This is a genomic window from Rhodohalobacter sp. 8-1 (genome assembly GCF_038150125.1).
Lineage (GTDB): Bacteria > Bacteroidota > Rhodothermia > Balneolales > Balneolaceae > SW132.
The window spans coordinates 1-57,671 of the sequence record NZ_JBBVMF010000015.1 but is presented as its reverse complement, the minus strand read 5'-3'; the positions used below and the strand labels follow the sequence as shown (position 1 = coordinate 57,671).

At 46.9% G+C, this 57,671-nt stretch carries 35 protein-coding genes; 16 read left to right on the top strand and 19 right to left on the bottom strand.

The features are described 5' to 3' along the window. Positions 1 to 1,097 precede the first annotated feature (1,097 nt). From AABW11_RS14165 to AABW11_RS14155, 3 genes are all read right to left on the bottom strand, one after another. Positions 1,098 to 2,738, bottom strand: coding sequence for a potassium channel family protein (locus AABW11_RS14165; RefSeq protein ID WP_340105776.1), 1,641 nt, complete (start codon positions 2,736 to 2,738; stop codon positions 1,098 to 1,100). Positions 2,739 to 4,052: 1,314 nt separating this feature from the next. Next, the gene (locus tag AABW11_RS14160) at positions 4,053 to 6,272 is read right to left on the bottom strand and encodes an amino acid permease (RefSeq protein WP_340105775.1); all 2,220 of its coding nucleotides are present in this window, start codon (positions 6,270 to 6,272) and stop codon (positions 4,053 to 4,055) included. 420 nt (positions 6,273 to 6,692) lie between these two features. Next, entirely contained in the window at positions 6,693 to 6,938 is a 246-nt protein-coding gene (locus AABW11_RS14155) for a hypothetical protein (protein WP_340105774.1), read from the bottom strand. A 157-nt stretch (positions 6,939 to 7,095) separates the two neighbouring features. Here AABW11_RS14155 and AABW11_RS14150 point away from each other — a divergent pair, with 157 nt between their 5' ends. After that, positions 7,096 to 8,127, top strand: coding sequence for an acyl-CoA dehydrogenase family protein (locus AABW11_RS14150; RefSeq protein WP_340105773.1), 1,032 nt, complete (start codon positions 7,096 to 7,098; stop codon positions 8,125 to 8,127). Between the two features lie 300 nt (positions 8,128 to 8,427). Here AABW11_RS14150 and AABW11_RS14145 read toward each other — a convergent pair whose 3' ends face one another. The 3 genes from AABW11_RS14145 to typA all read right to left on the bottom strand — a co-directional run bounded on the left by AABW11_RS14145 (position 8,428) and on the right by typA (position 12,569). Beyond that, positions 8,428 to 8,985, bottom strand: coding sequence for a hypothetical protein (locus tag AABW11_RS14145; RefSeq protein ID WP_340105772.1), 558 nt, complete (start codon positions 8,983 to 8,985; stop codon positions 8,428 to 8,430). Between the two features lie 3 nt (positions 8,986 to 8,988). Next, positions 8,989 to 10,368 carry a hypothetical protein gene (locus tag AABW11_RS14140; RefSeq protein ID WP_340105771.1) on the bottom strand — a complete coding sequence of 460 codons (1,380 nt, stop codon included), beginning with the start codon at positions 10,366 to 10,368 and terminating at the stop codon, positions 8,989 to 8,991. A gap of 380 nt (positions 10,369 to 10,748) precedes the next feature. Continuing rightward, complete coding sequence (gene typA / locus AABW11_RS14135) at positions 10,749 to 12,569, bottom strand: translational GTPase TypA (protein ID WP_340105770.1); 1,821 nt, start codon at positions 12,567 to 12,569, stop codon at positions 10,749 to 10,751. A gap of 963 nt (positions 12,570 to 13,532) precedes the next feature. Here typA and AABW11_RS14130 point away from each other — a divergent pair. The 3 genes from AABW11_RS14130 to AABW11_RS14120 all read left to right on the top strand — a co-directional run bounded on the left by AABW11_RS14130 (position 13,533) and on the right by AABW11_RS14120 (position 17,124). Further along, a complete protein-coding gene (locus AABW11_RS14130) occupies positions 13,533 to 13,829 on the top strand; it encodes a putative quinol monooxygenase (RefSeq protein ID WP_340105769.1) in 297 nt (98 codons plus the stop codon). A gap of 253 nt (positions 13,830 to 14,082) precedes the next feature. Further along, a complete protein-coding gene (locus AABW11_RS14125) occupies positions 14,083 to 15,363 on the top strand; it encodes a metal-dependent hydrolase family protein (protein ID WP_340105768.1) in 1,281 nt (426 codons plus the stop codon). Positions 15,364 to 15,723: 360 nt separating this feature from the next. After that, a complete protein-coding gene (locus tag AABW11_RS14120) occupies positions 15,724 to 17,124 on the top strand; it encodes an MATE family efflux transporter (RefSeq protein WP_340105767.1) in 1,401 nt (466 codons plus the stop codon). Between the two features lie 880 nt (positions 17,125 to 18,004). On the opposite strand, the gene AABW11_RS14115 is transcribed toward AABW11_RS14120, so the two are convergent. The 9 genes from AABW11_RS14115 to AABW11_RS14075 all read right to left on the bottom strand — a co-directional run bounded on the left by AABW11_RS14115 (position 18,005) and on the right by AABW11_RS14075 (position 34,183). Next, a complete protein-coding gene (locus AABW11_RS14115; RefSeq protein ID WP_340105766.1) occupies positions 18,005 to 19,465 on the bottom strand; it encodes a tetratricopeptide repeat protein in 1,461 nt (486 codons plus the stop codon). A 33-nt stretch (positions 19,466 to 19,498) separates the two neighbouring features. Next, positions 19,499 to 20,911, bottom strand: a complete 1,413-nt coding sequence (locus tag AABW11_RS14110) for an amidohydrolase family protein (RefSeq protein WP_340105765.1) — start codon at positions 20,909 to 20,911, stop codon at positions 19,499 to 19,501. Between the two features lie 778 nt (positions 20,912 to 21,689). Continuing rightward, complete coding sequence (locus AABW11_RS14105) at positions 21,690 to 23,045, bottom strand: NAD-dependent succinate-semialdehyde dehydrogenase (RefSeq protein WP_340105764.1); 1,356 nt, start codon at positions 23,043 to 23,045, stop codon at positions 21,690 to 21,692. Between the two features lie 369 nt (positions 23,046 to 23,414). Continuing rightward, complete coding sequence (locus tag AABW11_RS14100) at positions 23,415 to 24,404, bottom strand: C45 family peptidase (RefSeq protein ID WP_340105763.1); 990 nt, start codon at positions 24,402 to 24,404, stop codon at positions 23,415 to 23,417. 273 nt (positions 24,405 to 24,677) lie between these two features. Then, positions 24,678 to 26,165, bottom strand: a complete 1,488-nt coding sequence (locus tag AABW11_RS14095; protein ID WP_340105762.1) for a biotin carboxylase — start codon at positions 26,163 to 26,165, stop codon at positions 24,678 to 24,680. Between the two features lie 121 nt (positions 26,166 to 26,286). After that, complete coding sequence (locus AABW11_RS14090; protein WP_340105761.1) at positions 26,287 to 29,025, bottom strand: aminotransferase class I/II-fold pyridoxal phosphate-dependent enzyme; 2,739 nt, start codon at positions 29,023 to 29,025, stop codon at positions 26,287 to 26,289. A gap of 81 nt (positions 29,026 to 29,106) precedes the next feature. Beyond that, entirely contained in the window at positions 29,107 to 30,048 is a 942-nt protein-coding gene (locus AABW11_RS14085) for a carbon-nitrogen hydrolase family protein (protein ID WP_340105760.1), read from the bottom strand. Then, on the bottom strand, positions 30,045 to 31,367 hold the full coding sequence (locus AABW11_RS14080) for an aspartate aminotransferase family protein (RefSeq protein ID WP_340105759.1): 1,323 nt from the start codon (positions 31,365 to 31,367) through the stop codon (positions 30,045 to 30,047). Before AABW11_RS14080 ends, AABW11_RS14085 begins: the two co-directional genes overlap by 4 nt. A 1,457-nt stretch (positions 31,368 to 32,824) precedes the next feature. After that, positions 32,825 to 34,183, bottom strand: a complete 1,359-nt coding sequence (locus tag AABW11_RS14075; RefSeq protein ID WP_340105758.1) for a mercuric reductase — start codon at positions 34,181 to 34,183, stop codon at positions 32,825 to 32,827. A gap of 236 nt (positions 34,184 to 34,419) precedes the next feature. Between AABW11_RS14075 and AABW11_RS14070 the strand changes: the two genes are divergently transcribed. Further along, on the top strand, positions 34,420 to 35,247 hold the full coding sequence (locus AABW11_RS14070; protein ID WP_340105757.1) for a hypothetical protein: 828 nt from the start codon (positions 34,420 to 34,422) through the stop codon (positions 35,245 to 35,247). Between the two features lie 29 nt (positions 35,248 to 35,276). Here the strand turns inward: AABW11_RS14070 and AABW11_RS14065 are convergent, their stop codons facing one another. Both AABW11_RS14065 and AABW11_RS14060 read right to left on the bottom strand, forming a co-directional pair. Further along, on the bottom strand, positions 35,277 to 36,218 hold the full coding sequence (locus tag AABW11_RS14065; RefSeq protein ID WP_340105756.1) for a carbon-nitrogen hydrolase family protein: 942 nt from the start codon (positions 36,216 to 36,218) through the stop codon (positions 35,277 to 35,279). An 86-nt stretch (positions 36,219 to 36,304) separates the two neighbouring features. Then, positions 36,305 to 37,447, bottom strand: a complete 1,143-nt coding sequence (locus AABW11_RS14060; RefSeq protein WP_340105755.1) for a 6-bladed beta-propeller — start codon at positions 37,445 to 37,447, stop codon at positions 36,305 to 36,307. Positions 37,448 to 37,581: 134 nt separating this feature from the next. Here AABW11_RS14060 and AABW11_RS14055 point away from each other — a divergent pair, with 134 nt between their 5' ends. Further along, a complete protein-coding gene (locus AABW11_RS14055) occupies positions 37,582 to 38,358 on the top strand; it encodes an SDR family oxidoreductase (protein ID WP_340105754.1) in 777 nt (258 codons plus the stop codon). 347 nt (positions 38,359 to 38,705) lie between these two features. On the opposite strand, the gene AABW11_RS14050 is transcribed toward AABW11_RS14055, so the two are convergent. Then, the gene (locus AABW11_RS14050; RefSeq protein ID WP_340105753.1) at positions 38,706 to 40,370 is read right to left on the bottom strand and encodes an acyl-CoA dehydrogenase family protein; all 1,665 of its coding nucleotides are present in this window, start codon (positions 40,368 to 40,370) and stop codon (positions 38,706 to 38,708) included. A 423-nt stretch (positions 40,371 to 40,793) separates the two neighbouring features. Further along, positions 40,794 to 42,356, bottom strand: a complete 1,563-nt coding sequence (locus AABW11_RS14045; protein WP_340105752.1) for an NAD(P)/FAD-dependent oxidoreductase — start codon at positions 42,354 to 42,356, stop codon at positions 40,794 to 40,796. 229 nt (positions 42,357 to 42,585) lie between these two features. On the opposite strand from AABW11_RS14045, the gene AABW11_RS14040 reads away from it, so the two are divergent. The 10 genes from AABW11_RS14040 to AABW11_RS13995 all read left to right on the top strand — a co-directional run bounded on the left by AABW11_RS14040 (position 42,586) and on the right by AABW11_RS13995 (position 57,612). After that, positions 42,586 to 43,008, top strand: a complete 423-nt coding sequence (locus AABW11_RS14040) for a secondary thiamine-phosphate synthase enzyme YjbQ (RefSeq protein ID WP_340105751.1) — start codon at positions 42,586 to 42,588, stop codon at positions 43,006 to 43,008. A gap of 91 nt (positions 43,009 to 43,099) precedes the next feature. Then, on the top strand, positions 43,100 to 44,191 hold the full coding sequence (locus AABW11_RS14035; protein ID WP_340105750.1) for a sensor histidine kinase: 1,092 nt from the start codon (positions 43,100 to 43,102) through the stop codon (positions 44,189 to 44,191). A 169-nt stretch (positions 44,192 to 44,360) separates the two neighbouring features. Then, positions 44,361 to 44,804, top strand: a complete 444-nt coding sequence (locus tag AABW11_RS14030; protein WP_340105749.1) for an SRPBCC domain-containing protein — start codon at positions 44,361 to 44,363, stop codon at positions 44,802 to 44,804. Continuing rightward, positions 44,801 to 45,523 (top strand): hypothetical protein, encoded by a 723-nt coding sequence (locus tag AABW11_RS14025; protein ID WP_340105748.1) that lies wholly within the window; start codon positions 44,801 to 44,803, stop codon positions 45,521 to 45,523. The genes AABW11_RS14030 and AABW11_RS14025 overlap by 4 nt, the downstream gene beginning before the upstream one ends. A 1,212-nt stretch (positions 45,524 to 46,735) precedes the next feature. Continuing rightward, positions 46,736 to 47,791 carry an efflux RND transporter periplasmic adaptor subunit gene (locus tag AABW11_RS14020; protein ID WP_340105747.1) on the top strand — a complete coding sequence of 352 codons (1,056 nt, stop codon included), beginning with the start codon at positions 46,736 to 46,738 and terminating at the stop codon, positions 47,789 to 47,791. Positions 47,792 to 47,803: 12 nt separating this feature from the next. Continuing rightward, positions 47,804 to 51,091 carry an efflux RND transporter permease subunit gene (locus AABW11_RS14015; protein ID WP_340105746.1) on the top strand — a complete coding sequence of 1,096 codons (3,288 nt, stop codon included), beginning with the start codon at positions 47,804 to 47,806 and terminating at the stop codon, positions 51,089 to 51,091. 169 nt (positions 51,092 to 51,260) lie between these two features. After that, positions 51,261 to 54,290 carry an efflux RND transporter permease subunit gene (locus AABW11_RS14010; protein WP_340105745.1) on the top strand — a complete coding sequence of 1,010 codons (3,030 nt, stop codon included), beginning with the start codon at positions 51,261 to 51,263 and terminating at the stop codon, positions 54,288 to 54,290. A 661-nt stretch (positions 54,291 to 54,951) separates the two neighbouring features. After that, positions 54,952 to 55,704, top strand: a complete 753-nt coding sequence (locus tag AABW11_RS14005) for a DUF5995 family protein (protein WP_340105744.1) — start codon at positions 54,952 to 54,954, stop codon at positions 55,702 to 55,704. 82 nt (positions 55,705 to 55,786) lie between these two features. Continuing rightward, on the top strand, positions 55,787 to 57,097 hold the full coding sequence (locus AABW11_RS14000; RefSeq protein ID WP_340105743.1) for an alpha-amylase family glycosyl hydrolase: 1,311 nt from the start codon (positions 55,787 to 55,789) through the stop codon (positions 57,095 to 57,097). 212 nt (positions 57,098 to 57,309) lie between these two features. Next, a complete protein-coding gene (locus AABW11_RS13995) occupies positions 57,310 to 57,612 on the top strand; it encodes a hypothetical protein (RefSeq protein ID WP_340105742.1) in 303 nt (100 codons plus the stop codon). The last annotated feature ends 59 nt before the right edge of the window (positions 57,613 to 57,671 follow it).

Genomic DNA, 57,671 nt, shown 5'->3' with positions numbered 1-57,671 from the left:
AAGATATCGCTCGCGGTTCTACTTTTGTGTTTTATGCGCCTGACACATTAGTCCATCAGCGCCCCTGTCACCCCGAGCACAGCAACAGCAAAGCCCCAATCCTGCGCTAAAGCTTCGGTGGACACGCGAGGGGCCTGTCCGCCAGCCGGCTGATCTCCTTGTGATGGGGCAGGAGTTTTGGAGAGGCTTTGCTTAGGTGAGTTCCAAGAACAAGGAGATGTCTCGGCTCCGGCCAAAAAAGCAGGCCTTCGCTCATGACAGGGGTGTTTTTAATAATAAGGGCGGCGCATCCAATTCCTACTTTCGCAAGATTCTTTCCCGCGCCACCAATGTAACTTAGCACGCGGCGCGTAATAAACCTGGTTCCAATATTGCACTTTGAGCGCCGTGCCTTACTTCACAAGTGCCCATGTCATCTCGACCGGCAGCACGTGTTTTTTCGTGCCAGAGCGGAGCTCATCTTTTGAACGCGATAGCGAAATCTCCCGTTTATCGAAAGGAGTTTCGATGGAGCTTTGATTAAGATGGATCTAAGAGTAAGGAGATCAGCCGGAGGGCGGACAGAGGTGTCTCGGTGCGCTCACCGTTTACCAACGGATCGCTTACTCGACATGACAGGCGGGTTCTTAATAGTGAGGGCGGCGCGTCCAATTCCTACTTTTGCAATATCCTTTCCTGCGCCGCCAATGTAATTTGGCACGCAGCGCAAAATAAAACCTGGTTCTACTTTTGCACTTTGAGCGCCGCGCCCTCATTCAAAAATGAACCTGTCATCTCGACTAAGCGAACGAAGAGAGCACATGGAGAGATCTCCTTGTTATTGGCAGGGGTTTGACCAAGGCTTTAACCGGCGAGTCCCAAGCAAGGGGAGAATTAATCCTGTCACTTTTCAAATGGTGTTGCCCGGCTTTTGGGCAAAATTAGGGGATCGATATGACAGACTTCACTTCATATAATGGGCGGCATATCTGGTTCAGAGATGTGTAAGGTTCACCGCTACGCCGCCAAATAAATGACGTACGAAACCGAGGGATCTCCTTGTTATCGGAAGGGGGTTTGATTAGGCGTTGTTTAAGATAAACCTCAAACCTACCCCATCAATTCAGATACTTTTTCTCAAACTGGTGGATGCTTGCATCGGTGCCGGCTACAATCACTTCGTCTCCTTCTTTGAACTCGAACTTTTGGGGATCCAGCGAGGTAATCCTTTCATCACCGCGAACAACAGCTAATATTGTACATCCTGTTTCAGACCGTACGTCACTTTGTATGAGGGTCTGGCCTACCAAATTCCCCGCAGGCAGCTGAACGAGGTCGATCTGTTTCTCTGCGGCCAGTGACGTTTCATCTTCAAATATACAGGACGCAAGCATACGTCCGCTCACCGTTGCCAGGGACTGGACATAATCGGCTCCGGCATGGTAGAGTTTTTTCACGTTCTCTATTTTATTGGCACGCACAATGATTCGGGCATCAGGATTCATACTCCGGGCCATCAGCGTCGAGAAAATGGCCGTAGTATCTTCCTGTACGGTGATGATAATAGCTGAGGTCTCCTCGATTCCGGCTTCCTCCAATGTTTCGGCAACCCGCACATCCCCAACGATATCTACCCCCTCTTTTTCTTCGATATCGACGATCTTCACGTCAATCGTGGTTTCATTTAATAGAGAAACCGCCGCTCGCCCGGATTGGCCGTATCCAAATATAAGAACCTTATTACGCTTAAAATGACGCGCCCTGGCTTCTGCTATTTTGGTTAGTTTTTCAAGTTCATCTTTATCACCCGCGACCAGTATTCTTGTTTTAGAATCGAGCACAAGGTCAATCGACACCGGACTGATGAACTCACCGTTGATCCAGGCCCCGATTATGTTTACATGGTATTCATCGAGCAGATTTGCCTCTTCAACGGTTTTATTGCAGAGCTCACTCCCCTCTTCAATATCAATTTCGACCAGCTCGATGGTGTTATCAATTTCTACACTATCGTTGATGGAGACGGCCGGTACTTTAATGGCAAGACTTTTGCCAACCAGCTGACGGGGAGAAATGATCATGTCAGCCCCTGCAAGCCGATAGTAAACCTCCATATTCTCATCTTCCGCAATTGCGATGACTTTTATGGATGTATACTTATTCCGGATCGTAAAAATAATGCTGATGGTCACGTCTATCTCAGATTGCGTGACAACTGCTTTAGCATGTTCAACTCCGGCAGCCTCCAAATCCTCGGCTGATTCAACATCCCCGACCATCATTTCATATCCCGAGGAAATCAGATCAAGAGCGAGATCTTCATCGGCTTCAATAATAACATACTCCTGTTCGCGAGAATTAAGCTCTTTTACCAACACCTCTGCATGTGTGGAATAACCGCAGATGATCACGTGATCTTTTTTAGATACAGACCGGGGCGCACTTTTTTCAACTGCATTTCTCAGCATCGGCAGAAAAAACACGGGAAAAGCGATAAACACCAGCAATACACCTGTTAAATTCATCAACAGGACAAAGTAGTTCATGAAATTGCTGCTCCATGGAGCAAATCCCCCATAGCCGCTGGTCGTCAGGGATTCTACCACCACCTGCATGGATTGTGAAAACGTAACCTCACGGCCTTCGATTAACGCCATTGACCACATAAATATCTCGGCGTATACAAGAATAATGGCTATAACTACAACAATGGTAAGCAGAATCCTGTTAAGCCAGTATTTACTTATTAATTCTTTCATCAGACAGAATACATTCTTTGTTTTACAGTTGATGATTAAAATAGCTCTTTTGGCAGTGATACCTGAATCTAAAGGTAATTTTCATGAAACACATTTCTACTTTTAAAGGAGAAAATGGACTGCTGAACTGGCGAATCACAAAATTAATTATTTCAACTTTGTCAGACTCTGAAGTTGAGAATTTACAGAGGGTTTTGACGGGGCTTTGTTTAGGTTAGTCCAAAGAACAAGGAGATCAGCCGGGTTGGCGGACAGGTATCTCGACTTCACACCGGGAAAGCTCAGGTGTTTCGCTACCAATGACTGTTTTTAAAAAATGTTGCTTTTAGGCTTCAAATTTTTGATCACATATTTCATAATCTGCTAACATACATCCGGTTACGCGTCAACGCGTAACAAAAAGCCCCGATAGGGGCGACAGCTTCGTAGCCCCGTACGAGCGCCGTGTTTTATTCGACGCGCAGTGCGGGGTTGGAAAGCACGGAAAGATAAGGCGCCCCAAGGCAGATAGATTTACAGAAGAAACGGATCCAATCGAAGGGGCTAAGGAGAGTCTAATCCGTGGATACATCATGAGCTGAATAAGTGTTTCTAAAAGTTAAATTTACCTGAAACGCATCACTACCCATAACCGAAAAACGCACACCAATCCTGGACATGAATACGCATTCTGTCACCTAATGAATGGTGTTGCCCTTTTTTTGGAGCAAAATTAGGGGCTACCAGTGACAGATTTGGAAAAGTATCGTTTTTAAACAGATTTCAACAATTTCAGAATCTTAGCATCATCTTTAAGCCTCATACTTTTGGACCGCCAAAAGTATGCAAAACCTCCCGGCTGTGATGGCTTCCGGGCACAGTTTGCCCGCACGGGTACACAATGAGAATGCTCACTGTGTGAGCGCTCATTGCGATTTCACCCGTGCTGTGGTGCAAACTATGCAATCCCTTCACCCATCAAGGCCGGACACTTTTCTCCTTTAATATATTTAGTGAGCCTGAGCCTGGATTTCCCCTGTCTCCTCTTAAATGGTGTTGCATCGGTTTTTGGGGCAAAATTCGGAGCTCTATATGACAAGGTGATTTCTAATGACAAGGGTGGTGCTTCCAAGTCAGAAGCATGCAACACTCTTTCCCGCGCCGCCAACATAACCTGGCACGCGGCGTGAGACTAAACCTGGCTCTATTTATGTGCTTTGCGCGCCGCGCTTAACAATCCTGGCACAATTGTCACCCCGAGCGCAGCCGAGGGGTCTCCTTGTTATCGGCTGGAATTTTGACGGGGCTTTTAGTCCCCCCATTAACCAGACTCAATCACGCCAGTATACTTTCATTACCGGAGTCGGCCACAAACACGCAGGCGGACCGGGTGAGTTCAACGTAGGTGCGAAGTTCATCTATCACAGGTTTTGGAGGAAGACCAAAGAAATCTACATCTGCCTGGGGTGCGGTTTGCAGAGCCTCTTCAAAGGTTCCGAGTTCGACATGTGGAATTGCATCTTTCAGCCGGGCCACGTCCAGCAGATTTTCCAGGTACACATATGCGTTTTCTACCTCTGCTTCTTCAACAACGGTGATTACCCGCATTTCAGCATTCCAGTTTTTCTTGAGCTTGAATGCAGATAGCAGTGCCAGGTCAATATTGCCCAGTTCCATATCCAGATTCCATTCCGGACTTTGTTCTCTTATCCAAACATTTATACTAGCCTGGCGGCCAAGCTGAGCCAGGGGATCTTCAAAATAAAGCTGCAGCCCCATATCATAATTACTGATTTCTTCAATGACTGATTGAATCACATCATCTTTACTTCTGTCATTGGTGACCCTGAGAAACAGGATATTTGGTTTAAAAAATGTACCCTGCAGGGTTTGCAGCGAGTTGAGCATCGCTTCTTTATAGTGAGAAGAGTCAATGACCGACCAGCGTGTATATACGTTTTCCCGGCTAAATGAACTGGCAAGAGTGTACAGGTCATCCCTTATTTTATCGGTATCCGACTTCTCGGCAATTCCAATGAGTTTGATAGACCCTTTCGGATATACAAGATTGCGTATCAGGCTGAAACTGCCCCTCAGCTCCCGCGAACTCTGCACCGGCACCAGTAAATTTGCTTTCCAGGCCCGTTCGTTTTCCTCAGGAAGCAGTGACACCCGTTTCGCAGCCCATTCAGCCAGAGACACAAACAGCCCGCTACGCATATCGCCATAGGGCACTTTCAGGTGACGATTGGTAAGATAGAGATAGGCGGAAATCACAAATGCTATTGCGATTAGGCCAAACGTTGCGTTGATAATGAACATTGTAAACAGGCATCCAAGCGTGCCGATTAGCGGGACAAATCGAGGCACCGGGAAGGTCGGGCGAAAGCTTACCATATCCATCCGCTGCTCGATCAGCACGACCAGGTTAATCATCATGTATGTAATCAGAAAAAACATGGTGATAAGCGGCGCAATGGTATTGAGATCGCGCACCATGAGCGTCGCAAGGACTATGCCTCCCGTGAGAAGGATAGCATTGCGAGGTTCACCGTTTCCAGCCAGTTTGGAGAACAGCTCACCGCCGGGAAAAATACGGTGGTCACCGAGCGCCTGGAGTATACGCGGAGCCCCCACGATAGAGGCCAGCGCTGAGGAAAACGTGGCACCCAGAAGCCCGGCTAAAACCGCCGGCGGCGAAAAGGCGTAATCAATCATCACGTTGTAATTCGTTACCAACTCCTCCGGCGTGGCCACGGTCGACAGCCAGTAGCCGCTGAGAACATAAACGACATAACAAATCAGGATTGCGGAGATGGTGCCTAAAGGAATACTTTTTTTAGGATTTTTAAGCTCGCCAGACATGTTCGCTCCGGCCATAATACCAGTTGCAGCGGGAAAGAAAACAGCAAACACGACCCAGAAACTGACGCCGGTAGAATCCCCCACTTGCGACCCCGGAAATTCTCCCACCCACTGAGGTTCGTACTGCATCACCCCGAAAAAGACACTGGCGACAATAGATAGCAAGGCTGCAATAATAACTGCCAGGATGATATACTGAATTCGAAACGCCAGCCTGGCACTCAGAAAAGCTACGATGAATAAAATGGTAAATACGATGACGTCTACCGCCAGCGCCGGGTGATCGGGAAAAATGTACAGCCAGCCTTCTCTGAAACCAAAAATATACATCGTAATGGCGAACGTTTGTGCCAGGTATAGCGGTATGCCTACGCTGCCGCCTACCTCAAGTCCAAGTGATTGCGAAATAATGGAATAGGCGCCCCCCGCTCTTATCCTAATGTTAGTGGTGATGCACGACATAGAAAGCGCCGTGAACGTTACAATTACAAATGAGATGGTGACAATCCCCAGCCCTCCAAGCAGGCCGGCGTTACCAATTACCCAGCCATGACGTACAAATAGAATCACACCAAGGATTGTAAGGAGCGTAGGCACAAACACTCCGCCAAAAGTTCCATATTTCTGCTGGACGGTGGATTCTTGTTCCTCAACCTGCTCTTGCAACGACCCTGCTGATGACTCTGCCATAGATTTTGAGACTATATGCTGTTGTAGTTGACACTTCAATGTAATAAATAGAGCGTAAGTTACATATGGCGAAATCAATCACGTAACCTGTATCTTAGCCGTTCGGTCGGTTTAAAGTGGAATGGGAAAGGCAGACAGAACTATCTGAACCAGAGAGCTTTGCAAAACCTTATCAACAGTTATCCCTTACTCCGGTACGGGATCTCCAAAACAGTAATGAGCATATAAAGGGCGAACGGAGGGCGTAACTAAAAAAGCCCCCGTTTTACAAAGCCTTCTCCAAGTTAAATAAAACTCTCAAATGAATACTATTCTATTACAATCCTGAACTTTTTTCTTTTACAGAGACATATTTTGAGCTACCTTTACTATACTTTTATAGTACCTGAACATATATCGCTTACATTTTAACATACATTACTAATACATAAATAATCTTGTTTGGCCGAGTGGGTCAAAAGCCTGTATCTTTATAAGAACAACTTCAAGTAAAACTTTTCTTCCAAGCAACAGGTTGACCTCTCCTGTTTTTTTCCGCCCCATCCACATTCGTAATCGCTGGAAAAACTCTGTTGTTGAATGATTGAGTGTTATGCTTTTGCGCATAGTAAAACTGATGATTTTGAGAAAGAGTTGGTAGTGAATGAGTAAGTCTAGTAAGGTCATTTGTCCATCGGTTTAACAATTGAATAGTTCCACAGCCTCTCCGTCACACCTTTCTCTTTTTTCCCCTTCTCCAAGTTGAACTTTTTGAACATTACTATACTCTCCATTCCTTATCTTCTTTCTCGTTTTATTATCACACGCTAAATTACTGCTATTCATGAAGAAACCGTTTTTTACGTCTGAAGAGGAAGAACTCATCAAGCAACAAGCCCCGAAGGCTGAGGCGGCCGGTACATTTACGCCAAAACTTCTACAGCTGGCAGAGAGGAAAAAACTATTTCACCTGTCGGTTCCCGAATCTATGGGCGGCCATGAGATGCCGGTGCCGAATCAGCTCGATTTTTATGAGGAAGCTTCCCGCCTGGACGGCAGTTTTGGGTGGACGGTTAAACTGGGCGCCGGTGCAGGACTTTTCAGTGCCTTTATGGACCAGGAATTTGCCCGGAAAATCTTTCGTAACCCTGCCGCATTTACGGCCGGATCGGGCTATCCTGCCGGAACTGCCAAATACACTGGCGAGGGTACATATCGTATTAACGGACGCTGGAAATATATTAGTGGTATTCATCACGCCACCCTATTCACCGCAAATTGCAGGGTTGAGAATAGAACAAATAACCCAGCCAACGAACCCGAGATCCGTGCCATGGCTTTTCTGCCTGATGAAATCGAGAAGCTCGATACCTGGAGGAGCTTCGGACTCAAAGCGTCAGCCAGCCACGATTTCAGCGTCACCGATCTTGAAATCTCTGAAGAACGATCGTTTGTACTTGAACCCCGCCCCGAACACGAGGGCAAGCCACTATTTCACTATCCATTTATGGGCTATGCACCTGCCGCCATCGCCTCTTCTATCCTGGGCATGACGTTTGCTTTTCTTGATGAAGCCGAACAGCATATTGGTCAGCCCCTGACGATTCGCGAGTCTATTGAAAGGCTTCATCATAATCGCACGACCCTTCACGATAGTGTTTCACAGCTATGGAAAGAATGCAGCGACACACTTCAAGGCTCTCAAGCCCGCATCTCCCGCGTCAATAAAACCGCCAGCTCTCTGGCTCAAACCTGTCGCGAAACCGCTTTGGAGACCTATAAACTAAGCGGGATGAAGGTCCTCGATGAAACCAGTCGCTTTAACAGAACCTGGCGTGATCTAATGACTGCATCGCAGCACACGATGGTTAATTAGATTGATTGGTTGATCAGGTGGTTTGGGAATTTGTGATGGAGTGAATGAGAGATGGAGTGAGTGGGTGAACGAGACCTGCAAGAGTGCCGAACGACAGTGAGTCTCCTGGCAGAGTCTTGTGGTTGTTGTGAAAGAGTGATTGGATGAGGGAAGAATGACGGGAGACGGAGGACCGGTGACCGAAGAAAAAAGAGAGATGAAGTGATGGATTGAAAGTGCGAAGAAGCGAGTTTGAGTTCAACCTTTTAGTGGGTGAGCACGATCATCCTATCGATGTTGGCGGCCAGATTATTTTATTTGTCAAATACTCAGATGCAGTGTCAGGGCGACTCCCCCGAATGGCTGAACAGTATTCACGTTGGCAAAACCATTGAGGCCGAGTCCTGCTTGCCGAACAGGCTTCCATACAATTCGGCCGTCAAGCGGGAACCCGATCATTGTATCAAGATTCTCTTCTTTACCGCTCGCAAAAAACTGTGTATAGCCCCTGCCACCAACAACTCCAACCCCGGCTCCCGCGGATAGGTGAAGCGCACGAAACATAATCACTCGTCCATATAAGACCGCGATCTCCCATGTTTCACTTGCCGGTTCCATATCGGTGCTTACTCCCCGAAAGATAAATTGGTGTCCCCCATTTCTAGCAGTAATACCTGCTGAAATGCCAGGTCCGAGTGTTGAGATACCAGCTCCTCCATACACACTGATGGAATGCCCGTCGGGTGAATTCGCAAGCGACTGGCCTTCTGCCGGACCTGCTAACAACAGACCAGCAATGAAAATCACCACATAATGAACTCCGGGCCGGGAAATAATCATATGGGCTGTTGCTTTAAGCTTGTTTTTCGCGAGTGTCATGGGTCAAAATCGAGTATTTACAATATTGGCGAAATCCGATCCAAACGTGTAGGAGAGGGCGATAAAACCCGAAAGCTCAAAGTCTGTCGATAATTCCTGCTGCCGCAACAGTACATCCTCCAGGCTTGCATCTCCGAGGCGAAGAGACAACTGATCGCGAATCACCTCAAAACTGGCACCGGCACTCATCTCTAATCCCTCATACAGACGAACCGATACCCTGCCAAAGAACTCAGCCCTTCTTTTTTCGAAATCGTGAAAGTAATGCGATCCTTGCAGCCCGCCACTGATAGATCCCCACGGCTGTTCTATACCCACTGAAGCCGTAATTCGGTGATTGAGCAGATGTTCGTCAAGTTTATTAAAGATTGTCTCATCGTAGTAATCTGCATAACTATAACCTATCCTATAGGAAAATTTGATTTCTTTCCGCGTGGCAATATCATATGGAAGCAAACTGTACTCGATCCCCGGCTGTATCTCTATTTGATGGCGAATATTCTGATCATTTCGGGTGAGATAATCACCAAACAGGCCGGCTGACCAATGATTACTAATGCTGCGAATGGCATAACTGTCGATACCATGCCTATGGCGGCGGCTCTGAATTTGATCATCATCAGACCGCTCAATTTCATCATAAGAATAGTTAAAATAGGGTCGAAATTGAATTTTCCACTCCTCTGTCACTTTATTGGCAAAAAACCCCCAGCGCGAATCAAATTCGGTTTGGTTCGATTCCATCTCGAGACTTAGAGATCCTGCGTAGATCTCAAATACCCAATAATTCCAGGGATCTTCAACGGCTGTGCCAGAAGAAAGAGCTTCCTCCCCCATCTCATAGCTCAGGGAAAATCCGGATGCCCCCGACGTGCGCAACATATAAGGAAAGAGCCCCATCCGGATCACATTATTTATTTCTTCCCGTATTTCGCTTTCAGTTGCATTTCGCCCCACTGTTTGCACAAACTCAAAATCCATATCAACAAATTCCCGGCGACCTAAGAATGAAAACTCATAACTTCGCCCGCCATCCCCTGTTTCTTGATCGGTAATAAATATATGAACATCCGCTTGTGCGGGTTCTCTCACATAGTCCACGAACGGGATCTCGCGTCTTATGTGGTTGTAATCACACCGATTACAGTCGATGTAAACGCGAGGGGCAGGATCTGACACAATGGACTGAGCCATGATAGGTGAATGTGTTAATAGCAGCAGTGTATAGCAGAAAACACCTGCAAAATTCCATTTTGTGTTCATTGATACGCCAATATGTTGATCTGGCTGATGATTGTATAAGTAGAGCTGAAAGCCAATTCTAAAACGAATCACATACCTGTAGGTGCTTCCCGAAAGCAGTGAATCATTAAATGATAGCAAAAAAAGTTTTTATATACGAATAGCCTTCCTTTAGATGTGTTTGTTTTACACTTGTTAACAGGGGTTTTATTTTGACAGAAGGATTAGTTGAAACGTGAGGGAGTTAGGGAGAGATGGAAAGATGGAGAGATGGAAAGATGGAGTGATTGGAGGAGTTTAAGATCCACTTCACTACATTGGCTGTTCACGGCGCGGTATCAAGCATTGTTCTTTTTCTGAGTTTAATGCGCCGTGCCTACCTTATCAACGATCTTGTCATCCTGACCGGAGGCGTGCTTTTCGCCGGAACGGAAGGATCCCCCTGTTCTTGGCAGGTGTTTTAGTATGCCGTTGTTCAATAAGGATCCCTAACCTCTCGGGTCAGGCGACCCGAGGTACGTTTAGGCAAACTCTTTTGTTTTTTCTGCCCGCTTTCTCTCGTTATGGTCGAGATACGTTTTGCGGATTCTCAGGCTTTTTGGCGTTACTTCCAACAGCTCATCGTTGTCGATAAACTCGATGCACTGCTCAAGGCTCATCTTTTTAGCCTGGCCGATTTTTACGGAATCGGATGTTTGAGTGGCCCGGTGGTTGGTCAGATTTTTCTTCTTAACCACATTTATCACCAGGTCATCCGCACGATTGTTAATTCCCACAACCTGGCCTGTATAAACAGGGTCGCCCGGTTGCACGATAAACTGACCGCGATCCTGAAGTCCTTCCAGTGCGTACGGTGTCACATCACCTTTCTCGAGAGAGATCAGCGCGCCGCGGGTACGCCCGGGAATATCACCGGCGAACGGTCCGTATTCGTCAAATTGCTGGTGCATGATGCCGGTGCCGCGTGTTTCGGTCAGCATCTCACCGCGAAATCCAATCAACCCTCTTGATGGGACTTTGAATTCAATTCGGTTGTTCTCTCCTTCCTGAACCATCGACGTCATGATCCCTTTTCGTTTCTGAAGGTTATCAATCACCTTGTTGCTGTAGTCGGTATGAACATCCACAACTACTTCCTCAAATGGCTCGTGAAGCTTTCCGTCTACTTCACGATAGAGCACCTCAGGACGTGATACAGCAAACTCAAAACCTTCACGCCTCATTGTCTCGATCAAGATAGAAAGCTGGAGTTCTCCACGGCCTGCTACCCTGAAAATGTCGGGGTTATCGGTCTGCTCAACGCGGATAGAGACGTTGGTCCGTATCTCTTTATTCAGACGGTCTTTGATCATGTTCGATGTCACATAATCACCCTCCAGGCCGGCAAAAGGCGAGTTGTTCACGCGGAAATACATCGCCATTGTTGGCTGATCAATGTCGTAATAGTCAAGCGGTGTAGGATCTTCAATGGCTGTAAGCGTATCACCAATTTCAACCGCTTCGTAGCCGGCCATCGCAAAAATGTCGCCTGCAAAAGCCTGGTCAACCGGCTCACGATTCAATCCTTTAAATGTAAAGAGTTTGGTGGCCTTTCCTTTTGCCTTTTGATTGCCTTTTCTGTCAAGAAGTACAATTTCCTGGTTGGTTTTGATAGTGCCCTGCTCTACACGGCCAATCGCAATCCGGCCGACGTAGTCGTTCCAGTCTACGCTGCTGATCAGCATTTTGAAAGGGGCATCCATTACCTGTTCAGGCGGCGGGATGTGATCCACGATTTTATCAAACAGCGGTGCCATATCAACATTTTCATCTTCGAGCTCTTCCTTGGCATAACCATCAATTGCGGCGGCATACAGAACCGGGAAATCGAGCTGTTCGTCTGTGGCATCGAGCTGTACAAACAGGTCGAAAACCATGTCGAGCACGGCATCCGGCCGAGCGTCTTTACGGTCAATTTTGTTGATGAGCACGATGGGCTGGTATCCGAGATCGAGCGATTTTCGAAGTACGAATTTAGTTTGGGGAAGGGGGCCTTCAGCAGCATCAACGAGCAGAATTACGCCGTTCACCATTTTAAGGATACGTTCTACTTCACCACCAAAATCGGCGTGACCCGGAGTGTCTACAATGTTGATTTTTGTATCATTCCAGACAATGGTAGTATTCTTTGAGCTAATTGTAATGCCCTTCTCTTTTTCGAGGTCTCCCGAGTCCATTACCCGCTCGGTAACCTGCTCGTTCTCTCTGAATGTTCCGCTCTGCCGCAGCATCTGGTCCACAAGCGTGGTTTTTCCGTGATCTACGTGAGCAATAATGGCGATATTTCTGATATCTTGTGTCATAAAAATGGATGGTTTCGCCCTTCGAAAAGTGTCCCGACGACGAATGATTATAAGATTATTTCCGATCTCCCTTTTTTGCCGGTATAATCGAAAAGTTGATAGCCTTAAATATACGGTTTTTTCTACTAAGTATTGTGTGAAATTTGAAGAGTAATTTTTTGGGGTGATTTCTGGTTCAAACCTGTCAGTTAATCTGACTGGAGAGAGGGAGAGAATGAGTGAGGGAGTGACAGGGTGAACAAGACCTGCAAGAGTGCAATCCGTCGGCTGACGGAGAGTCTCCTGGCAGAGTCTTGTGGTTGTTGTGAAAGTTGGGGGTGTGTTCGGTGAGGCGATTGAGATATCATCCTGCAAAGGTTTGGGCAACGTCGCAAGTGTCATTTGGCCCGCGGCTCAAAATCATACTTCATTTATTTGAGGGTTGAGTTTTGCACGCCGCGCTTTACCAATAAATCGACTCTGTCATCCTGCCGATGATAGATTGGGAACCGAAGGCGTGGGTTTCGCCAGAGCGGAAGGATTTCTTCGTTATCGGAAGGAATTATACATAGGCCGTTGTTCAGATCAGTTCTAAGAACGGAGAGGTGTCTCGGCTGCACACCGCAAAAGCACCGGTGTTGCGCTCGACATGACTAGGCTTTGGGGTTTGAAAGGCGGCATTTCTGGTTTACAGATGTGCAGGGTTCATAGCCACGCCGCCAGCACAAATAACTTTTGCGGCGCATCACTGCTCCTGGTCCTACTTTTGTGTTTTATGTGCCGCGCTGTACCCAAACAGCGCCCTTGTCATCTCGCCTGCCCCTTATGGGGACTAAACGATCCGCCGGCGGAGAGTGCACGGAGAGATCTCCTTTCTATTAAAAGGAGCATTTACAAGCCGTTCTTCGAAATAATCCGGAATCATTATGAGCCGCAACCGTGTTGCTAAACATCACTACAAATCGAAATTAACCCCACCCTGTTATGACTGTTAAGAAAGGACTATTAGCTCGTTTAGAAGCCAAGCCCGGAAAAGAAGATGAAGTAGAGGAGTTTTTGAAAAGTGCCCTCCCGCTGGCTGAAGCCGAAGACATGACCATCGACTGGTTTGCATTTAAAATAGACGATTCTACATTCGGTATTTATGACACGTTTGAAGGCGAGGAAGGACAGAAAGCACACCTTGAAGGTGAGATTGCTTCGGCACTAATCGCTAAAGCTGACGATCTTCTGGCGTCGGAACCCGTTATCGAAAAGGTTGATGTGCTGGCATCTAAGTAGAGTGGTGTTTTTTAGCTGAAGAAAAAACCCTGAGGCTGTCTAAAAAGGGCGTAATAGTGCTATAATGTTATCCATTCCGTCATACCGGACCCCGATCCGGTATTTCCTACCCATATCGAACGGACGGAGATCCCGAATCGAGTGCGGGATAACGCCATTTTTCAGACAGCCTCAGGGTTCTGGAGTGTTGTGCTTTTTATTTATCCTCAGAATGTTAAATTCATTCGATAACCATAAACTCAATCCATCACTCATGTGTCATAAATTTTTTCTGTTTTTTTTGTTTTTGATGTCAGCCCCGTCCCTGCTTGCGCAACAAACCTACATCCACGCTGGGCAGCTTTTCGACGGAACCGGAGATGATATCCGGGAAAACGTAACGATTATCATCAGCGATCAAACAATTAATGCTATTGAGGATGGATTCCTCGAACCTGGCTCCGATACTAATCTCATTGATCTCTCCAATCAAACCGTACTGCCCGGGCTCATTGACCTTCATGTACACCTCGAAGGAGAAACAAATCCCAACCGCTACATCGAAACGTTTACCATGAACGCGGAAGAGAGGGCATTGCGATCTGTGATGTTCGCAAAACGAACCCTTGATGCCGGTTTTACCACGGTTCGCGATCTTGGCGGAACAGGTGCTAATACTGCCCTCAGAGATGCGATTATGAAGGGGTACGTTTCCGGACCACGCATCATTAGTGTAGGCAAATCGCTGGCTACCACCGGCGGCCATGCCGACCCTACAAACGGTTCCAAACGCGAACTAATGGGTCAGCCGGGCCCTACCGAAGGGGTTGTAAACGGGGTTGCAGATGCCCGTGAAGCTGTGCGACAGCGCTATAAAAACGGGGCCGATCATATCAAAATCACAGCCACCGGCGGAGTTCTTAGTGTGGCAAAATCAGGCCAGAATCCGCAGTTTATGGATGATGAACTGCGCGCTATTGTTGAAACAGCGAATGACTATGATATGCACGTTGCTGCTCATGCCCACGGAAAAGAAGGGATGATGCGCGCGGTATTGGCCGGTGTTAAAACCATTGAACATGGCACTTATATGGACGAAGAGGTAATGCAGGCAATGGTCGATCGCAATACTTACTATGTGCCCACTATTTTAGCCGGTGACTTTGTAGCTGAAAAAGCGGAAATCGATGGCTACTTCCCGGATTTGGTTCGCCCGAAAGCCCGGGAGATCGGCCCGCTCATCCAGGAAACATTTGGAAAGGCATATCGCTATGGCGTACCCATTGCTTTCGGCACCGATTCTGGAGTCTCGCCCCACGGCAACAATGCCAAAGAGTTTGAGCTGATGGTGGAGGCCGGGATGACCGAGCTCGAAGCCATTTTGAGCTCGGTTAAAACCGGTGCCGAAGTTCTCGGCCTGCAGGATCAAATTGGATCCATAGAACCGGGAAAACATGCCGATATTATTGCCGTGGGTCAAAATCCGCTGGAGGATATAACGGCACTTCAGAATGTAGTATTTGTGATGAAAGGCGGTGAGGTTGTGAGGTTGTGAGGGAGTAATTTAGAGTCCTGACCCTGCAAGGGTTTCGAACCTTTGAGGGTTTCACGTCACAACTCGCTGGCTAAAGACATGCCATTTCTCTCAACTCCATTAAAAGTCCTGAATAAGTCATCAGACGAGTCTTCAACAAGCGCGCATATAATCCGTGATGATTCAGCATTTCATAAATAACCCGTCAGATGACATCACGGAGCAAACCGGTAAAGTGTTGACTGGGTAGAAACTATTCATTTGATCTTACCAATCACTCAACCAATACACCAACAACCGCTACATTCATTTACATTTTTCGGGAACCCTGTCACTCACAAATGCCGTATACTGTTACTTTAACCCCGAAAGCCTGCCTGTTTGAATAGCAATAAACGAGATGCATTTGGCACCCAGCCGCTTGGAACATTGCTGCGCAACCAGGCAATCCCTGCATCGGCCGGCATCCTTGTGATGTCGATTTATGGTATTGTGGACACCATCTTTGTCGGGCTCTGGGTAGGCCCGCTTGGCATTGCAGCCATCACGGTGGTTCAGCCTATCACGTTTCTGATTGCAAGTATTGGTATGGCCATTGGCGTTGGTGGAGCATCCATTATCTCCCGGGCTTTTGGCGAGGGCAAAGACCAAAAAGCGTTTCAAACTTTTGGCAACCAGGTGGGCCTGACACTCACACTCGGTGTTGGATTTGTGATCATCGGTTTCCCGTTCATCGATCAGATTCTCACCCTTTTTGGAGGACGCGGTGATGTGCAGGGGCCGGCCCGTGAATATTTTACGATCGTTCTTCTTGGAACTCCGTTTTTAGCGTGGGCGATGATGAGTAACAACGTGATCCGCGCCGAGGGCTATCCTAAAATCGCGATGCTCACCATCATGATTCCGGCCGTTGTAAATATCATCTTGGATCCCATTTTTATCGTCGGCCTCGACATGGGAATTGCAGGGGCGGCATGGGCCACAACAATCTCCTATATGGCGAGCGCCGGGTTTGCCACCTGGTTTTTCCTGAAAGGCGGTTCTCAGCTTGAATTCAGGCGGAAATCCCTGACTCCCAACTTACCCGTCATCAAAGAAATTACCTCCCTCGGCGCTGTTACGTTTGCTCGGCAGGGAACCATCAGCCTGCTGTCTATCGTACTGAACAACTCCCTGTTTATCTACGGCGGTGAGATTGCCCTTTCGATCTATGGGATCATCGGGCGACTCCTGATGTTTGCCAATTTCCCGGTGCTGGGCATCACGCAGGGCTTTGTTCCAATTGTGGGATACAACTACGGCGCGCGGCTAATGGATCGTGTAAACAAGTTAATCCGGCTCTCGATGGCCTCGGCAACATTGATTTCGCTCGGGATTTTCGCTGTAATTATGGTATTTGCCCCACACATTGTGTCTGTTTTTACGAATGACCCGCTCCTGATTGAACGGACTACACCGGCGTTACGCGCGGTTTTCCTGGCAACACCGCTGCTGGCTATCAACCTGCTCGGAAGCGCCTATTTTCAGGCCATTGGTCGGGCGCGTCCGGCACTGATTCTCTCCCTTTCAAAACAGGGATTTATCCTGATTCCACTGTTTTTCATCCTGCCCTATTTTTTTGGGATTTATGGGATCTGGTACTCCTTCCCGATCGCCGATACCGGGGCCGCCATTATTACGGCTGTTTTCCTGAAGTATGTGCGGGATAAAAATCGCAGGACTGCCAAATCAGAAAATGAACATGCGGGTAAAATGGGTTCTAAGGAAGGAATTGAATCCTGAGTACCTGTTTTTTTGATTAGTAAGAGTACAGGGACGGGCAGAATGACCATGATTTATCTGAGGGTTGGGTGGCGTAATAACAAGACGAAATGAAAACTGCGACTCCTTAATTCGACACTTTTTAATGGCAACTATTTTTGATCAATAAATACAATAGTTTAGATAACCTGTAATTCGGATTTGGGTGTCCAGGTGTTAGTCTCAAAAATCAATGACTAAACAAGCTGACCTGTTGAATACCGCATGCGAAAGGGCTGAATGCCCGACCTAACTCAGCCCCGGGCAAGCGCCCGGGGGTAAAGTAAATAGTACAATTCCACCAGGCTGAAAGCCTGAAATAGAAACACAACACGCTATCACGAACAATGAAGTTTTGTGTGCCGAGCATTCATTGATGAAGAGATGCAGTGAATCATCAATAGAAAACACCTACCTGTTGCAGACTTCCGGCCTGCCCTATTTACATACATTTGATACCCCGGGCGCTGCCCGGGGCTGAGTTGTCTGAGGCTTTCAGCCCAGTGTTTGATATCAAATACTGTAACCTGAGTAAACCTGCAACTGGATCGTTACAGATTGGTATAAAAATTATCGAAGCTCCCAGAAAAAGCTATTGAATAACCGGCATTTTCATTCTTCATAATGGGTAATAGGGTATCCTAATGTCAAACTCAAAAACAACAACAACTAAATTCACGAGCTCACTTGTTAGCCTATTAGTTCGTCTTCCTGCCTGTCCCTTTAGGAGATCAAGCCATTGTAGTTGATGGCGCGGAGTCCACAAGGGATGTGACCAAAGGGTCTGTAAAAGCATTGGCCCATTTTGTAAAACTGTTGTTGAACACCCCTCGCATTCATTCTCCTCAAAAAGTTTTAACTCTTACTTTGAAGCCATTCCGGAAATGCTTTCTTTCCCGATGAGTGATCGCCTTCTGTCCGGGGTCCGTTCGAGCTGTTTTTCGTAGGCGTCTATTGCTTCTTCATAGCGACTGAGTTCACTTAGAACATCGCCCAGAAGTTCATACGACGGTTTCACTATTGTGGGCGGACCAAAATCAACGGGAAGTTCTGATTCTGCTACTACAGCTTCATTTAAAACTTCGAGTCCTTTTTCCATATCGCCATTTTTAACCAGAATAAGGCTTTCCACCTGTTTGATTCGGATATTCCGCTCGGGGCTTTCCGGTGTATCAATTAACATCTCCAGGTGGTTCTGAGCCTCATCAACCCGCCCCATGCGTGCAGATGCCAGTGCTGATACATAATAGTAATTCACAGCCGGCCTGTTTTGCGGGTCCATATCAGCAGTCCAGCTATCGGCACCACTCCAGTTTTCTGTATCTACGATTTGATGTCCTCTCATCACAGCATAGTGCCATTTCTCACCCATTGTGGGAGTTCCGGCAATTCTTTCGCTACACGCCTGAAGCACCTGCTCTGCTTCCTCCACATTTCCATCCTGCAAATAGCCGTACTGCAGCCACCACGGGTAATGGCCGCACACAGTGGTTTCCTCACCAAGTTCCTGCTGCCTTGAAGTTTGAACATCGCGTGCTACGATATTGGCTTCAATCACATCGTCCCACATGCCCAGTGCGAGAAATATGTGCGAGGTCATGTGCTGGGCGTGCGCAGCTGCGGGCGCAATTTCGGAATACGCTTTGGCCATCGGCAGGCCAAGTGGCGCATGGACCGGATCATCAAATGAGTGAATGAGGTAGTGAGCCGCGCCGGGATGCTCGTTGTTATCATTCCACACTTCAAACAGCTCCGCCGCGGCGCGCATGTAAATGCCAAAATCACGGCCATCGTGGGCTGTTCCTAAAATAGAGAGACCATAAAAAGCTGTCGCTTCATGATCCTCCGGATAGGTTTGATGGAGTTCTTCCATCGCTTTATTGTACAAAAGATCACGCTCATTCTTCGATTTGCCCTCCGCCTCTGGTGTATTCCCATATAGCGTTTCGATCGCCATCAGGTAATCTTTTTCACGCTGAGTGGGAGCTTTGGCCTGACGGTCCTCAACGGTTTCTCCAAGCTGATTTAAAATCTCCATAGCAGCATTGCGATCTTGTCTCATCCAGATCGGATGATTATGCGTCATTGCCTCTCCCCAGTAAGCCATGGCAAACTCCGGATCCTCATCCTGGGCACGCCTGAACGCCCGGGCCGCATCTGCATATTCAAAGTTGTGAAGAAATTTAACGCCTTCAATAAAGTCAGCCTGTGCCGATTCTGCACCGGAGTTTGGAAACTCTATCTTGCCCAGCAAATTATCCTGAGCCATAGCGCCAGTAGTGAACAAAAGAAGAGTAAAAGCAGTAGTTAGTAAACGTTTCATAGAATTAATGGGTCTAAATCGTTTAATACAGGCTTATTGATTATAAAAATTACCTTTGATCATAACCTCTGATAGAGATCGCATGTTCGAAATGTCCTCAGATGGATTATCGTCCAGAATAATTAAATTTGCAAATTTACCGGCCTCCAAAGTCCCGAAGTCATCCAGTCGCTGCATTGCCATCGCCCCGTTTCGGGTTGCTGCTACAATCAAGTCATCAGCGGAAATTCCGGCTTCCTGCATTGCTTCCATCTCATCATAAATAGAGATTCCGTGCAACGTTCCCGGGTTCCCGGCATCGGTACCCACAACGATTGGAATGCCAGCTTCATGTACTTTTCTGAGATTCATCCTGACGAAAAAATCTGAATCGTACATTCTCTGCGGATCAGATCCTCTCTCCAGATAACTTTTGAACTCACCGTTAAACTGCGGGTGTTCGCTGAATTGATCCGCACTATTTATCAGCTCAAGTGTTCGATCGTCCACGCAGCCTCTGGCGTCTGTAACTGACAAAGGCTCCATTCCTGCAGCCGCCAGGTACGCTTTAAGATAGCCATCATCAACAATAATCGTTGGATTGTAGATCGTCTCGTTTTCGAGTGCCAGCTCTATAAATTCGTCATCTACTTCAACATCACTCACGCTATGCACAAGCAGTTTTGCACCATTCCTGAGCGCAGCTTTTGCCTGAGCAAGCGTGGTGGCATGAGCAATCATCTGGTTTTCCTGTCGCTCAATCTCTTCCGCAGCTGCTTCCACATAGCCCATGTATTCCGGATTATCCTCATCCAGCTGCCAAAACTTTACCCCCGTACTTCCCAGAGCTGACACATACTGAACCATCTTGACACCTGTCTCTTCAGAATCAAGCTGAACCAGCACACGATCGGATGGCAGATCAAAAGGCGCGCCGGGGACAGGCGTTAGAAGCGGTCCGGCGGCAGCCACATGTGGAGCCATTGGATTCGATTCAGCCGCCTCTTCAAGATCAATTGACCAGGTCATCCCACCCACATCGTAGACCGCTGTTATCCCTGAACAGACATAGGTATCGTAGTATCTTTCCGGATTCTGCTCTTGGTATGCGGCAATTTCCGCGAATGGATAGGTATCTGTGATATCCATGGCATCGGGCCGGCTGTCGAAAAAGCCGGTCTGGAAAAAGTGCATGTGTGCATCCACCAGTCCCAGCGTGATGTATTTCCCCGATGCATCCACGACTTCTGCTCCGTCAGGTACCGGGCAGTCCTCATCACTGCCCACACACTCAATCCGGTTATCAACGATCACGAGGATACTGTTCTCAACCGCCTCAGCACCCGTGCCATCAAACAAAGTCGCGCCGGAAATTACCGTGGAAATTGTCGTTTGGCCAGAATAGGTACAGGACTGAAGTGACGGAATGGTGATGGCTATCATCAAACAGAAAACAGCTAATCGCATATGGATATATTTTAAGGATTTAATTTCCTTATGTACGTTTTTTATTGATTGATATCAAACAGGATATCCGTTTACGGATGACGTAAGGATGGATTGGATGATCCTTGCTTCTCAAAGGGTTCTACCGGAAAGTTTGTGGGTACATGTTATAAATCTATGCATAATTTGATTAAGCCAGATGAATCATTCAGAAGGATAAACAACTTATCTGAGAACAACATATGTTGGTTTTGCAGATTCTTTGCCCAAGGCATCCCTCTCGGGGCACAAAACGGAAAACCACCATTTTATTCAGAATGACGATGATTCATCTGGGCGTGTTGGGCGGCGTGACGAAAAGACGATATTGAACACGACGTATACACCCGCGCCGCCCATGTGCTAACCAGTGAGCCCGTCATCCTGCCTGCCCCTTTGGGGATCGAGCCATTGTCGTTGATGGCGCTGAGAGGGATCTGCAAAAGCAATAGCCTATAATTTGGAAAATTTTTAACATGGTCTAAGAAATGATTTACATATTTAGACATCACCCACAAACTTTCCAGTAGGTCATCTAATAGTTTTCTAAGGGCTTTGCCCATTAGCCTTATAAAATCAGACTGTCTAAAGAAAAAAGCGGGATCCTTTGATATGGTTAGGAGATCCCTGGTCGAAGTCCGGGATGATGAGATATAACCTTTCTGAAATACCACGCTTTTTTGTCAGCCCCACACATTTTGAAATATAAATGACAGTGTTTATGATTTCAGGTTAGCGCTTGTGGGGCTTCGCCCTGTTACTATTTTATATAAACCGTCTTCTTATTCACAAACTCATGAATTCCTTCCCGGGAAAGCTCCCGTCCGTACCCTGAATTACCGGTACCGCCAAATGGAAGCCGCGGATCGGATTTCACCAGTTCGTTGATGAAGAAAGCACCATCTGGTGCCTTGCCAATATGCCGCCGGGCATTTTCAATGTCAGTCGTAAAAAGCGATACTCCGAGTCCGTATTTAGAATCGGCCGCCAGTTCAAACGCTTCATCCGCATCTTTCGCGCGTATGATGGCCGCAAGCGGGCCAAACGTTTCTTCATCAAAGGCGGCCATGCCCGGTTTCACACCGGTCAGCACTGTGGGCTCATGAAATGCTTCATCCTGTTCCCCGCCAACTTCAATTTTCGCACCTTGTTCAACGGATTTCTCCAGCTGTTCATGAAGCTGGTCGGCAAGATCTTTCCGGGCAAGCGGTCCGATCTCGGTAGATTCATCCGCCGGATCCCCTTTCTTGATTGTCTTCACGCCATCGATAAAAGCGGGCAGGAATTTTTCGTAGGCATCTCCCACCAAAATAAACCGTTTGGCGGCGATGCAGCTCTGGCCGCTGTTCATCATCCGGGCCGTGACTGCCGTTTCCACTGCCTGATCCATGTCGGCATCCTCAAGCACAATAAACGCATTGTTACCGCCCAGCTCCAGAACCGATTTCTTCAGGTATTTCCCGGCCAGTTCCCCGACCGATTTACCAGCCCGTTCGCTGCCGGTAAGCGTTACAGCTTTTACTATATCATCTGAAATAATGCGTTCTGTTTTATCGTGATGGATAAACAGGTTTTGAAAAACACCATCCGGAAAACCGGCTTCAAGGAGCAGCTCTTCAATATGCGTGGCGCATCCAAACACATTTGGGGCATGTTTCAGCAGGCCTGTATTTCCTGCAGCAAGAGTAGGGGCAAGAAATCGGAATACCTGCCAGTATGGGAAATTCCACGGCATGATGGCAAGCACGGTTCCAATCGGATCGTGACTGACAAAGCTCTCAGAAGCATCTGTTTCAATAATCTCATCGGCCAGGAAACGCTCTGCATTTTCCGCGTAAAAGTCACACACCCAGGCACACTTCTCTATCTCACCCCTGGCCTCGCTGATTGGCTTGCCCATTTCCAGGGTCATCGTCTCAGCATACTTGTCCAAATTGTTTCTTAACACGCCAGCCGCATTTGTCAGCAGTTTGCAGCGCTCTTTGATGGGAACCTCTCGCCAGGATTCAAATGCAACCCTGGATTTTTCCAGGATCTTATCTACCTGCTCTTCGCTGTGTTCCTTGTATGTGGCAATTTCTTTTCCGTTGTAAGGATTAATGCTTTTGAATTCCATAATGTATAGTTGATTTTAAATGCTTGTTTTAATTTTCTTAGTCCTCATGATGTGTTCCAGAAGTCTCCTCCTTTCGGAGGGATTTTCCCGAGGTTTGCCTTTGGCAAGGGATGGTTTGAAAAATGAAGGTCAGTTGTTTTTCCGATTCCAGTCCTAATCAAAGTTCTGTAACCGCTACCGGGAGGCTGTCCAAAAAGGGTGTTCAATAAAGAACGTTGCAATCAACCAGTCATACCGAACCACGATCCGGTATCTCCTGTCCATATCAACGGTGGGAGATCCCGTATGAAGTACGGGATGACACCCTTTTTTTAAAGTCTCATTCTTTTTTCACATTTTTAAAGTCAATTTCGGGTTTAGGATTCTCAATCAATAAATTAAAGACTCAGCTTGCTTGGTTATTTGAACCGTTATCTGCTGTTCGTTAAACTCTTCAAACGATTGATGCAGCTCTTTCCCTTTCCAGAACAATGTTGATTCACCGGTTTTTGGGAACCAGGCCGCACTGTATAACGTACCGAACGATTTCTTAAGATCAAACTGATGTAAAGGAGGCTGCAGAAATTTTTTAAAAATGGAATCCAGGGTCATCTTCTCGTCTTTTAAATACGTCTCGGCAGCTTTTTCCCGTTCAATCGTTTGTGTTTGCCTGGCATACTCAGGCCACTCAATATCTTCCTGATGATTGGTGCAGGCCTGTTTCTTGATCAGACCCGGTTTTCGATCGGGGCCTAAAAACAGGGTGGCGTGCTTGCCATTCCGGTCCATCAGCATCACATTGTAGGCCATATGAACCGGGATTCGATTTAGTGCAGTTATCGCTTCACCAACAGTTTTACAGGTTTCAAGCAGGTAGCGAATCACCAGGGGGATTCCAAACCCCTCGCCAACGACGTTTCTGCCGCCAAAATTTAGTGATGCACATAGCCCGCTGGCATTCATCCCGTCAAGTAAACCCCAGTTGCAATCGCTGACGCCCATCACCGGCTGCAGCCAGTTGCTTTTCAGCATCACGCCCTCAAACCATTTTGGATTGTAGTCGTAATTCCGGATCAGTGCCGGTCTGTCTTTGGTCCAGGCTACCTGGGTGCATCCACTCATAAACGCGGGCGGATTCCACATGGAAAGGTAGCGGGAGGCCACGTCACCGCCTCCTGCAAGCTCACAGACATTCTCATATAGAGGGACCAGCTCCGGCATATACTCTTCCAGAGCTTCGCTGCAGCTCAGGTAGCCAGGCCTTGCAGTAAATCCCTCCTGCAAATACCAGGCGCGGTAATAAGGCCAGGTTCTGTTAAATACCTTCGCCCATTTTTCGCCGGGCTGATCTTCGTCGATACATTTGATCTTTATGAGCATAATGTTATTGCTGCTTTAAAGTGTGAGCGTAATCAATATTCTGAGAGTAAATAATGTGATTTAGTATAAGAATGTTGAATAAGTGACTCCCCTCCCTTTTTAAGGAAGGGCCGGGGGTGGTTCTCGATCATTGCTTGGAAATTCAATTTCCAAAATTGACTTCTGGTTTTGTTTTAACCACCCCTAAATCCCCTCCTTAAAAAGGATGGGATTTTTCGTGACCACTTATATTTCTATATCCTAAATCAAACCCTTTGAGGGTTGTGGCAGAATCTACATCATTTTAAACCCGGCAATCTCTGCGATTTTCTCTTTTTCCGCTTCCGTACTTGCCGGCTCGGTGGTTTTGTATTGATCCTGTATGGCCGTAATCCAGTCTTTGGCCCGTTTGGTGAGTTTAAAATCATCCGTCATCAAACGGCCTCTCATCACCAGGATGCCCACATCAGCACCTTCGTATAGATAATCTCCCTCCCCTGTTATTCGCAAAAAGAACGCTTCATTCTCTTTTTCTACAGCACGGCGGTGAGTATCCATGCGATCATATTTTATGGTGCCGTCTTTCTGCTTTTTCCAGATACCGGAGGGTGGTGCTTCCGTAATATATTCTACCGTATCCTCGGTATGTTTAATCACAAGCTGACTCCAGTCGTCGATATTTTCGGGTCTTGCCCATCGGTCATTTATCGATTTCACGCTCAATTCGTAAGGAGTATCCATCCATTCCAGCAGGTGAAAGAGGAAGAGCGGAGCATCTGCAAGAGCAAAAACAGCGTGATTTGTGATCGAGCTCGCGCCGGTGATCCTGGGGTTCAGCTCTCCAAGGTAGACCTGGCCGTTGTCCTGGTCAATCAAAAAGTCGAGCTCAAAATATCCTTTATACCCTTCTTCCCGAAGCTGATCGCCAAACAACCGTGTATATTTACGGGCTTTTTGACGAATGGAACGGGTAAAGACATCGGCATGAATTTCGTTGCCGCACCAGCCGCCTTTGTAGGGAGTCAGTTCCGGAAAACCAACAAGTTCGGTCATCAAAGGTGCCACAATTGTACCGTGCCGGGTAACACAAGCCTCAATTGCGGCTCCACGGCAGTTGATCCGCTTCATGATTTTCACTTCTTTTTCCCTGATGATCTCATCTTCGTGCTTCTTAAACTCTTCTTCATTAGAGATAAAAAAGGTGGTGTGTCCGGAATCACCGAAAGGAGTCTGGATCACGAGATCATTGCCCAGCTTTTTAGAAACTTCCCGCAGATGATCATATCCCTTTACGTCTGAAAGCACATATGGAACACAGGCTACACCGGCTTTTTCAGCTATCCGGTTGGTGTTTACCTTGTTGTCCATAAACGTCCGCATTTTTGCCGGCGGAAAGCAGACCTCCAGCCCGTTCTTTTTGGCCAGTTTTTCAGTTTTTTCATCAAACATTAAAAACATCACTTTTCCGGCCTGTCCATCCTTCTTCCTGCTCTTAATGTAATCCACAACTTCTTTATGTTCGAGGAGGTAATTGTTGATATCCTCAATGCTTTCAAACTCATCATGAGGCACCTCTTCTTCCGGGGAGAACATATTGGGATGCAGCCCGTCAAAGCACTCTATGTAGCAAATAAACTTGAAACTTTTGATCCACTCATCTGCCCCAAGAAGATTGAAATTTGTAGCACTGATAAAGTAAACAGGCACTTCATTTCGGTGAAAGAACCGTCGGATATCGGATAGTCCTTTGAGTGGCTTTACTTCTTTTTTTGAGTCTGACATAGGTGGTGTTTTTGTTGGGTTGATAGTTTTCTTTGTGGTTCGCTATTTAGCAGTATCTGAGCTTGGTTTAAGAAGTCCCCCTTTTTAGGGGAGACTTTATTCTTGGCATTACAAATACTCATTAATCTTTAATCCCTGCAATACTTTCGGCATGAGCAGGCATTTTTCCCCGGCTGTCCAGCACCTCTTCAGTAAACACTTTCAAACCAAGTTCCGGGCGATATCCGTGGATCTCTTTTACATCAAGGGCAAGCAGGAATTTGATAATCTCTTTACTGATCACCTGCCCGGGCACCAACACCGGAAATCCCGGTGGATACGGTATCACGAACGTTGTTGACACCAGTTCACGACCACCTTCGATAACATCTAAACAATCATCGAGAGCAATATATTCACAGTTATCTGACTTATAGGCAAGAAAATACGCCTGTCGGATATCGCCACCCCTAACCCCTGCAACGGCCTGGAATGTGGAATGAAAGCGGCTGAAATCAGGGAGAGGAGGTACGTCTTCCATCAAAGAGTGAATTCGATTTTCAAGAATCTCTTTCTCTTTTTTGTTCATTGCCGGTTGCTCCTCGTCCAGCTTCGCAGCAATCTGAAGCAGCGTGTTTACCAGATAGGCGACGCTTCCGCGTGTGGTGCCGATACTGGTCATAAATAGAATTGAGTTTCGGGAGGTTTTATTAATCTGGATGTTGTACTGGTCCATCAGATATTCATTTTTGAAGGTATCACCATCAATGCCTGATAACCCGACCGCCAGCGTAATTTTGGTAGGATCCAGAACAAACTCGTCATGCTCCCATGCATCCTCCATCCTATTCCACCCATGGTCATCCGTGTAATATTCATCCAGTCCTGACTTCCTGAATTGATCGGGTATAAAATCGCGCACAGTCAGAACCCGAAAATATTTGTGCAGCTGCGGATGATCGTGAATTTTGGCACGAATCGACATTGCCAGCTCAATACTTTTCTCCACCAGCTCATATCCTTCAAACTGCACTTGCCGGCGTCCGGCATCCATCGAAGCCAGGATCTGGTAGTTAGGAGATGTAGAAGTGTGGGTCATGTAGGCTTCCTGGAAACTGTCGGACACCAGCCGCCTGTACTCTTCGTCCCAAATATGGATCATGGATCCCTGGCGGAAGCTCGACAGCGTTTTATGAGTACTTTGAGTAGAATACACCCGAATCTTCACCTTATCGGGATCCGGCATCGAAGGAAGTTCACCTTCGCCGAGAGATTCTACATGGGCTTTATATTTTTCACGATATCCCTCTGACCGGTATTTATTGTATAGCTTGTTCGCAACGAACATTCCGGTGCGCTGTTTGTAAGTGTAGGTAAATCCGGCAAAAGCAAACCACGCTTCATCCCACAAAAAGATAATATCCGGTTTGATGGCAAGAACCTCTTCCATCACTTTTTCAACATTATACACCAGGCCGTCGAAGGTGCAGTTAGTAAGCAGCAGCATCTTCACTTTATCCAATCTGCCGGCTTTTTTCAGTTCCAGCAAAGTGTGCTTTATCTCTTCGAGCGGAACCGCACCATACATGCTGTATTTTTCGATCGGGTACGAATCCAGGTAGACCGGAAGCGCACCGGCGAGGACCAGGCCGTAGTGGTGAGATTTATGGCAGTCACGGTCAATCAGAACCAGGTCTCCCGGCTCAACAAGTGCCTGCTGAACAATTTTATTGGATGTTGACGTACCGTTGGTCACAAAAAATGTACGTTTGGATCCATACGCTTTGGATGCCATTTCCTGGGCAGTTTTCAGCGATCCGGTCGGCTGAAGAAGTGAATCGAGCCCGCCGGTCGTAGATGAAGTTTCAGCCAGGCAGAGATTGCGTCCATAAAACTGACCAAAATCACGTATCCATCGGGATTTGAAAACAGAGTTTCCTCGGGATATCGGCATCGCATGAAAGACCCCGACCGGTTTTTGGCTGTATTCTTTAAGAGCGGTAAAAAATGGTGTTTTGTAGCGTTCCCGGATTCCCCTGAGAATAGCCAGATGCAGCTCCTGGATGTCATCTTTCCGATAGAATATTCTCCGGAAATTTTTTACGGTGGAATCCTTTAGCTGCAGAAGTGCGGTATCTGTTACATAATAAATATCCAGTTCAGGGCGGAACAGCTTAATAATTTTACCCAGTATCGGGCCGAGGTCCTCTTCTGATACATTTGAAAAGTTCAGATCGTGGATATATCCTAAAAATGGCTTGAGAAGCGTTTCAATGTTATCCGAAGCGTAGGGAGGAGCATACCGAATAACAACCGCCTGTATGTTATAGTTAAGCAGCAGTGCGATAAGAGCATCCTGGAATGAATGTTGAACGATAATATCATATAAAAGATGTTCATCCTCTTCGCGAAGTTCAGCTATTTTTGATCTCATAGCTTCTTCTTCATGGCGAGACAAGTCATCCACAAAAAGAACTTCAAAGTGGTTTTTATTACCGCCTTTGTGGCTATGGTCAGAACTCTCGCCTCCTGTATTTTCTTCATCGAAGTCACTACTAATCAGGCCGGGGTTACTTCGATACGATTCACTTACAACCTGACGAACAAATTCATTTACCCGGGTTGAAGCTGTATAGTACTCTTCGTTCTTAACGATCTCCTGTAATTTCTTAACCCGCTTTTTACCCGGAAAGGAGTAATATTTCTCAACAATGGAGATATCATCAAGAAGCTCCAAAACACTCTTATTACTCGCTGAATTAACACCACTTTTCCCTTCTTTTTGGTGGACATGAAGCTGAGACCGAAGCCTGTTCCATAAGTCGATTCGCAGTTGAGCAACATTAAAATGGTGCGTGCTGCTCTTTTTACTAGCTGTCATAGGCTTCCGGTTTTTTTAAAAAAATAAATGTGGTTACATCTGCAATGAATTTTTCCTGGTCAGAGGTATTCAAAATACTGTTCACTCATCGTCATCCAGGTTCCGCTTATATTCCGTCCCGGGTTCGAGTGATTCCAGATTTTTTTCCTGCATTTTCAATTTCGCCAGCTCATCAACGCGTTTCGGTTTAATAAGCGGACCGAGCGAATCGAGATAGGAACGATCAAACCCTTCCTTATAAATTTTAAAATCACCTATGTGATCCCGAAAACTTTTCAGCGGCTGACCTAATCGCAATAATCCGAGCTCGCGGCTTCGCCTCACTTTTTCCATGTTAATTTCAATTGGAATAAGCTCCTCCGTAGAATCAGCCTGATAGAGGATTCTTCCATCCGGCCCGCAGATGATGGAGCGTCCGCTACCCCCTGATTCCAGACCGTTGATATCAAAGAAATAGCACTGATTTGTAGCGGCTGATGCCCTGGAAATAGAAAGTTCAATTTCACGGTCAATCGTGCCTGTCAGCGTGGGATGGAGAATCACTTCCGCGCCCATTACGCTAAGTGTCCGAATTGTTTCCGGAAACCACATATCGTAACAGATGGAAACACCAAACTTTCCCACATCCGGGACATCAAATACACAAAACTCATTGCCTGGAGTTACGCCCACTTCATACGGATAGAATGGAAACATTTTACTGTACCGCGTAACCACCTCACCCTGCGGATTGTAAACAGTAGCCGTGTTGTAAACCTGATCTCCTCTTTTTTCAAAGATGGATCCCGGAAGGAGCCAAATACCGTGCTTTTTGGCCATTCTCTTCATTTCAAGTTCAAACGGTCCGTCGACTTGCTGTGCGGTATGAATGAGCGGCCCGTATGCACAAAGCTCACTAAAAACCACCATCTCCACCCAGGGGTAGAGGTTCATAAGGATATCAAGTTTCACTTTCATCATCTCTACGTTAGACTGGGTGGCAAACACCTTCATCTGAACGCCTGCAATTGCAAATGGCCTCATGACTTAACTCCGCACGCTTTCATTGTTTCTTCTTCTAATATACTCAGGCCGTTATCGAGCTGCTCGTCGGTAATGACCAGAGGAGACAGAATGCGTAGTACATTTTTATGGGTTCCTGCACTTAATAAAACAAGACCGTGCTCAGCACATGCTTTTACAATTTTACCGGTCAGCTCACCATCGGGTTGCCGGGGGTCTCCGTTTTTCACAAACTCAACGGCGAGAAATGCTCCGAGCCCTCTAACATCTCCAATTTGCGGGCATTTCTTTTGCAGTTCCTTAAGCCTGTTCCGGGTGTATTTGCCCACTTCCACACCTTTTCTGTTCAGGTTGATCTCCTTCATGTAGGCAATGGTAGCCAATGCGGCGGCGCAGCAAACCGGGTTACCGATATACGTTCCGCCTATAGTTCCGGGTGCGGCCGCGTCCATCACGTCAGCTTTACCTAAAATAGCGGCAATCGGCATTCCCGAACCCAGCGATTTTGCGTATGTGGAGATATCAGGAGTGATACCATAATTCTGCCAGCTTGCCCAGTTTCCGGTTCGGCCAAATCCGCTTTGTACTTCATCAAAGATCAGCATGATGCCGTGGTCATCGCAGAATTTTCGCAGTCCTTTTAAATATTTTTCAGGTGCCGGGTTGATGCCGCCTTCACCCTGAACAGGTTCTATTATAATGGCAGCCACATTATTCGGATCCACCATATTCCGCATGCTTTCGTGCAGGCGCTTCAGTTCCCATTCCGCGAACTGATCCAAATCCCCTCCCCGGTTATAGCGGTAGTAGTTGGGAAATGGCAGGCGATACACTTCAGGAGCAAACGGGCCGCAATTCACCTTATAATCAATCTTGCTGGTAAGGGTCATGGCCATCATAGTCCGCCCATGAAATGCTCCTGTGTAGCACACAACGGCTTGTCGCCTTGTTGCCTGGCGTGCAATCTTGATAGCGTTTTCCACCGCTTCGGCTCCGGTGCTAACCAGCATCGCTTTGGTCTTTTTCCCATGAGGAAGAATTTCGGCCAGCTTTTCACAAAGCTCAATATAAGGTTCGTAGGTTACCACGTTAAAGCTGGTATGGATATACTTTGCGGCCTGGTCCTGAATCGCTTTTACGACTGATTCCGGACAGTGCCCGGCGTTAACCACCCCAATACCACCGGCAAAATCGATCCACTCCTTACCGTCTGTATCAATAATCGTAGCCCCTTTGGCTGACTTTACTGTGGCAGTGTTAAAAACTCCAACACCATTGGCTACAACAGCTCTTCTCCGATCCAGAAGTTTCTCAGAATTGTTTTTTAAAAATTTTAGCATATATCTTTTTGAAATAAATTTTTAAGCCGCATTAAGTTATGCATCTAACATGTTACTTGGTAAAGATTCTTACAATAAACTTTGTAAAGCGATAAAGTACGTCTAAAAAGAACATATATTATCAAAGATCGGAATTAATTTTCTGCGAAATTGCCAAATCGATTCAGTAATGGTCAGTAAATAAAAAGCTACTCTCTTTTACAGTAATGAGTTGAAGGACAAATGCCCTCAGTATAAACATCCTTTATTCAGCCAACGAAGTATTGACCAAATTTTAAAATGATACTCTAAGCCTCCTTTTTTAGGTTCTACAGGAAAGTTTGTGGATCGATCACAAAATTTGTGAACACTCGTTTGGAACACGTTCAAAGTATTATAAAATATAAGCCATTGCTTTTGCAGATCCTTCTCTGCGCCATTAACTACAATGGCTCGATCAGGATGACACGCTCATGGGGTAGCAAGTGGGCGGCGTGGACACATCAGTCGTTTTTCAATATCGCCTTTTAATCACGTCGCCCTACGCCTCAGCCGGCTCATTGTCATTCTGAATAAAACGGTGGTTTTCCGTTTTGTGAAGAATCTGTAAAAGCAACATGCTTTGTTCTATCATAATGATTGAAATTACCTCCTGAAAGACCCACCTGACTTAACCAGAATGTGCTATGGATTATTACATGTAACCCACAAACTTTCCGGTAGAACCCTTTTTTATTCAGTAAGGATTCCCGAATTCTTAGTGCCGTTACAACTAAATTCAATGGGTTCGATTTATTGCAAGATTCAATCCATTTACAAAAAAACGATTACGTTTTCTGCGTATGTTCTTTAGTGGTAACGGTATTAGACTGACTCTTGTAAGCTTTTTTTACCCACGGAAAAGTATAATAACCTGAGGAGCTACCCCATTTTTGGGATTTCATCTGGTATGATGATAGTTCTCCGTAATGCTTTGTGTCCTCGCAATTTCATGGAAGCTATCGTAAAATTTATACCATATTACCCGGCGAATCAGCCTATAATCTTCTATCTGAGTTTTCTCACGACTTCGGAGGAGGGTGCAAGATAATTCTCGGTCAATCCCAGCGTTCGGTTATTTGCCAGAAGGCGCGCGAAGAGCAATCGGTCTAGCCGGTAAGATAAACCATTCTCAATTTAAATAGTTGTCAAGTCATTAATAAACAATTATTTATAAGAATTTCATGTGAAATTTCAGGGTAACCCTTCTAATAACCTGTGTTGCATTATAAATGCCTTTTGGTTGAAAAAAGCCCCCTTTTTCTATACTCAACACAGGATGGGATTCATGGATAGTTGCACCTTGTGAATTCTTTAGAGATAAACAGAGTTTTTAGTCTAATTTTATTCAAAAACCTCAAAATCTACCACCCCCGATCACTCCTTAGGCAGGATGGGACTGTTTTTGTCCTGATTTACAATCGAACCCAGGTTAATAGCTACACCGGTTCCAGTCCATCAAGTACATACGGCATCAGTTCTGATACGGTGGGATGCACAAGCACCACTTTTCGGTACTCGCGGCAGGGAATACCACTGTGCATGATTGCCGCAAACATATTGATAATCTCATCGCCTCCCGGTCCCAGAATGGCGGCGCCGAGAATGAGATCTGTATCTGCATCTACCAACAATTTGGCAAATCCTTTTGTCTCCCCCATCTCTTTTGCACGGCTGATCTTACTCATCGGCATAGTTGCTTTCAAGACTTTCTTGCCTTCATCCATCGCCTGTTTTTCCGACATGCCCACGCGTCCCAGCGGCGGGTCTGAAAAAAGCGCGTAAATTGTTTCGCGCTGTGAAATAGCTCTAACTCCATCACCTATGTAGTCGAGTACAATTTCTGCGTCATTCACTGATGTGTGGGTAAATGCCCCTTCACCATTCACATCTCCCACGGCAAAAACACCGTCCACACCAGTTCTGCAATAGTCATCCACTTTTATAAATCCTCGCTCATCAAGCTCCAGGCCTGCGGCCTCCGGGTTGATAGCGTCGCTATTCGGGCGCCGGCCTGCCGCTACCAAAAGGTGCGATCCTCGAATTATCTCGCCCGACGTAATTTCCACTTCTATCCCCCCATTTTTTTTCTGAACCTGTGTGGCCTCAGAATTACAGTGTATGGTCACCCCTTCATCTTCTAAAATATCCTGTATCGCTGATGCTATATCCTCATCCTCGTTGGGCATCAGCTGTTCGCCTCGCTGTATGACCGTTACCTCAGAACCAAATCGGCGGTACACTTGACTGAATTCCACGCCAATGTATCCGCCGCCAATGATCACCAGGTGTTTTGGGAGCTCCTCTAAATTTAGTAGCCGCTCACTATCCATCCAAGATACGCTCTCGAGTCCCTTGATGGGCGGAGCAAACGGTTTTGTGCCGGTGTTGATATAAATGTGTTCGCCCGTTATCTCTTCACTGCCGGCGCGTATCGTCTTGGGACCTGTAAAGGCTCCCCATTCTTTAATGAGCGTTACATTTTCAGTGTCAGTCATCCAGTTCTCAAGGCCCTCATTTGATTCGTTTCGAACCGTGTTCATCCGGTTGCGGATACGGCCATAATCTACCTCAATTTTCCCGGCAGAAAATCCATACTGATCTCCCTGGCGTGCTTTATGAATGGCTCTGGCACTCGCCACCATCGTTTTTGTGGGTGTGCATCCGTAGTTCACGCAGCTTCCGCCCACTTTATGTCCCTCAATGACAGCGATGGATTCACCTGTTGGAATGAGTTTTCCCAGTAGTGTTCCAGTGGCTTGTCCCGTCCCTAAAATGATGTGTTGATATGATGTCATAAGTCAACTTTTAATTTATATTCCGGTTTCCAGATAAGGCGACTGAATGAATAAAAATTCGATGGGGCCAATTCATCACAAAAGAATAATGATTGCCCAAAAAGTGCCTTCACATATTAAATATCGTTATAATATTGCATTATTCTGCAATTACAGAATTTGACAGTAGTGACCGTGGAAATGCCATAGTTCTGTTTTAAGTTAAGGTTCACATACTGCTAACGAACATTGTACCCATGCCCTGTTTAACCAGCTACCCTCACTCTCCGGGATTTCTACTGCTTCTTATCATTCCTTTGCTTTTACTTGGCGCCTGCGATCTTCTACAGTCTGAAAGCGAAGAAGACACTGAATGCTACTTGAGTAAAATTCAGTTCAATGAGTTCGACAGCCTCAAATTCCGTACAATTTCAGGAGGACGGGTCTACAGCCTGAAACAGGAACTCACGGTGGATGGAGAGACGGATATAACAGCTTCGTTTCAGTTTTCATACAACAAAGAATCGATTCGCGTGGTTGATCAGTTAAATCTACATCCCACGAATCCGTACATGTCAGTCACGCTTGATGGCGATGACCGGCCGGTGGAGGTCATCCGATTTTTTAATTCTATAGCTGTAAAACTTACTCACGATATCTCATACCCTGAGGAGAACAAAATTCGTGTTGATCTGACCCGTGAAGCAAGCACTGGCGATGTGCTGTATGTCGGATATTCCAACTATAATCTTGACGACGAAGGAAACGTTATCCGCCTTCAGCAATTTCGCGCCGAAGAAGATGCCCCAACCCAGTTCACACCCATGCTGGACAGGTTTTATACCTATGATGATCATCCAAATCCGCAGGATGGCCTCTACCTTCCTTTTTTTGCCAACGTAAATTTTCCTACGCTTACATTCTTTTCATCTAACAATATTCTGTCATACACTGAGAACGGCCAAGCATTTACTTTCGATTACGAATACGGCCCCGATGAAGAGGTAATCAGGCAAACCCGTCCTGCCGGTAATGAAATTTTGTTTGGATATGCGAACTGCTCAGAATTGGATAATCCGAATTGATAAAAAATCACATAAAGGATGCAATTCAATTATTTATTATCCTTCTCATTTGTGATGTGTGGCTGGTCCGTTACACCAAACTCAAATACGTCATCTCTGCTGTAGTGGCCGATCACATCGAATTCCATTTTGCTTCGAACCAGCTCTTTCAAATTTGCTTCAGCGGTAAGCAATCCTTCGTTATCGTAAAGTGGGCCCGCCAGTACTTCACCCATTGGCGAAACAATGACACTTCCTCCCCTGCTTAACAATTCCGGTCGATCTTCTGCAAGATGCTCTTTTAGATGCTCAGGATAATCGCTTTTATTTATAATCTGATTGCAGCCAATCACATAACACCGGCCTTCCCGGGCAATATGAATCATGGTACTGATCCAGCTGTCGCGGGCATCCGCCGTGGGTGCTACATATATTTCTACACCCTTTTTATACATTGCCATACGAGCCAGCGGCATATAGTTTTCCCAGCAAATGAGTCCGCCGAGTTTACCAATTTTCGTATCGAAGGTTGAAAGTGTGGATCCATCTCCATCACCCCAAATCAGCCGTTCAGCAGCCGTAGGTTTTAGTTTTCTGTGCTTTCCCATCAAACCTGAATCCGGACTAAAATAAAGAAGTGTACAATAGAGTGTTTTGCTGATGGCATCGCGTTCCGTAACTCCCATCACAATATACATATTATGTTCTTTTGCAAGCTCTGTCAGGTGCACTGTTTCAGGCCCCGGCACATCAACGCTCTGCTCCCAATACTCCCTGAATTGATCTCGCCCCGCGTCTGTACGGCTGCCAACGACCGTTCCGAATCCCAGGCCGGCAGGATAAGCCGGGATGAAACTCTCCGGAAAAACAAGCAACTTTACATTTTCAGATGCCGCTTTTTTGATGAGTTTTGTAGCCTTTTCGACTGTTTTTTGTTTATCAAAAATTACCGGAGTTGCCTGAACACAGCCGATTTTAAAAGAGGTCATCATTCTCGATTTTGTTAAAAACTGGGTGAATACGGTAAATTAATAATACCAGTCATACGCACAACTATTTCCAAACCTGTGTCAGTTTTTCACGGTGCATTCTGTGTAGAGATCCGGTATTTCAGAATCACGGGAGCCCCATCTTCCGCCTCGCCGCTTACGTAAATATGACCGGTCACTGAGTTTCTGAGTGACTCACCTTCAGCCAGCATCAGCATACCAAGAGGTTCGCCGTCGGGTGACAGATGATACCAGCTTTGACTGGTTACTTCAGGTGTAATTTTTCTGAGCCAGATTGAGTGATCTTTCATAACCTGCATTTGCGAAAATGCAGGGAAAAAATCACCAATCGCCTCTTCCAGATCATTTTCCAAACTACCAAACTGTCCGCCATACCTTTCTGTCAGACTTGAAATAGCATCAGATGTCACCGGTTGAACCGGAAATCCATTCAACTCGATTGAACGCAGCGTATCGCCTTCGGCACTAAACTGATGCAGAACCGGATCTTCTGTCCACGCCTGAAAATAGCTCCCGTCAGGATGAGGTGAGATCTGTGTACCGTGCATTTCGGATAGACGCATACTGATCCGCATGTCCCCACTACTTAATTCCAGATTCTTACCTACATCAAATTTTAAGTCGGTATTCTGGACAACTTTTCCATTTCTATTGATAAGTTTTACAGTTGAGTACCCGTTCGGGAATTTTTCTGAATCATCCTGTACTCTATATACGATTGGAAAGCCTGCTTCTGTTGGCGTGAGTGAATAAAAAGGGAAGCCCTCCTCAGTTGCAGGAAATGAGACATCATACGCGTAATCCCAGCTATAATCGCCGCTTCTTGAGTAAACAAGCAGGGAACGCCTTCCATAATCGCTGATGTACAGTGTATCATTCTCGCTTAGTATCGGGCGCATCGGCTGCTGAAATTCGCCCGGCCCCTCGCCCTCACTACCAAAGCTGGTTAGATACGTTCCCTCACTATCAAACACATAAACTTCAAAACTCGCCAGGTCCATCACCAGGTGGTTCCCGTCGGAGTCAATCTCTGTGTAAACGGGACGCCCTAGAATCAGATCGCCCTGGTCTTCCAGCCTCTGTACCTGTTCGAGATTATACTCCGGAAGATCTGCAAACCGGTTGTCTTGTGATGTTTCTTCCCCACCTCCGCAACCGGTAATCATCAGCACGGTAAAAAAGCAGAGAATCATATTTTTTTTAAATGGCATCGCTTTGTTCATTATGTTTACAGGTAAGTAGTGAGAAAAAGATCGCTATTTCATAATTGATTAGGTCTCTCTTTTGATGGGTTCAATGAGCTTTTAGAGTAATCATAATCGAACTAAACTTCACGACAAATATTATGGACTTAAAACTAAAAGATCAGCGGTTTATCGTGTGTGGTGCAAGCAGCGGATTTGGTCAGGCTATCGCCACCCAACTTCTGCTCGAGGGAGCCAGCGTTATAGTCATTGCCCGCCGCGGTGATGTGCTTCGTGAGAAATTCAGCAACTACAGCGATCAAACTGAAATTGTTGAAGGCAGCCTCATCTACAGCGATACGCTTGATGCGATTGAGAAGGCGGCCTCATCAGGCAAGTTTCATGGCGTGGTTTTCAATGCAGGCGGCCCGCCTACTGGAACACCGCTTGAAACAGATATGAAAGACTGGGATTCGGCCTGGCAGCTCGTCATGCGCTGGAAAATTGACCTGGCGCTCAGGCTCGCTCCCCTGCTTGTGGATAACGGATATGGCCGGATGCTGTTCGTAGAAAGTAAATCGGTGAAACAGCCGCTCCCTTCCCTCACGCTCAGTAATGCATTTCGTGCAGGCGTGGTTGGATTTGCCAAAACACTGTCTACAGAAGTTGCTCCGGATGGCGTCACCGTTAACGTCCTGGCACCCGGTGCCCACGATACCCCGGCTATTGAGCGTGTGATCAAAAATAGCCAAGGCAAAAAGGGGATCTCATACGATCAAGCCCGTGAGGAGATGGAAAAAAGCATTCCCGTAAAGCGGATGGGAACGGCCGAAGAGTTTGCCTCACTTGCCGCATGGCTGCTTTCTGAGCATAGTGGATACGTCACGGGCCAGACCATCAGTCACGACGGCGGGGCTATTTCCGGACTTTTTGGGTAGAAGCACCCCTCGTCTGACGACTTTAAGAGAAACCAAGATCAGGACCCGCGGCCTTCAGTCGTCTGACGAGCTCCGGGTTCAACCCCCACTAGGTTCCTGCCCCGATTCCGCCCAACGCAGTTACGAGTCACATTAACTCGACAGTCGAAAAAGACAATCGACAGTCGAGGGATCATCCTCGTCTGACGACTTTAAGAGAAACCAAGATCAGGACCCGCGGCCTTCAGTCGTCTGACGAGTTCCGGGTTCAACCCTCACCAGGGTTTTACCCCGATTCCGTCCAACGCAGTTACGAGTCACATTAACTCGACAGTCGAAAAAGACAATCGACAGTCGAGGTCTATCCATCAAACCTCCCACCCAATAAGAGACTCTACTTTTTTGAGTGATGGGGCGCGCTGAAGTCTGAAATCGTTATCCAAACTTTCGAGAAGCCACTCTGCTGCAGGTTCCGCCCAGGTGTGACTGTTGTTTTGAGCCTCTTTGATTACCAGTCCTGTTTGCGTAAGCCGGATAAGTTCGTCAAAAAGAACTTTAGCTGAGGGTTCAGCGATATCGGGATCGTCTTCAGGAAGACTTTTAATCTGTTTAAGCAGACGTTCTAGCCTGTCATTTACAAGCTTATATTCGGCGGAGCGAATCTCATTGGCCAACGCGTCAAGCGCATTCGTTTTTTTGATGGCTCGGAGAATGTCGAGCACGATAATATTACCCGACCCTTCCCAGATAGGCAGCACGTTCACATCACGGAACAGTTTCGGCATGATGAAACCCTCGATGTATCCATTGCCGCCCATCAATTCCATGCACTCGCGCACTGAATATACTGAGTTTTCCGCCGTCCACCATTTGGTCATGGGTGTGAGAATTCTCAAAAGAGTTTTCTCCCTTTCATCACCGTTTTCGGCAGCATCCAGGGCGCGGATCGTTCGCCAGGTGAGCAGGAAACCGGCCACATACTTGGCGCCCAGCTCAGTAAATTTTTGCCTGATCATCGGATGTTCTACGGCCCGCTTGCCAAATGTGACACGGTAGTTCAGATACTGCCAGGCTTCAATAATGGCCCGCCGCGTTCCTGAAACTGCAGCCACAGCGTTATACAGACGGGACATGTTCACCATCTCTGCCATCACCTTGAAGCCCTCACCTTCATCTCCGATCTTTTTTCCAACGGTATTTGTAAACATCACTTCAGCCGTTGCCATCGAACGCACGCCCATCTTCTCTTTCAGCCGGATGATATCCATCGGGTTTCTGGAGCCATCCTCCAGCTTTTTTTCCACCAGGAAGAGTGAGAGCCCGCGGGTGCCTTTCTCAACCGGATCGGTTCGCGCCAGGGCAAGAATCACATCAGCATTGGCATTACTGCAAAACCATTTTTCGCCATTCAGATGATAGATATCATCCTCAACCTTTGTAGCTGTGGTTCGATTTTGTCCTACATCCGATCCGCCTGCCTTTTCGGTGAGATACATCGCACCGGTAAACAGGCCATCTCCATTGCGGCTTGAGAGCCGCGGAATCAGGCGTTTCTTATCACTGTCATCGGCAAACTTGTCAATTACCACAGCCGCGCCGTCGGTCATGCAGAGCGGACAGTACTGACCAAGTTCACTCATTGCATAAAGGCTTCCGGCGGCAAACCCAAGCTTATGGCGATCTGCCGAATAGATTTCCCGAAGTTCCGGATCATATTTTACATAAAACATTTCCGACCGCCCTGCGATATCCAACAGCACCCAATACGACGGGTGGAACTGAATCCGGTTCAGCGGTTCGCCATGTGGTGTTCGTCTGATAAGTTCAGGCTCATTTTTATCTGCATCCATGGAGAGCGAGTCCATGACTGTGGCAGCATCACCCCCGAGATCAAAGAGCTTACCTCTCATATATTTCAGTGCTTTAGGGGACGCATACTCATTAAGATAGTCACGCAATATCCTGTCACTTTCAAAAAAATTCGAACTGACGGATGCATTTGCTGTCAACACCTTGTTTCCGGGATGATCCATAGCTTTCTCCAGTTTTTTTCCGTTAGTCTCTCAATTATAAATAATCATTTTTTACAGACTTTTCGACCTGCTTTTATCCGGGATTTTTAGGAGTATCTGCGGAAAATAGACGTTAATCAAAACTATGGATATGCATTGTTTACCGATGACAGATATCAATCACGAATCATGCAAAGAGCTATTAAATCCCATCTCGCCCCGGAGGGATCCCAATGGGAAGAAGGGAGAGAATTACGAAACAACGCGCAGCGACCGTTTTGGAATTCAGGGGTGTGTTCTCTGAGGGCATGCAGCAAATAGACAGATCCGGTCACAGTTCAAAACTACGGAACACCCCTCCCCTCCGCCATCGGAGTACTCCCCTCCCGGGGAGATTTATTTAAGGTGTCACCTTATAAATAGTTTGAAAAGCACTCAAAAATTTCAATCCACGCTACGCTGATTTACCACCGCCTCGGCGCACTTTTCACCATCCATTGCGGCTGAGACGATACCACCGGCGTACCCCGCACCTTCTCCGCACGGGTAAAGGCCGCGAACACGGATATGCTGGTACGTCTGCCTGTCTCTAGGAATTCTGACAGGGGATGATGTGCGCGTTTCAGGAGCGTGAACCACTGCATCATTGGTCAGGTAACCGCGCATTGATTTGTCGAATTTTCTGAATCCATCAACAAGGGCATCGTGGATAAATGGCGGCAGTACATCCTTTAGCTGAACAGATGTAATGCCGGGTGAGTATGATGTATTAGGAAGATCGGCCGATAGCTTTCCCTCGGTGAAATCAACCAGGCGCTGGGCCGGGGCGGTTTGAGTTTTGCCACCCATTTCCCATGCCTTTTTCTCAATTACTTTTTGAAACTCCATCGCCGCCAGCGGACCATGGTCTGCAAAAGGTTTAAAATCTTTCTTGTTCAGCTCAACTACAATTCCGGAGTTTGCGGTAGCGCGGGCTCTTCGAGATGATGACCAGCCGTTTGTAACTATTTCGCCCGGGCTGGTTGCACATGGCGCAATCACGCCGCCGGGACACATACAAAACGAGTAGACGCCTCGTCCCCTTACCTGTTTTGCAATGCTGTAGGGCGATGGCGGCAGATATTCGTTTCGGATTTCACAATTGTACTGGATGGAATCGATCAGCGCCTGCGGATGCTCTACCCGGACTCCAACGGCCAGCGGTTTCAGCTCAATTTCAATTTGATTTCGATAAAGAAGCTCAAAGATGTCACGCGCTGAATGGCCGGTTGCGAGAATCACATGGTCCGATTTATAGGTGTCGTCATTGGCCGTTTTTACCCCATTCAGCCGATCACCCTCAAGTAAGAAATCAGTGACTCGTGTATTAAAGTGAATCTCACCGCCGCTCTGCCTGATGCATTCCCGCATTGATGCGATTATCGGAGGCAGTTTGTTGGTGCCGATGTGGGGATGCGCCTCTACAAGAATATCACGCAAAGCGCCAAATCCGACCAAAAGCTTTAAAATCCGGTCGACATCACCCCGCTTTTTTGATCGCGTGTAAAGCTTCCCATCCGAATATGTACCGGCACCGCCTTCACCAAAACAGTAGTTTGAATCTTCGTTGACCACATGATCCACGTTAATCCCTTTCAAATCTTTGATGCGGTCTTTTACGTCTTTTCCCCGCTCCAGAATCACCGGCTTTTTACCAAGCTCAATCAGTTTCAAGGCCGCAAACAGTCCCGCCGGCCCCATCCCGATTATCAGCACTTCTTCCTTGTTACTCACATCCGGATAATCAGGCAATACAATCGGCTCCTCGATAAACTCTTCACCCACATATAGCACGGCCCGCATATCAATAACGGGTGTACGGCTTCGGGCATCGACAGATTTACGGCGAATGGTTACGTGATTGATCTCATCAACCGGAATGCCCTCTTTTTGTGATGCGGCCCTGATCAAGAGCTCCGGTGTTTCAGCTGTTTTGGGATCGGTGCGAAGATGAATTTCTTTCTTCAACTCAAATGATATTTTGTGTTTGATGTCATTATCTAAATAAGTTCGATTCTAAAATGCGCCTAATTCGTTCCCCTATTGTGTAAGGAAGGGGCTTTCAGTGATCAGATTATACATTTCATAAATTGAACTCAGATTATCTGAAATATAAAGATACCAGCTGAAATTGGTATCATCTAACGATCCCTGTTATTTTTGGAATTCAAATTTACCAAACTCAAACCGATCAGTCATGGCTGTTATCCAACATCAGATTAATCTTAGTGCGAAACCGCGAGGATTTCACCTTATTACAAATGAAATTCTGGACAAACTGCCGGATTTACAAGAGGTCGAAACCGGCATGGCACACATTTTTATTCAGCACACGAGCGCAGGACTTTCAATCAACGAAAACGCAGATCCATCCGTACGCCGTGATTTTGAAACCCATTTCAATCGAATGGTTCCGGAAGACACCTCCCTGTTTGAACATACACTCGAGGGCCCGGATGACATGACGTCTCATATTAAAAGTTCCATTCTCGGCCATTCTGTCTCTGTGCCGGTCACTAACGGACGATTTAATTTGGGTACCTGGCAGGGAATTTATCTCTGTGAACATCGGAACAGTGGCGGCAGGCGACGGTTGATCGTCACAGTCTATGGAGATTAATTTATTTGCCGATAAGTATGGTTCACTTTTTTGTACTATTTTACGCCTAAGCTTTAGGTAAACATATTCTTACAGAGTAACTTCGCGGCGTATGGCAACAAAATCAGGATCAGGTGACGGCAGCGATCACTATGATTTAAATCTATTTTTTGAATCATCAGCAGATTTACTCTGTATTTCTGGGTTTGATGGATATTTCAAAAAAGTCAACCCTGCTCTTTCTGAACTTTTGGGTTTCACCCTGGACGAACTTACCGAAAAACCCATAAATGAGTTTATTCTTCCTGATGACAGGTACATAACAGATTCATACCGTGAACGCATTAGAGACGGTATTCCGCTTCTCAACTTTGAAAACAGATATATCACAAAGGAGGGAGACGTTGTATGGCTGTCCTGGACATCCATTCCCGACGTAGAACGGGGACTTGTGTATGCTATTGCAAAAAACGTGACGCACAACCGAAAACTGTCGGACGACCGAAACAAGCTTATATCGAGCCTTACAAAGAAAAACAGTGATCTGAAGCAATTAACCTACTCCACATCGCACGATTTGAGGTCGCCACTTGGTAACATTATTGGCATTCTGAGCATCCTCGACTACTCAAAAATTGAGGATAAAGAGACGCTTGAACTGCTCGATATGCTCAATATAAGTGCGGAAAAAATGAAACAAACGCTCGATCAGCAGATCGACTCACTCAGGGAATCTGAACGTGTTGTTGTTGACATCCGGGAGATAAACCTTGTAGAGTGTTTGAAATCGACTACCGATTCAATCAAATCGCACATCAATACATCAAACACAACCATAGAGAAAAAATTTGATGTTTTTGACACTGTTCGGTTTAACCATAACTATATGGAAAGCATTTTCCTGAATTTAATTACCAACTCCATTCGATATTCAAAACCCAATGAGGCTCCGGTAATCAACATCAGGACAAGAGTCGAAAATGGTGTTAAGCAGCTCATTTTTACAGATAATGGAATCGGAATGAACATGGAAAGTGTGAGAGGGAAGATCTTCGGATTTAACCAAACGTTTCATGAGAATGAGGATGGTAAAGGAATTGGGCTATACCTGGTGAACAATCATGTGCAGGCCATGGGCGGGTCAATTAGCGTAGAGAGCGAGGTTGGAAAGGGGAGTATTTTTACTATTTCCTTCGCAGAATAACCAAAGCGTTAGCAGGAAAATAATCCCCATGGCGGTCTCTAAGGCCGTTTTTAGTGACAGGTACTCCTTTCTAAAAAGAATTTATCAAAACTTCATTTTTGCTAAAACTTATCTTTTCCAATATCGTAAACACGGCTTGTATAATTCCAATCACACCATTTAGTATGCCATGAAAAGTTTATACACAGAAATTGAAATCGACGCGTCGGCTGACATAGTCTGGGAGATTTTGACCGATTTTGATTCCTATCCCGACTGGAACCCTTTTATCCGCTCATTTGATGGTCACCCAAAGCCGGGACACCAATTCAGCGTCACCATTCAGCCAACCGGCAAAAAACCGATGTCTTTTAAACCCGTTTGTCTCTCACTTATTCCTGAATCAGAATTCCGATGGCTGGGACATCTTTTTATAAGCGGACTATTTGACGGGGAACATATTTTTGAACTTAAAGAACTTAGCGATACCCGTACATTGCTCATACAGCGCGAAAATTTCCAGGGGCTGCTGGTTCCTCTGTTATGGCGGCAATTGAACACGTCAACACGATCTGGTTTTGAACAGATGAATCAAGAACTCAAAAAAAGGGCTGAATCACAGGCTACAGTATGAAAAGTATCTACGTATCTCTCCTATTTATCTTCGTTACGATATCCGTTTATCAATCAGCCAACGCTCAGGAACTTGATGCCGGCTTCAATTTACAACTCATTGTCCCGCAAAACGAGTTTGACGAAAGCATAAATACAATGGGTGGCGGAATCAATATTTACGGCCTGTACCGGTTTCCTCAATCTCCGTTTGGTCTTGGCCTGGATTTTAATTTCAACAACTTTGGGCGGGATACACGCGATGAACCCCTGAGCTCAACCATTCCTGATTTAAAAGTCAGGGTAGAAAATGAATACAACCTGGTTCAGGGTTTTATGGTCGCAAAAGTTCAGCCTCAGGACGGTCTGCTGCGCCCCTATGCTGAAGGGCTTGCCGGTTTCAACTACTTTTACACGCAAACCAGTATCGAAAACCGCGGCTTCCAGGGAGATGAACCTATTGCAACCGACACAAATTTCGAAGACTGGGCCTTTGCATGGGGCGGCGGTGGCGGTGTGATGATTCGCGTATTTGACCGCCGGGGATCAGCAAACCTGGATGCTGAAAACCCGATCGCAGCCGGGTATATTAATTTAGGAGTACGTTACCTAAATGGGTCAGAAGCGGAATATCTGCGTGAAGGCTCCATCGTCATTGAAAATGGAAATGTCTCCTATGATACCCTCCAATCCCGGACCGACATGCTGGTTATTCAGCTGGGTTTTATGTTGAGGTTTTAGACTCTAATAAAAAAGGCCAATCTTAACGACTCATGCGGCGCAAAACGAAACCAGGTTCAGATTTATAATTATATGCGCCGCGCTTCAACCTTCCAGCGTTCTCGTCATATCGACCGAAGGGCCGTCTTTTGACCCGGAGCGGAGATATCTCTTCATTATCGGTAAGAGTTCTGAAAAGACCTTGTCCAAAATCGATCCAAGATCATGGAGATGTTTCGACTTCTCACCGCAAAGGCACCGGTGTTCCGCTCAACATGACAGGGTATTTTCAGAAGAAAGGGCGGCGTGCTAATCTCTGTCTCTTGCATCATTTTGTCCCACGCCGCCAATGTAAATAACCCACTCGTGGCAACACCTTAAATCTAACCCGGAGGGAGGGGTGTTCAGTGAGCCTTTCAAGGCTTTTCCCAATCTGTCATCAATAGCCCCTAATTTTGCATCAAAAGCCGGGCAACACCATTTAAGAAGTGACAGCGTACGTTCCTGATTCAGGGATAGTATGCGATTTGCGGTGGTGAGTGGTGAGTAGTATGCGGTCTTCCGGGTAGACTTAACGCTCAAAACGCACATACTCAGGCCATGATAAATCCACGGATTAGATCATCTGATCCCCCTTCGACTGGATTGGTTTCTTCTGCGAAATAAACTGCCTCGGGGTGCTTGGAACGCCTACCTTCTCTTACCCCGCACTGCGCGCCAAAACAACACGGCGCTTGTGCGGCACACCTGAGCTGTCGCCCCTGTCGGGGCTTTTTGTTTCGCACAGGCGCGAAACCGTTTATAAATTTCCAAATGTTTAGATTTGTGCTCAAAAAAAATAACATCGTTGTCTAAAGCCTAAAGCAACACTTTTTACAAACTGTCATCTGTAGCTCCTAATTTTGCCCAAAAACGGGCAACACCATTTGAAAGGTGACAGGAGAAATCCAAGTTCCTGCTCTCTAAATATTCTTTAGGAGAAAGCTGTCCGGCCTTGATGGGTGGAGGGATTGCATGGGTTGCACCACAGCACGGGAGAAATCGCTATGAGCGCTCACCTTGTGAGCATTCTCATAGTGTAACCGTGCGGGGCAAACCGTGCTCGGCAGGAGTTTTGGCGGAGAGTTGTTTAGGATGGATCACGGCTGCCCTCTGTTTACTTTATCCATCACCGTAACAATTTGGCAAACACCTTCGTACAGTCTTCCAAATGATCAAAAAAATATCGCTCTGATGAAAATGCACTTCAAATTACCCTTACTCGTTGCTCTCACAATCTTTCTTCTGTTCCAGGGCTGTGCCGGGGAAGATCAAACCGCCGAGGAAAATGCCGATGCAATCCGGTCTATCCCTGTTGAGGTCAGCAATGTAACCCGTGGTGATATTTCAGCCTACTATTCGAACACCGCCACTCTGGAGGCTGAGCAGGAAGCCACAGTAGTCTCTAAAGTACGGGGTATTATTGAAGAGCTACATGTTGAGGAAGGTGATGCAGTAAGAGAAGGCCAGATACTGGCAAAAATTGATGATGAACAATACCGGATTGAAGCCAACAGGGCCGAAGCCACTCTTAAACGTCTCGAGAATGACTTCCAGCGAAATAAAGAGTTATTTGACAAAAATCTGATCTCAGCTGAAACCTTCCAAAATTCCCGTTATGAATATGAATCCCAAAAAGCCACACACGAACTTGCCCTGCTGAATCTTGAATATACAACAGTACGCTCCCCTATTAGCGGTGTAATTTCTGAACGATTTGTAAAAAGAGGAAATATGATTGGCACCGATCAGCAGCTTTACAGGGTCACCGATTTTTCACCTCTTACTGCCGTTCTCCATGTTCCTGAACACGAAATGTCTAAGATCAACAAAAATCAGCGGGTAGAATTGCGAGCTGATGCCCTGCCCAACCAACTGTTTGTTGGACATGTGGAACGGATCAGCCCGGTCGTAAACCAGGAAAATGGCACATTTAAAGTAACCGCATATGTTGACGAAACCGACGGCTTGCTCCGTCCCGGTATGTTCAGCCGCGTCAGGATTGTGTACGATACCCGCCAGAATACCAGGATGATTCCCCGTGCATCGGTCATTTCGGAAGATCTGAACCAAAGCGTATTTGTGATCCGTGATTCACTGGCTTTCAAAAAACAGATTCAGACCGGTTATACCAACGGCAGAAATATAGAAGTCACCGAAGGTCTTGATGATAACGAAATGGTGGTTACCATCGGACAAAGCAGCCTGCAGGACAGTTCAAAAGTGAGCATCATCAACAACAGTCTTTAACCGGTTATATTTATGAAAGTTATTGACTTCTCTATTCGCCGAAAAGTAACGATTGCGATGTTTACCGTGGGCATTCTCCTGTTTGGAATGGTTTCGCTATCCCGCCTGAATGTAAACCTGCTCCCCGATCTCAGCTATCCAACACTTACCATACGAACAGATTTTGATGGGGCGGCCCCGGTTGAGGTGGAAAACCTGATCACCAAACCGGTAGAAGAGGCCGTCGGCGTGGTAAAAGGTGTTCAGCAGGTGCGATCGATCTCCCGCGCCGGCCAGTCAGACGTAATTCTTGAGTTCGAGTGGGGTACAGAGATGAACATGGCAAACCTTGATGTGATGTCGAAACTGGATGCCATTCCGCTACCTCTACAGGCCGATAAACCCGTTACTCTTCGTTTTGATCCAACCCTTGATCCTATTCTTAGATACGCGCTTTATTATGATGATTCCTCACGTGACGGGAATCAAACGGAACAGGGACGCATTGATTTTACCACAGTGCAGGATAATCTATCCAGTCCGGAAGCCATTTCCCGCCTTAAGGGACTTCGTGTTTTGGCTGATGAACAGTTTAAACGAAATCTTGAATCCTCTCAGGGTGTGGCGTCGGTAAAAGTCAGCGGCGGACTGGAAGAAGAGATACAGGTTAACATTGACCAGCAGCGGCTCTCCTATCTGAATATTCCGATTGAAACGGTGACCCAAATCCTGGGGGCAGAAAATGTAAACATGTCGGGTGGCCGGCTCGAGGAGGGATCGCAGCAGTACCTTGTACGGACACTTAATGAATTTCAGTCGGTGGAACAGATTCGGAATGTTGTTCTGGCACGTGAACAGGGAAGCACTATCTACATGAAGGATGTGGCTGACGTGGTACAGTCATTTAAAGAGAGGGAAGCGATCACCCGCCTGAACGGGGCCGAAGCCGTTGAAATTGCCATCTACAAAGAGGGGGATGCCAATACGGTAGCCGTTGCGGGCCAGGTAAATGAACGGATGAATCTCATCAGAAACAGTTTACCAAACGGCATGAAGCTGGAAAAGGTATATGATCAATCGGTGTTCATTTCGTCTGCTGTTAACGAGGTGAAAAATGCCGGCATTATTGGTGGCCTTCTCGCCGTAGTTGTGCTCTACCTTTTTCTGCGAAACTTCTGGACGACCGTCATTATCTCTGTATCCATTCCGGTATCGGTTATCGCAACATTTAACCTGATGTACGGGAATGACATCTCGCTTAATATCATGTCACTTGGCGGTATTGTGCTGGGAATCGGAATGCTGGTGGATAACTCAATTGTGGTTCTGGAGAACATTGCCCGGCACAGGGAGCAGGGAAAAGGATTTATTGAGGCCGCCCGTGAAGGTGCCGGGGAAGTGGGAATGGCAGTAATTGCATCCACCCTGACCACAATCGCCGTCTTTTTCCCACTGGTTTTTGTGGAAGGGATTGCTGGCCAGCTCTTCAGAGACCAGGCGCTCACCGTTACCTTTTCGCTGCTGGCATCGCTGGTTGTAGCTATCACATTGATCCCGATGATGTCGTCCATCGGCGGACCCAAAAAAGAGCTTCCTCCGCTCGAACTCAAAGACCCAAAAACACGGGCGGGCGGCATGCTTCGGTCTATCCGTATGTTCTTGTTTTATACAGTTCCTACATTTATCAGCCGGAGTATACGCTTTGTTGCAGGCTGGATTAGCAAAATGAGCCGAGCTCTTTTCTCTCCATTTGTTTACCTGTTCGACAAATTATACCGTGCCGCAGATAGTCTCTACAGTACTATGCTTAAATGGTCGCTAAACCATAGCTTTATCGTTCTGGTAAGTGCCATTCTTATCTTTGCCGGGTCTCTCGCCCTGGTGCCCAGAATTGGTGTGGAGCTGATCCCGCAACTCTCGCAGGGAGAGTTCAATGTTGAATTTATGCTCCCGCCCGGAACACCAATTGAACAAACCGATGCAGCGATGAGAACAGTTCAAAACCATGCAAAAAACCTGGATGGCATCCGCACCACATTTGCAGTTGCAGGTACAGGAAACAGAATGACCGCCAACCCGGATGAAGGGGGTGAAAACAGGGGTGAGTTAAATGTGTCACTGGCAGCGGGAACGTCGTCTTCAAATGAAGAAAATATCATCGAAACCATGCGGGGTTCTCTGCAACAGGTGCCGGGCCTTCAATATAAATTTGGGCGGCCTGAGCTGTTCACTTTCAAAACGCCGGTAGAGATTGAGATCAGCGGCTTTGACCTTGACAATCTGAAAAGAGCCGGGGATGCTGTGGTTCAAAAGCTTTCCAACAACCCGCGGTTTGCGGATGTAAAAAGCACAATGGAGGCCGGAAGCCCGGAGGTTCAGATCCATTTTGACCGCGATAAGGCGGCAGCCCTCGGCCTCCAGGTTCATGAAGTGGCCAACCATATTGTGAGTAACGTACGGGGTGATGTTGCCACACGGTACTCCTGGCGTGACCGCAAAATTGATGTACTGGTCCGCGCTCAGCAGTCCGACCGCGCCTCTGTTAATGACATTCAACAGCTCATAGTAAACCCGTCTGATGAACGGCCGATACCGTTGAGTGCTATAGCGTCGGTGCAGGTGACAAACGGTCCCGGAGAAATTCGCCGGGTTGCACAACAGCGGGTGGCGATCGTGTCGGCCAACCTGAATTATGGCGACCTGGGGGAAGCGGCCGAGGAAATCAGGCAGACGCTATCTGAAACAGCTCTGCCCCCCGGAATTTTTGCCCAGATCGGCGGACAGAATGAAGAGATGTCGTCATCATTCCGATCCCTTGTTTTCGCACTTGCCCTGGCTGTGTTTCTTGTGTACCTGGTGATGGCCTCTCAGTTTGAGTCACTCCTGCATCCTTTCATTATCCTGTTCACCATTCCGCTGGCACTCGTGGGAGCTATCCTGGCTCTGTACATGACCGGCACCACCATCAGTGTGGTGGTTTTTATTGGCCTGATACTTCTGGCCGGCATTGTTGTAAATAATGCAATCGTACTGATCGACATGATTAATCAGTTTCGGCAGAGGGGAATGGATAAACTTGAAGCGATTAAAGAAGGCGGCAAATCACGACTCCGCCCTATTTTGATGACCACGCTTACCACCACCCTTGCCTTGCTGCCTCTTGCCATAGGATTTGGAGATGGAGCTGAACTTCGCGCGCCGATGGGCATTACCGTCATTGGCGGATTGCTGGTATCAACCCTGCTAACACTTATTGTAATTCCTGTAATGTACAACCTGATGGATCGGAAGCTGTATGTAATTGTGGATGGAGCAGAATGATGGAAAGAATAGATGCGAATTTTGGTTGGGGTAACAGTCGGCAAGAGATGTGTCCGCATCATCATAATTTTGATGAACATCCCCCTCAATCCCCCTATGATATGGGGAAGTTCCCATTCCCAATTTTCATAACATCAATCTGGAATGGCTTAAATATGGAGGAAACGTTATGCATATAACTGACTTTTCCATTCGCCGCCCGGTCACAACCATGATGGTCTTTGTTAGCCTGATTGTTGTGGGGCTGATAGCAACCAGGATGGTCCCGCTTGAGTTTATGCCAAACATCACCTTTCCGGGTGCGTTCGTTGAACTGCCATATCCTGACTCCACTCCCGCTGAGGTAAATGAGAATGTTGCCAGACCCGTTGAAGAGGTTCTGGCGACACTGAGCGGTGTAGAACAGATCAATTCCAATTCCGGAGAAAACAGTGCCGGCGTGATCGTTCTCTTCAAACAGGGAACCGATATCGACATTAAGGCGATCGAGATCAAAGAGAAAATTGAGAGCATTCGAAACCAGCTGCCTGATGACTTCGAATACTTCAGGATCAATAAATTCCAGGATGGCGGTGCCCCCACCCTGCAGCTGCGCATTTCCGGTAACCGCGATCTCTCTGATGCCTATGAACTACTAAACCGAAACCTGCAGCAGCGAATTGAACGAATTGCAGGCGTGGGCCAGGTAGATCTGTATGGCGTTGAGAAAAAGGAGATTCGGATTGAGGTGGATCCCAATAGAATTACCGCCTACAATATCAATCTGAACGAACTGAGTACTAAGCTCAGAGAGGCCAATTTTTCAATCTCTGCCGGTAAAATCACGGATGCCGGAATGCGCTACATGGTACGCCCGGTAGCAGGCCTGAATGGGATCGGAGATATCGGAAATTTAATCATTTCTGATAACAACCTCCGCTTAAAAGATATCGCTAACGTGACGTACACTTCTCCGGAACGAGACTATGCCCGGCATCTCGATCAAAAATATGCTGTGGGGCTCGATATCACTAAAGAGTCCACGGCAAATACGGTTGAGGTTGTGGAAAACATACTTGCCGAAATTGAAGAGATCAATAAACTGCCGGAGATGCAGGGCATTCAGATCTATGAGATGTTCAACCAGTCGGACGGTATTCTCAGCTCCCTGCGCGAACTGTTTAACGCGGGGATGATCGGGGCACTTTTTTCTATCGTGATGCTTTATATATTTTTGCGGCAGTTTGGCACCACAATGCTTGTCGCCACTGCCGTCCCCTTTTCTCTTATCGTGACACTGGGCTTTTTCTTTTTCCTTGATATCAGCCTGAATATTCTCTCAATGATGGGCCTGATGCTTGCCATCGGAATGCTGGTGGATAATGCCGTTGTGGTTACCGAAAATATTCATCGCTATCAGCGCAAGGGCAATGATCCCAAAAAAGCTTCTATACTTGGTGCCAAAGAGGTGTCTATCGCAGTAACGGCCGGTACGCTGACCTCAATTATCGTTTTTCTGCCCAATGTAGTTAATGAGAGCTTTATTTCGCAGCACATGTACTACATTGGCATGGCAATCATCATTTCACTATTAGCATCACTCGTGATCTCACTGACAGTGATTCCTCTGCTGGCATCCAAAATAAAACCGCCTGAAGAATCCTCTAAACGAACGGTGATCGACAAGCTTTCTGACCGCTACTCGGCTTTTTTAAGATGGTTTCTGGAGCGCCGAAAAACGTCGGTACTCTTTATTTTGATTTTGTTCATAAGCGGCGCTATCCCTTTATCTTTTATGAATGTAGACATGTTTCAGCGCGTGGAGGAGCGTCGCTTAAATCTGCAGTATAATTTGAACGCCTCGTACACCCTTGAAACAGTTAAGCAATCGGTTGATAGAATTGAGCAGTACTTGTACGAAAACGAAGAGACATTTGAGGTCGAATCGGTCTACACATATTACACACCTGATTATGCGCAGTCTACAATCAACTTGGTAGATGATGACAGAGCTGAAAAATCAGTTACACTACTGAAAGAAGAGATCGAGAAAGATCTTCCTCAAATTGCGATCGGTCAGCCCGCTTTTGAGTACATAAGCCAAAACAGTTCGGAACAGGTACGCGTATTTGTTCAGGGAGAAGCGATGCAGGTTCTTGAAGAGCTCGCTGATGAAGTGGCATGGCGTCTCGGACAAATTGAGGGGTTTGCCGACGTGAGATCAGAAGCAGAATCGGGAAATAAGGAAGTCAGGCTGACGGTAGATCACGACCGGGCGCGTTCACTCGGTTTAACCTCCTCAGACGTAGCAACGATGGTTTCCGGTGCTATGCGCGGACAAACGATCCAGAGAATTCGCGGGGTTGAGGGAGAAATTGATGTGGTTCTGGCTTTCAGAGATGTAAACCGGCAGACGATTGACGACCTTAGAAATCTGCCCGTTTCATTTGGTGATAATCAGACCGTAAAACTGGCTTCCGTTGCCAGTTTTGATCAGCAGACAGCTGCTGGCCGGATTTTCCGTGAAAACCGACGGACATCGCTCGGTATTGCCATCAACCTGGATGATATTACGACTGATGAAGCACGTGAGGAAATATCCAGGGTGATGGATGACATTTCGTACCCCACCGGCTACTCCTGGAGCTACGGCCGAAGTTTTGGCAACGACCTGGATGCCATGAATACGATGCTGTTTAATATCGGTATCGCCTTCTTCCTGATTTACCTGATCATGGCTTCACTTTTTGAATCCCTGCTCTACCCAACCAGCGTGTTATCCTGTATTTTTTTCGGCGTGATCGGCATTTTCTGGTTCTTTTTCATCACAGGCACCACGTTTGATCTGATGGCCTTCATTGGCATCCTGATTCTGATGGGAATAGTCGTCAACAACGGAATTGTGCTGGTTGACCATATCAATCACCTCAGAAGCGAAGGACTATCCCGAAGGGAAGCAGTAATTCGGGGCGGCAGAGACCGCATGCGTCCAATCCTGATGACCGCCGGCACCACAGTTCTTGGCCTGATTCCGCTTTGTATTGGAAACACACAAATTGGCGGCGCCGGGCCACCCTATTTTCCGATGGCGAGGGCGATTGTGGGAGGCCTCACCTTCTCAACGATCATCACCCTTGTGGTGCTTCCTTCAATCTATGTGATTCTTGATGATGTAAGAATCTGGGGGACCAGGATACTCCGTGCATCTGCTAAAGTTTGATCGGCGGGAGTTTTTGGACTTTGTTCACAATAGATTCCATCGCAAGGAGATTTCGCTAACGCGGGGAAAAGATGAGCTCGACTCCGTCAAAAACCAGCCTCCGCTCGAAATGACAGGGGAGGTTCATCATATCGGGCGGCGTGTAAATCTCTTTCACTTGCAACATTCTGTCCAGCGGCGCCACTCAACGTCTTGTTCAACGCTTGAATTTTAAGCGCCGCGCTTTGCCCTCCAATGCCATGTCTCCCCGAGCGCAGCCGAGGGGTCTCCCGGTTATCGGTGCTAGTTTTGATAAGACATTGTTCAAGATGGCTCCAGGAGCATGGAGGTGTTTCCCCCAGAGACGCCTTTGGTGCGACTTCACACCGTCAAAGCACCAGTGTTACGCTCAACATAACAGAGTGCTTTTGAGAAAAAGGGCGGCGTTCAAATCTCATCAATTGGAGAAAGTTCAGGCCAGGCGGTTTTATGCTGATTTGAGATTTTCATAAGGCAACCGGTTTGTTTATATGAACATACGATCACTTTACTGCTTTCAAGTTATACCGTCAATTTACAAGGCAGAGTCTGACAAAACATTTTCATTCGCGAATTTTCATGAAACCTATATATTACCACTATCACCTGCCACCACGGATCCCGGACAGAAAAACCCTATTTTATGAGTTCAATTGATAACGTCCTGCAAAAAATGGACGACATCGTAGACCAGTGTAAGCAACAAAACCTCCGAGCCGGCTACTTTGCTGTGCTCTACCGGTTTGTGACGCTGCGGATTAAACAAGGTATCGAAAATGACGAATTTGATGATTCCAACCGAATGGAGGAGTTAGACACCATATTTGCCCAGCGGTTTTTTGATGCGTTTGACGCCTACTATAACAATTCCGGTAAACCTGTAACGCAAAGCTGGAAACATGCTTTTGATGCCGCTCAATCATCAAAGTACATCATCATGCAGCACATGCTTTTGGGCATCAATGCCCACATCAACCTTGACCTGGGGATTGCAGCCGCCGAAACAATGAAAGATGACGACCTGGAGCTGATTCATGATGATTACGACCGCATCAATGCAATTCTCGCCTCTTTGGTGGATGATGTAACATCGAATATGAGCAGGATCTCTTTGTTCTTTGGCCCGATGATCAGGCTGGCTGGAAAAGCGGACGACATGCTTATCAATTTCAGTATTATCGTAGCACGTGATGGCGCGTGGGAGTTTGCCCACACCTACCGTAGTGCACCGAACAAAGAACTTGCGATCCGCGAGCGGGACGAAAAAATTGCGAATCTTGCAAAACGCCTGACACAAACAAGCCCTTTTGTTTCTGCCATCATTAAGGTCATCCGCTGGGGAGAGTTCCGCTCACTCCAAACCAACATGGATCGCCTGGCAGGGATTGTTGAATAATAAATTCAAACTGAATTTTTCACTACCCACACAAAAGATCGGGACTGTCTACAAGCTTTAACTTTTCACTTTTCACCTAAAAATGCCTGAATCAGTATATACGCCAAGACCTTACGTAGAGCTTGATCACCCCGAATGGAGTAAAAACGCCGTTATTTACGAGGTAAATATTCGACAGTATACGCCGGAAGGGACATTCAAAGCTTTTTCCGAGCACCTGCCGCGGCTGAAGGACCTGGGTGCAGATATCCTCTGGCTGATGCCCATTCATCCCATCGGGGAAAAGAATCGCAAAGGAACACTTGGCAGCTATTACGCCGTGAAAGATTATTATGGTGTGAACCCAGAATTCGGGACCATGGCCGATTTCAAAGCACTGGTGCAGCAAATCCATGATATGGGGATGTACGTGATCCTCGACTGGGTAGCCAATCACTCCGCCTGGGATAACCCGCTGACAGAGCAACATCCCGATTGGTACACAAAAACCATCGACGGTCAGTTTCGCCCTACCCCATGGTACGACTGGGACGACATCATTGATTTCGATTATAGCCAGCCGGGGCTTCGAAAGTATATGACAGAAGCGATCAGGTATTGGGTGGAGGAAGCGGATGTGGATGGCTACCGGTGTGATGTAGCCGGGTTTGTGCCGATAGATTTCTGGGAAAATGTGCGACGGGAGCTGGAATCCATCAAACCGGTGTTTATGCTGGCCGAATGGGAATCGCGAGACCTGCATAAAAAGGCATTTGATATGACGTATGCATGGAGTCTTTGGTTTGCGCTTGAAGATCTCTACCAGCAACAAAGAGGTGTTAGTGCCCTGCTTGAATACCTTGGGCATGATGTAAGTACATTTCCGGAGAATGCGTACCGGATGACGTTTACAGAGAACCATGATAAAAACTCATGGGAGGGTAATCAGTACGCCAATTATGGTGATGGACTTCATGCTGCTATGGTTCTGTGTTGTACCATCAACGGTATGCCGCTTGTCTACAGCGGGCAGGAAGCCGGGCTCGACAGGTCACTGAAGTTCTTTGAGAAAGATGAGATTCAGTGGCAGGATCATGAAAACACCAACATCTACAAGAAGTTGTTCCAATTAAAGAAAAGAAACCGGGCGCTCTGGAATGGAAAATGGGGCGGCGAAATGATCCGCATCAAAAATGATCATCCCGACCAGATACTCTCATTTTACAGAGAGAGTGAAGGTGATAAAGTAATAGTTGTCATTAATTTTTCGGATCAGGACGCCCGAGTGAGGCTTGATACAGATCCCTTTACAGGAGTTTACATCGATCTGTTTAGTGAAAAAGAGATAAGCATAGAAAAACAGACCAGCCTTCAGTTAAAGCCGTGGGATTATAAGGTGCTTGCAAATCGGTAATCTACCTTTTACGGGGTATATATCCTCCCCTCCCGAGGGGACTGACAAACAAAAGAACGAAACGAGTGCCTTTTGATCTCAGGGGTGGGTTCCGTGGCAATGTACAGTTACCGGCATGGGACCCACCTCTGAGCAGTCGCTAAATGCTTGGTGCTCTGTCTCCTCCGGCGGAGGAGAGGCTTTTTTAATCCCATCCCGCGAAGAGGGGACAGATGGACAAAAGATCGCAGTGCGAGACTTTTGGCGATCAGGGGTGGGTCCCGTGGCAACGTGCAATGCCCGACGGCAACCCATCTCTGAGCCGTCTTTTTGACTCAACGTACACTCAACCTGGTCTAACGATTTGTGAGATTTGCGATTTGTGGTTTGCGGTTTGCGATGTGCGATTTACAATCCAGCGCCTCTCCCCTCCATGCGGTGTGCTTTTCATCGAGGGAGGGGAGATTGAGAGGGGTGGGGCAGCGCCACGTCCCTCCTCTGCCCCGTCGCTCACCTGCCTGCGGCAGACGCTTTAGCTCAACTTCCGCATAGAGCCATTGTAGTTGCTACAAGGCGGGTTGGATTTTATCCTGAT

Bases quoted from the DNA above. Each gene is read 5' to 3' on its own strand.
- AABW11_RS14165 (WP_340105776.1), bottom strand. From the start codon at position 2,738: ATGAAAGAATTAATAAGTAAATACTGGCTTAACAGGATTCTGCTTACC.
- AABW11_RS14160 (WP_340105775.1), bottom strand. From the start codon at position 6,272: ATGGCAGAGTCATCAGCAGGGTCGTTGCAAGAGCAGGTTGAGGAACAA.
- AABW11_RS14155 (WP_340105774.1), bottom strand. From the start codon at position 6,938: ATGACCTTACTAGACTTACTCATTCACTACCAACTCTTTCTCAAAATC.
- AABW11_RS14150 (WP_340105773.1), top strand. From the start codon at position 7,096: ATGAAGAAACCGTTTTTTACGTCTGAAGAGGAAGAACTCATCAAGCAA.
- AABW11_RS14145 (WP_340105772.1), bottom strand. From the start codon at position 8,985: ATGACACTCGCGAAAAACAAGCTTAAAGCAACAGCCCATATGATTATT.
- typA (WP_340105770.1), bottom strand. From the start codon at position 12,569: ATGACACAAGATATCAGAAATATCGCCATTATTGCTCACGTAGATCAC.
- AABW11_RS14130 (WP_340105769.1), top strand. From the start codon at position 13,533: ATGACTGTTAAGAAAGGACTATTAGCTCGTTTAGAAGCCAAGCCCGGA.
- AABW11_RS14125 (WP_340105768.1), top strand. From the start codon at position 14,083: ATGTGTCATAAATTTTTTCTGTTTTTTTTGTTTTTGATGTCAGCCCCG.
- AABW11_RS14115 (WP_340105766.1), bottom strand. From the start codon at position 19,465: ATGAAACGTTTACTAACTACTGCTTTTACTCTTCTTTTGTTCACTACT.
- AABW11_RS14110 (WP_340105765.1), bottom strand. From the start codon at position 20,911: ATGCGATTAGCTGTTTTCTGTTTGATGATAGCCATCACCATTCCGTCA.
- AABW11_RS14105 (WP_340105764.1), bottom strand. From the start codon at position 23,045: ATGGAATTCAAAAGCATTAATCCTTACAACGGAAAAGAAATTGCCACA.
- AABW11_RS14100 (WP_340105763.1), bottom strand. From the start codon at position 24,404: ATGCTCATAAAGATCAAATGTATCGACGAAGATCAGCCCGGCGAAAAA.
- AABW11_RS14095 (WP_340105762.1), bottom strand. From the start codon at position 26,165: ATGTCAGACTCAAAAAAAGAAGTAAAGCCACTCAAAGGACTATCCGAT.
- AABW11_RS14090 (WP_340105761.1), bottom strand. From the start codon at position 29,025: ATGACAGCTAGTAAAAAGAGCAGCACGCACCATTTTAATGTTGCTCAA.
- AABW11_RS14085 (WP_340105760.1), bottom strand. From the start codon at position 30,048: ATGAGGCCATTTGCAATTGCAGGCGTTCAGATGAAGGTGTTTGCCACC.
- AABW11_RS14080 (WP_340105759.1), bottom strand. From the start codon at position 31,367: ATGCTAAAATTTTTAAAAAACAATTCTGAGAAACTTCTGGATCGGAGA.
- AABW11_RS14075 (WP_340105758.1), bottom strand. From the start codon at position 34,183: ATGACATCATATCAACACATCATTTTAGGGACGGGACAAGCCACTGGA.
- AABW11_RS14070 (WP_340105757.1), top strand. From the start codon at position 34,420: ATGCCCTGTTTAACCAGCTACCCTCACTCTCCGGGATTTCTACTGCTT.
- AABW11_RS14065 (WP_340105756.1), bottom strand. From the start codon at position 36,218: ATGATGACCTCTTTTAAAATCGGCTGTGTTCAGGCAACTCCGGTAATT.
- AABW11_RS14060 (WP_340105755.1), bottom strand. From the start codon at position 37,447: ATGCCATTTAAAAAAAATATGATTCTCTGCTTTTTTACCGTGCTGATG.
- AABW11_RS14055 (WP_340105754.1), top strand. From the start codon at position 37,582: ATGGACTTAAAACTAAAAGATCAGCGGTTTATCGTGTGTGGTGCAAGC.
- AABW11_RS14050 (WP_340105753.1), bottom strand. From the start codon at position 40,370: ATGGATCATCCCGGAAACAAGGTGTTGACAGCAAATGCATCCGTCAGT.
- AABW11_RS14040 (WP_340105751.1), top strand. From the start codon at position 42,586: ATGGCTGTTATCCAACATCAGATTAATCTTAGTGCGAAACCGCGAGGA.
- AABW11_RS14035 (WP_340105750.1), top strand. From the start codon at position 43,100: ATGGCAACAAAATCAGGATCAGGTGACGGCAGCGATCACTATGATTTA.
- AABW11_RS14030 (WP_340105749.1), top strand. From the start codon at position 44,361: ATGAAAAGTTTATACACAGAAATTGAAATCGACGCGTCGGCTGACATA.
- AABW11_RS14025 (WP_340105748.1), top strand. From the start codon at position 44,801: ATGAAAAGTATCTACGTATCTCTCCTATTTATCTTCGTTACGATATCC.
- AABW11_RS14020 (WP_340105747.1), top strand. From the start codon at position 46,736: ATGAAAATGCACTTCAAATTACCCTTACTCGTTGCTCTCACAATCTTT.
- AABW11_RS14015 (WP_340105746.1), top strand. From the start codon at position 47,804: ATGAAAGTTATTGACTTCTCTATTCGCCGAAAAGTAACGATTGCGATG.
- AABW11_RS14010 (WP_340105745.1), top strand. From the start codon at position 51,261: ATGCATATAACTGACTTTTCCATTCGCCGCCCGGTCACAACCATGATG.
- AABW11_RS14005 (WP_340105744.1), top strand. From the start codon at position 54,952: ATGAGTTCAATTGATAACGTCCTGCAAAAAATGGACGACATCGTAGAC.
- AABW11_RS14000 (WP_340105743.1), top strand. From the start codon at position 55,787: ATGCCTGAATCAGTATATACGCCAAGACCTTACGTAGAGCTTGATCAC.
- AABW11_RS13995 (WP_340105742.1), top strand. From the start codon at position 57,310: ATGGACAAAAGATCGCAGTGCGAGACTTTTGGCGATCAGGGGTGGGTC.